The 56803-nt window shown below is 72.1% G+C and carries 52 protein-coding genes, 2 pseudogenes and 1 riboswitch (2 of these 55 only partly in view); of the genes and pseudogenes, 28 read left to right on the top strand and 26 right to left on the bottom strand.

The window, feature by feature from the left end; all coding sequences use genetic code 11:
• On the top strand, nt 1-668 hold the 3' portion of the coding sequence (locus tag O7616_RS14855; RefSeq protein ID WP_282307634.1) for a spore coat protein. It extends 394 nt beyond the left edge of the window; 668 of the gene's 1062 nt are visible here — the last part of the coding sequence; the start codon falls outside the window, past its left edge; its stop codon occupies nt 666-668.
• Nucleotides 669-857: 189 nt separating this feature from the next.
• Nucleotides 858-1493: an alpha-ketoglutarate-dependent dioxygenase AlkB gene (locus O7616_RS14850; RefSeq protein WP_282307328.1), complete on the top strand. Its 636-nt coding sequence runs from the start codon at nt 858-860 to the stop codon at nt 1491-1493.
• A gap of 25 nt (nt 1494-1518) precedes the next feature.
• Here the strand turns inward: O7616_RS14850 and O7616_RS14845 are convergent, their stop codons facing one another.
• The 5 genes and pseudogenes from O7616_RS14845 to O7616_RS14835 all read right to left on the bottom strand — a co-directional run bounded on the left by O7616_RS14845 (nt 1519) and on the right by O7616_RS14835 (nt 8171).
• The gene (locus O7616_RS14845) at nt 1519-2037 is read right to left on the bottom strand and encodes a TrmH family RNA methyltransferase (RefSeq protein WP_282261218.1); all 519 of its coding nucleotides are present in this window, start codon (nt 2035-2037) and stop codon (nt 1519-1521) included.
• A gap of 255 nt (nt 2038-2292) precedes the next feature.
• Nucleotides 2293-4992, bottom strand: a complete 2700-nt coding sequence (locus O7616_RS14840) for a DNA topoisomerase (ATP-hydrolyzing) (protein WP_348773881.1) — start codon at nt 4990-4992, stop codon at nt 2293-2295.
• Nucleotides 4993-5022: 30 nt separating this feature from the next.
• Nucleotides 5023-5853: pseudogene (locus O7616_RS31165) on the bottom strand (LAGLIDADG family homing endonuclease); the annotation flags it as partial.
• Nucleotides 5827-6081 (bottom strand): annotated as a pseudogene (locus O7616_RS31160) (DNA gyrase subunit A); the annotation flags it as partial. The pseudogenes O7616_RS31160 and O7616_RS31165, both read right to left, overlap by 27 nt.
• 32 nt (nt 6082-6113) lie before the next feature.
• On the bottom strand, nt 6114-8171 hold the full coding sequence (locus tag O7616_RS14835) for a DNA topoisomerase IV subunit B (protein ID WP_282261220.1): 2058 nt from the start codon (nt 8169-8171) through the stop codon (nt 6114-6116).
• A 252-nt stretch (nt 8172-8423) separates the two neighbouring features.
• On the opposite strand from O7616_RS14835, the gene O7616_RS14830 reads away from it, so the two are divergent.
• From O7616_RS14830 to O7616_RS14820, 3 genes are all read left to right on the top strand, one after another.
• Entirely contained in the window at nt 8424-9152 is a 729-nt protein-coding gene (locus O7616_RS14830) for a hypothetical protein (RefSeq protein ID WP_282307326.1), read from the top strand.
• Between the two features lie 170 nt (nt 9153-9322).
• On the top strand, nt 9323-10579 hold the full coding sequence (locus O7616_RS14825) for a hypothetical protein (RefSeq protein ID WP_282261222.1): 1257 nt from the start codon (nt 9323-9325) through the stop codon (nt 10577-10579).
• A gap of 102 nt (nt 10580-10681) precedes the next feature.
• Entirely contained in the window at nt 10682-11545 is an 864-nt protein-coding gene (locus O7616_RS14820; RefSeq protein ID WP_282307325.1) for an alpha/beta fold hydrolase, read from the top strand.
• A gap of 27 nt (nt 11546-11572) precedes the next feature.
• Here O7616_RS14820 and O7616_RS14815 read toward each other — a convergent pair whose 3' ends face one another.
• A complete protein-coding gene (locus O7616_RS14815; RefSeq protein ID WP_282261224.1) occupies nt 11573-11743 on the bottom strand; it encodes a hypothetical protein in 171 nt (56 codons plus the stop codon).
• Between the two features lie 198 nt (nt 11744-11941).
• On the opposite strand from O7616_RS14815, the gene O7616_RS14810 reads away from it, so the two are divergent.
• Both O7616_RS14810 and O7616_RS14805 read left to right on the top strand, forming a co-directional pair.
• Nucleotides 11942-12571: a hypothetical protein gene (locus O7616_RS14810; protein WP_269680126.1), complete on the top strand. Its 630-nt coding sequence runs from the start codon at nt 11942-11944 to the stop codon at nt 12569-12571.
• Between the two features lie 73 nt (nt 12572-12644).
• Nucleotides 12645-13148 (top strand): hypothetical protein, encoded by a 504-nt coding sequence (locus O7616_RS14805; protein ID WP_282307324.1) that lies wholly within the window; start codon nt 12645-12647, stop codon nt 13146-13148.
• A gap of 6 nt (nt 13149-13154) precedes the next feature.
• On the opposite strand, the gene O7616_RS14800 is transcribed toward O7616_RS14805, so the two are convergent.
• Nucleotides 13155-14066 carry a DUF72 domain-containing protein gene (locus O7616_RS14800; RefSeq protein WP_282307323.1) on the bottom strand — a complete coding sequence of 304 codons (912 nt, stop codon included), beginning with the start codon at nt 14064-14066 and terminating at the stop codon, nt 13155-13157.
• A gap of 124 nt (nt 14067-14190) precedes the next feature.
• Here O7616_RS14800 and O7616_RS14795 point away from each other — a divergent pair, with 124 nt between their 5' ends.
• Nucleotides 14191-14694 (top strand): DinB family protein, encoded by a 504-nt coding sequence (locus O7616_RS14795; protein ID WP_282307321.1) that lies wholly within the window; start codon nt 14191-14193, stop codon nt 14692-14694.
• 18 nt (nt 14695-14712) lie between these two features.
• On the opposite strand, the gene O7616_RS14790 is transcribed toward O7616_RS14795, so the two are convergent.
• Nucleotides 14713-16770: a glycogen debranching N-terminal domain-containing protein gene (locus O7616_RS14790; protein ID WP_282307320.1), complete on the bottom strand. Its 2058-nt coding sequence runs from the start codon at nt 16768-16770 to the stop codon at nt 14713-14715.
• Entirely contained in the window at nt 16767-17174 is a 408-nt protein-coding gene (locus O7616_RS14785) for an SCP2 sterol-binding domain-containing protein (RefSeq protein WP_282307319.1), read from the bottom strand. Before O7616_RS14785 ends, O7616_RS14790 begins: the two co-directional genes overlap by 4 nt.
• A gap of 154 nt (nt 17175-17328) precedes the next feature.
• On the opposite strand from O7616_RS14785, the gene O7616_RS14780 reads away from it, so the two are divergent.
• Complete coding sequence (locus tag O7616_RS14780) at nt 17329-18375, top strand: NAD(P)-dependent alcohol dehydrogenase (protein WP_282307318.1); 1047 nt, start codon at nt 17329-17331, stop codon at nt 18373-18375.
• Between the two features lie 8 nt (nt 18376-18383).
• Here O7616_RS14780 and O7616_RS14775 read toward each other — a convergent pair whose 3' ends face one another.
• Nucleotides 18384-18893 carry a DUF664 domain-containing protein gene (locus O7616_RS14775; protein ID WP_282307317.1) on the bottom strand — a complete coding sequence of 170 codons (510 nt, stop codon included), beginning with the start codon at nt 18891-18893 and terminating at the stop codon, nt 18384-18386.
• Nucleotides 18894-18971: 78 nt separating this feature from the next.
• Here O7616_RS14775 and O7616_RS14770 point away from each other — a divergent pair, with 78 nt between their 5' ends.
• Nucleotides 18972-19487: a 2'-5' RNA ligase family protein gene (locus O7616_RS14770; RefSeq protein WP_282307316.1), complete on the top strand. Its 516-nt coding sequence runs from the start codon at nt 18972-18974 to the stop codon at nt 19485-19487.
• A gap of 184 nt (nt 19488-19671) precedes the next feature.
• Nucleotides 19672-19857: a hypothetical protein gene (locus O7616_RS14765; protein WP_282307315.1), complete on the top strand. Its 186-nt coding sequence runs from the start codon at nt 19672-19674 to the stop codon at nt 19855-19857.
• Between the two features lie 15 nt (nt 19858-19872).
• Here O7616_RS14765 and corA read toward each other — a convergent pair whose 3' ends face one another.
• The gene (gene corA / locus O7616_RS14760; protein WP_282307314.1) at nt 19873-21003 is read right to left on the bottom strand and encodes a magnesium/cobalt transporter CorA; all 1131 of its coding nucleotides are present in this window, start codon (nt 21001-21003) and stop codon (nt 19873-19875) included.
• A gap of 169 nt (nt 21004-21172) precedes the next feature.
• On the opposite strand from corA, the gene O7616_RS14755 reads away from it, so the two are divergent.
• From O7616_RS14755 to O7616_RS14740, 4 genes are all read left to right on the top strand, one after another.
• Entirely contained in the window at nt 21173-23131 is a 1959-nt protein-coding gene (locus tag O7616_RS14755; protein ID WP_282307313.1) for an amino acid transporter, read from the top strand.
• Nucleotides 23132-23217: 86 nt separating this feature from the next.
• Nucleotides 23218-23329, top strand: a riboswitch (SAM riboswitch).
• Nucleotides 23330-23605: 276 nt separating this feature from the next.
• Entirely contained in the window at nt 23606-24484 is an 879-nt protein-coding gene (locus tag O7616_RS14750; RefSeq protein WP_282307312.1) for an ABC transporter substrate-binding protein, read from the top strand.
• A 38-nt stretch (nt 24485-24522) separates the two neighbouring features.
• The gene (locus tag O7616_RS14745) at nt 24523-25296 is read left to right on the top strand and encodes an amino acid ABC transporter permease (protein ID WP_282307311.1); all 774 of its coding nucleotides are present in this window, start codon (nt 24523-24525) and stop codon (nt 25294-25296) included.
• A complete protein-coding gene (locus O7616_RS14740; protein ID WP_282307310.1) occupies nt 25293-26036 on the top strand; it encodes an amino acid ABC transporter ATP-binding protein in 744 nt (247 codons plus the stop codon). The genes O7616_RS14745 and O7616_RS14740 overlap by 4 nt, the downstream gene beginning before the upstream one ends.
• Before the next feature lie 98 nt (nt 26037-26134).
• On the opposite strand, the gene O7616_RS14735 is transcribed toward O7616_RS14740, so the two are convergent.
• Nucleotides 26135-27709, bottom strand: coding sequence for a Na+/H+ antiporter (locus O7616_RS14735; RefSeq protein ID WP_282307309.1), 1575 nt, complete (start codon nt 27707-27709; stop codon nt 26135-26137).
• 106 nt (nt 27710-27815) lie between these two features.
• Entirely contained in the window at nt 27816-31127 is a 3312-nt protein-coding gene (locus tag O7616_RS14730; RefSeq protein ID WP_282307308.1) for an AfsR/SARP family transcriptional regulator, read from the bottom strand.
• Nucleotides 31128-31277: 150 nt separating this feature from the next.
• Here O7616_RS14730 and O7616_RS14725 point away from each other — a divergent pair, with 150 nt between their 5' ends.
• The 3 genes from O7616_RS14725 to O7616_RS14715 all read left to right on the top strand — a co-directional run bounded on the left by O7616_RS14725 (nt 31278) and on the right by O7616_RS14715 (nt 33355).
• Complete coding sequence (locus O7616_RS14725) at nt 31278-32156, top strand: alpha/beta hydrolase (protein WP_282261246.1); 879 nt, start codon at nt 31278-31280, stop codon at nt 32154-32156.
• A gap of 357 nt (nt 32157-32513) precedes the next feature.
• The gene (locus tag O7616_RS14720) at nt 32514-32963 is read left to right on the top strand and encodes a hypothetical protein (RefSeq protein ID WP_282307307.1); all 450 of its coding nucleotides are present in this window, start codon (nt 32514-32516) and stop codon (nt 32961-32963) included.
• Complete coding sequence (locus O7616_RS14715; RefSeq protein ID WP_282261250.1) at nt 32963-33355, top strand: hypothetical protein; 393 nt, start codon at nt 32963-32965, stop codon at nt 33353-33355. The genes O7616_RS14720 and O7616_RS14715 overlap by 1 nt, the downstream gene beginning before the upstream one ends.
• A gap of 39 nt (nt 33356-33394) precedes the next feature.
• Here the strand turns inward: O7616_RS14715 and O7616_RS14710 are convergent, their stop codons facing one another.
• The 3 genes from O7616_RS14710 to O7616_RS14700 all read right to left on the bottom strand — a co-directional run bounded on the left by O7616_RS14710 (nt 33395) and on the right by O7616_RS14700 (nt 37789).
• A complete protein-coding gene (locus O7616_RS14710) occupies nt 33395-35560 on the bottom strand; it encodes a hypothetical protein (RefSeq protein ID WP_282307306.1) in 2166 nt (721 codons plus the stop codon).
• Nucleotides 35561-35566: 6 nt separating this feature from the next.
• Entirely contained in the window at nt 35567-36757 is a 1191-nt protein-coding gene (locus O7616_RS14705) for a low temperature requirement protein A (RefSeq protein ID WP_282307305.1), read from the bottom strand.
• 90 nt (nt 36758-36847) lie between these two features.
• Nucleotides 36848-37789 carry an SDR family NAD(P)-dependent oxidoreductase gene (locus O7616_RS14700; RefSeq protein WP_282307304.1) on the bottom strand — a complete coding sequence of 314 codons (942 nt, stop codon included), beginning with the start codon at nt 37787-37789 and terminating at the stop codon, nt 36848-36850.
• Between the two features lie 131 nt (nt 37790-37920).
• Between O7616_RS14700 and O7616_RS14695 the strand changes: the two genes are divergently transcribed.
• Complete coding sequence (locus tag O7616_RS14695; protein WP_282307303.1) at nt 37921-38742, top strand: helix-turn-helix transcriptional regulator; 822 nt, start codon at nt 37921-37923, stop codon at nt 38740-38742.
• Here the strand turns inward: O7616_RS14695 and O7616_RS14690 are convergent.
• A complete protein-coding gene (locus tag O7616_RS14690) occupies nt 38739-39506 on the bottom strand; it encodes a TetR/AcrR family transcriptional regulator (protein ID WP_282307302.1) in 768 nt (255 codons plus the stop codon). The two genes, O7616_RS14695 and O7616_RS14690, sit on opposite strands and share 4 nt — an antisense overlap.
• Nucleotides 39507-39655: 149 nt before the next feature.
• Here O7616_RS14690 and O7616_RS14685 point away from each other — a divergent pair, with 149 nt between their 5' ends.
• The 4 genes from O7616_RS14685 to O7616_RS14670 all read left to right on the top strand — a co-directional run bounded on the left by O7616_RS14685 (nt 39656) and on the right by O7616_RS14670 (nt 44072).
• A complete protein-coding gene (locus O7616_RS14685) occupies nt 39656-40948 on the top strand; it encodes a sensor histidine kinase (protein WP_282307301.1) in 1293 nt (430 codons plus the stop codon).
• Nucleotides 40936-41601, top strand: coding sequence for a response regulator transcription factor (locus tag O7616_RS14680; RefSeq protein ID WP_282307300.1), 666 nt, complete (start codon nt 40936-40938; stop codon nt 41599-41601). Before O7616_RS14685 ends, O7616_RS14680 begins: the two co-directional genes overlap by 13 nt.
• 103 nt (nt 41602-41704) lie before the next feature.
• On the top strand, nt 41705-42766 hold the full coding sequence (locus O7616_RS14675; RefSeq protein WP_282307299.1) for a Gfo/Idh/MocA family oxidoreductase: 1062 nt from the start codon (nt 41705-41707) through the stop codon (nt 42764-42766).
• Nucleotides 42767-42944: 178 nt separating this feature from the next.
• Nucleotides 42945-44072: an acyltransferase gene (locus O7616_RS14670; RefSeq protein ID WP_282307298.1), complete on the top strand. Its 1128-nt coding sequence runs from the start codon at nt 42945-42947 to the stop codon at nt 44070-44072.
• A gap of 11 nt (nt 44073-44083) precedes the next feature.
• Here O7616_RS14670 and O7616_RS14665 read toward each other — a convergent pair whose 3' ends face one another.
• The 3 genes from O7616_RS14665 to O7616_RS14655 all read right to left on the bottom strand — a co-directional run bounded on the left by O7616_RS14665 (nt 44084) and on the right by O7616_RS14655 (nt 46179).
• Nucleotides 44084-44269 carry a hypothetical protein gene (locus O7616_RS14665; RefSeq protein ID WP_282307297.1) on the bottom strand — a complete coding sequence of 62 codons (186 nt, stop codon included), beginning with the start codon at nt 44267-44269 and terminating at the stop codon, nt 44084-44086.
• 262 nt (nt 44270-44531) lie between these two features.
• Nucleotides 44532-44696: a hypothetical protein gene (locus O7616_RS14660; protein ID WP_282307296.1), complete on the bottom strand. Its 165-nt coding sequence runs from the start codon at nt 44694-44696 to the stop codon at nt 44532-44534.
• Nucleotides 44697-45099: 403 nt separating this feature from the next.
• Nucleotides 45100-46179 carry an NYN domain-containing protein gene (locus O7616_RS14655; RefSeq protein WP_282307295.1) on the bottom strand — a complete coding sequence of 360 codons (1080 nt, stop codon included), beginning with the start codon at nt 46177-46179 and terminating at the stop codon, nt 45100-45102.
• Between the two features lie 219 nt (nt 46180-46398).
• On the opposite strand from O7616_RS14655, the gene O7616_RS14650 reads away from it, so the two are divergent.
• Entirely contained in the window at nt 46399-48435 is a 2037-nt protein-coding gene (locus O7616_RS14650) for a glycosyl hydrolase family 28-related protein (protein ID WP_282307294.1), read from the top strand.
• Between the two features lie 52 nt (nt 48436-48487).
• Here O7616_RS14650 and O7616_RS14645 read toward each other — a convergent pair whose 3' ends face one another.
• The 4 genes from O7616_RS14645 to O7616_RS14630 form a co-directional block, all read right to left on the bottom strand.
• Nucleotides 48488-49144: a hypothetical protein gene (locus tag O7616_RS14645; protein ID WP_282307292.1), complete on the bottom strand. Its 657-nt coding sequence runs from the start codon at nt 49142-49144 to the stop codon at nt 48488-48490.
• Between the two features lie 179 nt (nt 49145-49323).
• Entirely contained in the window at nt 49324-50415 is a 1092-nt protein-coding gene (locus O7616_RS14640) for an SRPBCC domain-containing protein (RefSeq protein WP_282307291.1), read from the bottom strand.
• Nucleotides 50416-50482: 67 nt separating this feature from the next.
• A complete protein-coding gene (locus O7616_RS14635; RefSeq protein WP_282307290.1) occupies nt 50483-51532 on the bottom strand; it encodes a nitronate monooxygenase in 1050 nt (349 codons plus the stop codon).
• Nucleotides 51533-51562: 30 nt separating this feature from the next.
• On the bottom strand, nt 51563-52672 hold the full coding sequence (locus O7616_RS14630; protein ID WP_282307289.1) for a hypothetical protein: 1110 nt from the start codon (nt 52670-52672) through the stop codon (nt 51563-51565).
• Nucleotides 52673-52818: 146 nt separating this feature from the next.
• On the opposite strand from O7616_RS14630, the gene O7616_RS14625 reads away from it, so the two are divergent.
• Complete coding sequence (locus tag O7616_RS14625) at nt 52819-53778, top strand: hypothetical protein (RefSeq protein ID WP_282307288.1); 960 nt, start codon at nt 52819-52821, stop codon at nt 53776-53778.
• A gap of 45 nt (nt 53779-53823) precedes the next feature.
• The gene (locus O7616_RS14620; RefSeq protein WP_282307287.1) at nt 53824-54096 is read left to right on the top strand and encodes a hypothetical protein; all 273 of its coding nucleotides are present in this window, start codon (nt 53824-53826) and stop codon (nt 54094-54096) included.
• A 58-nt stretch (nt 54097-54154) separates the two neighbouring features.
• On the opposite strand, the gene O7616_RS14615 is transcribed toward O7616_RS14620, so the two are convergent.
• Nucleotides 54155-54727, bottom strand: coding sequence for a TetR/AcrR family transcriptional regulator (locus O7616_RS14615; protein WP_282307286.1), 573 nt, complete (start codon nt 54725-54727; stop codon nt 54155-54157).
• Nucleotides 54728-54812: 85 nt separating this feature from the next.
• Here O7616_RS14615 and O7616_RS14610 point away from each other — a divergent pair, with 85 nt between their 5' ends.
• The gene (locus O7616_RS14610; protein WP_282307285.1) at nt 54813-55787 is read left to right on the top strand and encodes an NAD-dependent epimerase/dehydratase family protein; all 975 of its coding nucleotides are present in this window, start codon (nt 54813-54815) and stop codon (nt 55785-55787) included.
• Nucleotides 55784-56653, top strand: coding sequence for an alpha/beta hydrolase (locus O7616_RS14605; RefSeq protein ID WP_282307284.1), 870 nt, complete (start codon nt 55784-55786; stop codon nt 56651-56653). Before O7616_RS14610 ends, O7616_RS14605 begins: the two co-directional genes overlap by 4 nt.
• Nucleotides 56654-56662: 9 nt before the next feature.
• Here O7616_RS14605 and O7616_RS14600 read toward each other — a convergent pair whose 3' ends face one another.
• Nucleotides 56663-56803: the end of an Nramp family divalent metal transporter gene (locus O7616_RS14600; protein ID WP_282307283.1), read on the bottom strand. It continues 1128 nt past the right edge of the window; only the last 141 of its 1269 coding nucleotides appear in the window; its start codon lies off the right edge, out of view — the gene reads right to left on this strand; the stop codon is at nt 56663-56665.

Raw genomic sequence — 56803 nt, 5'->3', positions numbered from 1 at the left:
AGCTGCCCGGACGCCTGCTCGCCGGCAACGACTACGCCCTGCTCCGTGACTCCGTGATCGCCGCCCGACCACCGGTCCCTCCGCCGCCCACGGCGGTCAGCCGCCCCCGGGTGCTGGCCTTCTTCGGCGGGACGGACGCCGTCGGCGCGGCCCCGTTGCTGACCCGGATCCTGGTATCCACCGGTCATCCGATGGACCTGACGGTCATCGTGGGCCGACCGGAGATCGAGGCGGAGGTGGAGGACGTCGCCCCCGGCCGTGGGCAGGTCATCCGACCGGTTCCGCCCACCACCTCGCTCCCGGCCCTGATCACCGAGGCCGACCTGGTGGTCAGCGCCGCCGGCACGTCCACCTGGGAACTGTGCTGCCTCGGCGCACCCGCCGCGCTGGTCTGCGTGGTCGACAACCAACGCGAGTCGTACGCCCGCGTGGTGCGCCACGGCCTCGCCGCCGGTCTCGGGGAGCTGCCGGAGCTGACCGCCACCGGAGTCGCCGGACGGGCCACCCGCGCGACGGCGGCGCGGACCCTGCACGGGCTGCTCAGCTCACCGCAGCGGCGCGCGACCCTCGCCGCGCGGGGCTGGTCGACGATCGACGGGCGGGGCCGGGCACGGGTCGTGGACGCGGTGTTCGAAGCCGTCCGCCCACCCGCCGCCTCCACGCCGTGATCGACGCCGTCCGCCCACCCGCTCCCGCCGCCTCCACGCCGTGATCGACGCCAGGTCGGCGATGTGGGGGTGTCCGGGCAGCGGGATGGCACCACCTCGCCGAGGTGGAGTCGATCATCCCGTCGGGGAGCGGACCGCCGCGACCGTCCGACTAGCACGGGTGTACGAAAGTGCTGCTAGGGTGGCCGCATGACGCAGGCCGCCTATCAGCCGTCGATGCTCGACCTGACCGACGCCGGGCCGACAGTGGGCCCGCTGCCCGGCGGGCTCCGCCGACACCAGCTCAGCCGGGGCGCCTGGGTCGACCACCTCCCCGGCTGGGTGCACGGCTCCGACACGGTCCTCGACACCCTGCTGACCGAGGTGCCCTGGCGGGCCGAACGCCGCACCATGTTCGACAACGAGGTCGACGTTCCCCGCCTGCTCTGCTGGTACGACACCGACCGGCAACTCCCCCACCCCGTGCTCACCGCCGCACGAACGGCGCTGACCAGGCACTACGCGCCCGAGTTGGGGGAGCCATTCGTCACCGCCGGCATGTGCCTCTACCGCTCCGGGCGCGACAGCGTGGCGTGGCACGGCGACACCATCGGCCGCTCGGCGCACACCGACACCGTCGTCGCGATCGTCTCCTTCGGCTCGCCCCGGCCCCTGCTGCTCCGCCCGCGCGGCGGCGGTGACAGCCTCCGCTTCCCGGTGGGCCACGGTGACCTGATCGTCATGGGCGGCTCGTGCCAACGCACCTGGGAACACGCCATCCCGAAGACCACCCGCCCGGTCGGCCCTCGGGTCAGCGTCCAGTTCCGCCCCCACAACGTCGCCTGAGTGCCCTCTCGTTCGACACGCGCCCTCAGAGCATGCCGGCGAGTTTGTAGAGGACCAGCGAGCCGGCGACGGCGACGTTCAGGCTCTGGCCATGCCCGATCATCGGAATCTCCACGGCCGCGTCCAACTGGTCGAGGGCCTCGGGTGGGATGCCGCTCGACTCGTGCCCGAGCAGCACCACGGTGCGCCCCCGGGCGGCGGGCAGGTCACCGAGCCGGACCGCCTCGTCGGCCAACTCCACCCCGAGGATCCGGGCGCCACCGGCCCGTTCGGCGGCCAACCACCGCAGCGGACTACCGACCCGGTGGACGCAGCCCGGCCGGCGCAGGGTGTTGCCGCGGGCCAGGGCCTCGTCCACCCACCGGAACGGCGGCACGGCCAGGCAGGCGCCGACCGCGTCGCAGGTACGCAGGAGGGTGCCCAGATTCGCACCATGCAGCGGCCACAGCGGGGCGGCGATCAGGTGCCCCCAGCAGCGATGTCGACGGGGTCGGCGGGCGGCACGCACCTCGCGCGGCGGCCGGACCCGGATGGCGGCGCTCACGCCGTGTCGGCGACTCCGCCGGACAGAAGAGAGTTCATGTGAGAGGTGCTTGGCGGCGCACCCGGGCCATCATCGACAACAGAGCCCTCATCTTAACGCGCAGACCTCTCGCATGCCCGTGGGTCCAAACGTCAAGATCCGCGCAACGTCAGGGAAAGTGCTGCCTGCCGCACGTCGGAGGCAGCAACTACACCGAAGTTGCGCGGATCTTGAGGCTGCGCGGGGTGGGGGCACGTTGGGGCGTGCGGGGTGGGGTCAGTCGCGCTCGATCAGGTGACCCACCACCGTCGGGCCGAGCATCACGGCGAAGCCGGAGCCGTCGCGGCGAGGGTCCGCCGCCGGCAGCTCCACCGGCTCGCCCGTGCCGGTGGCACCGACCGGGCGCGGGCCGACCCAGGCGACCGCCACGTCCGTCTCACCCTTGAGGAAGCGGTGCGCGCGCACCCCACCGGTCGCCCGCCCCTTGGCCGGGTACGCCTTGAACGGTGTCACCTTGACCGTCGCCCCGGTGGAGGTGACGACCATCGGCTCGCCATGGCCCGGGTCGTCGGTACGCACCGCCCCGAAGAACACCACCCGCGCCCCGGTCGGCAGGTTGATGCCGGCCATCCCGCCGCCCTTGAGGCCCTGCGGACGGACCAGCCCGGCCGAGAAGCGCAGCAGTGCCGCATCCGAGGTGACGAACGTCAGCGTCTCGTCGCCGTCGGTCAGCCAGGTCGCCCCGATCACCTCGTCGCCGTCGCGAAGACCGATGACCTCGAACTCGTCGGAGCGTACCGGCCACTCCGGCGCGCAGATCTTCACCACGCCCAGCCGGGTGCCCAGGGCCAGCCCGGGTGAGCCCTCCGCCTGCCCGCCCAGCGGGGCCAGGCCGACGACGGTCTCCCCCGCCTCCAACGGCACCAACTCGGCCGCGGACATGCCGCCGCGCAGCGACACGGTGCCCGCCTGCTCCGGCAACACCGGCAGCGGCAGGACGTCGACCTTGAAGGCCCGACCCGCGCTGGTCAGCAGCAGAACCCGACCACGGGCGGTGGAGTGCACGATCGCGCGTACCGTGTCGTGCTTGACCCGGCCGTTGCGTCGACGCCCCTCGGCGCTCTCCTCCGACTCCGCCGCGGTCCGGGCGACCAGCCCGGTCGCGGACAGGATGACCTGGCACGGGTCGTCGGCGACCTCCAGCGGGCCGGCCGGTGCGGACGCGGCCAGCACCTCCTTCAGGTCGCCGTCGACGAGCGTCGTACGCCGTTCGGTGCCGAACTGCTTGACCACCGCCGCCAGCTCGTCGGAGACCACCTTCCGCAGCACCCGCTCGTCGTCGAGGATCCTGCTCAGCTCGGCGATCTCGGCGCGCAGCCGCTCCTGCTCGGTCTCCAACTCGATCCGGTCGAACTTCGTCAGCCGGCGCAGCGGAGTGTCCAGGATGTAGGTGGCCTGGATGTCGGAGAGACCGAACCGGCTCATCAGCCCGTCCTTCGCGGCCTGCGCGTCGTCGCTGCCCCGGATCAGCCGGACCACCTCGTCGATGTCCAGCAGCGCGATCAGCAGACCGTCGACCAGGTGCAGCCGCTCCTGCCGCTTACGCCGCCGGTACGTCGTGCGCCGGGTGACCACCTCGTACCGGTGGGCCAGGAAGACCTCCAGCAGCGCCTTCAACCCGAGGGTGCGCGGCTGCCCGTCGACCAGGACCAGGTTGTTGACGCCGAACGACTGCTCCAACGGGGTCAGCCGGTAGAGGTCGGCGAGCAGCGCCTGCGGGTTGACGCCGACCTTGCACTCCACCACGAGGCGGGTGCCGCTCTCCCGGTCGGTGAGGTCCTTGACGTCGGCGATGCCGGTCAGCCGCTTGGTCTTCGTGACCTCGTTGGTGATCGCCGCGATGACCTTCTCCGCGCCGACGCCGTAGGGCAGCTCGACCACGGTGATCGCCTGGCGACCCCGGCTGCCCTCGATCGGGCCGATCTCCACCTTGCCGCGCATCCGCACCACGCCGCGCCCGGTCTCGTACGCCCGGCGGACCTCGTCCAGGCCGAGCAGCACGCCACCGGTGGGCAGGTCGGGGCCGGGGACGAACTCCATGAGCTTGTCCAGGGTGGCGTCCGGGTGGTTGATCAGCCAGCGGGCGGCCTGGACGACCTCGGCGAGGTTGTGCGGGATCATGTTGGTGGCCATCCCGACCGCGATCCCGGACGCACCGTTGACCAGCAGGTTGGGGAAGGCCGCCGGCAGCACTGTCGGCTGGGTCAACGAGCCGTCGTAGTTGGGCTCGACGTCGACGGTGTCCTCGCCCAGCTCACCGACGAGCAGCATGGCCTCGCGGGACATCCGGGCTTCCGTGTAACGGCTGGCCGCCGGGCCGTCGTCCGGAGATCCGAAGTTGCCGTGCCCGTCGATGAGGGGCACGTTGAGCGAGAAGTCCTGCGCGAGGCGGACCATGGCGTCGTAGATCGCCGTGTCGCCGTGCGGATGGTACTTACCCATGCAGTTGTGAACGACGTAGCCCTCGGCGACGAAGGCATGGTCGTCACTGCCCACCTGGATGTCATATGTAACGTCCGGCGGCACTGCTTCGACCGATGAGACCCGCAGGAACGAATGACCAACCAGCGCGTCCAGCCGAGCGGCGAGCGGTGAACCAAGCCGGTGGAGTTTCTGGATCCAGCCGTCCCGAACTGCCCGCTCCAACTGGAACGACCGCTCCGCGAGCGGAACCCCATTCCGGTCCTTGCCATATCGCACCTTCGGGCCACCGCTTGCGGAGAGCGAAGCACGAAACGCCTGTCCGGCCTGATCCCGGAACCATCCACCGCCCTGATGCGCTGCGGTGAATTCCGCCACCACCGGGCCGTACGGCAACCGGTCATTGCCTTGCTTGCCGCTGTATTGGTAGTCGACGTCCGCAACTCTTTGCAGGTCATCGTGCTTGTAGCCGATTCGCACCCACGGCAGCAGCATCCGAGCGAGAACTGCAGCGTCTCGCCCGGATATGGAGAGTCCGTGAAGTGGGTTTCCCTCAGAACGAAGACCGCTGGTCCAGTAGTGCCCGTGCAACCCCAGGTCGGCGAGAATGGCGTAGATCTGCCGGACCAGTAGTTGGCTGGTACTGACCAAGACCACCTCTCGGAACCGCTTGCGGACGTAGCCGTCACCGTCGAAGAAGCCAGCGAGGAATGGCGCCCACGCCGACCGGCGACCGGCGATGTCGCGCGGTACGTGCTTGTTGCGGCTGAGCGGCTCTGTAGCCTCCGACAGCCCTTCATGCCGGCTGAACGTCAGGATGTGCTGATCACGATGACGGGGATTGGTAGCCTCACGCTTTCCGCGGGAGACATTCACCCCACTGGCGATGGCCCAGCCGTGAGCGACGTCGAGCGGTTCGATGTCACACATGTGGATCCGAACCCGGCCGTCCGCCGCGCGGTTCCGATCGACCGGGAAGCCCTCGGCTACCAGCAGCCCGCGCACGTAGTCGTAGACGTCGCCAGCGGGCGGCGACACCTCATTGCGGCGGCTGCCGTAGGCCAGCGTCAGGCATCCCGCAAGGTTGCGAGCCTCGACCCACTGCACCGAGAGGTCATCCGCGACCACCCGGAAGCGCTGGCCCGGGGTGACGAGCATCGTGTGCCCGTTGCTCCAGGTGACGCGAACGAGGTCAGAGGTCGGGTTCCGATAGACGGTGGTGACCGGAACCGACTCGCCCCGGCCGTCCAGCACGAGGTCTCCGACCTCGATCTCCTCGATCGGCCGCAGGCCGTCGGGCGTGGAGACCAGCGTGCCGGCGACGAAGCAGTCCCCGACAATTCGGGCAGACTTCACGTGCCCTCGGTCGGGGCGGTAGCCCTGCTCGTACATCGACCAGAGGATGCGCCGGTGCACGGGCTTGAGGCCGTCGCGGGCGTCGGGCAGGGCGCGGGAGTGGATGACCGAGAACGCGTACTCCAGGTAGGAGTCGGAGACCTCGGTGACCAGCGGATTGTCGAAGACCCGCGCGCCGGCCTGGTCGAACGACGAGAGGTCGACCTTGTTTTCCTTGCGGCGTGCCATGACTCAGCTCTCCCCTAGAACACAACAGGTGATCATGCGTCGATCGCTTCCCGGTCGACCCGGTCGGCGGAGTCGATCAGCCAGTTGCGGCGCGGCTCGACCTTCTCGCCCATCAGCAGTTCGAGGATCCGCTCGGCGGCGTCGACGTCGTCGAGGGTGATCCGGCGGACGGCGCGGGTGGCCGGGTTCATCGTGGTGTCCCACAACTCGTCGGCGTCCATCTCACCGAGACCCTTGAACCGTGGGATGGGCGTGACGATCTGCTTGCCGGCCTTCTCCAGCTTGCGGACCGTCGTCTCCATCTCGACCTGGGTGTAGGTGTAGACGGTCTGCGGGTTGCGCCCCTTGGTGGTGATCTTGTGCAGGGGCGGCATCGCGGCGTAGAGCCGACCGGCCTCGATCAACGGGCGCATGTAGCGGGCGAAGAGCGTGATCAGCAGCGTACGGATGTGGGCGCCGTCCACATCGGCGTCGGCCATGATCAGCACGCGGCCGTAGCGGAGCGCGGAGAGGTCGAACGTGCGCCCCGAGCCCGCCCCGAGGACCTGGACGATGGCCGCGCACTCGGCATTGTCCAACACCTGCTGGAGGTTGGCCTTCTGCACGTTGAGGATCTTGCCCCGGATGGGCAGCAGCGCCTGGTATTCCGACGAGCGCGCCATGCGGCTCGTCCCGAGGGCGCTGTCACCCTCCACGATGAACAACTCGCTGCGGTCGATGCCCGTCGCGCGACAGTCGACGAGCTTCGGCGGCATGGACGCGCCCTCCAGGGCGGTCTTGCGCCGGGCGGCGTCCTTCTGTTGCTTCTGGGTGAGCCGGACCCGGGCCGCGTCGACGATCTTCTGCAGGACGGTGCGCGCCTCGGCCTTGGTGCGCCGATCCTCCAGCCACGCCTTGACGTGCGCGTCGACCAGACTCTGGATGACCTTGGTGATGCCGGTGGTGGACAGCTCGTCCTTGGTCTGCGAGGTGAACTGCGGCTCCGGGATCCGCACGTGCACCACGGCGGTCATCCCCTCCAGGACGTCGTCCAGGGTGGGCGGCTCCTCCTTGGCCTTGAGCAGGCCGCGGGTGTTGCGGACCGCGTCGGCGAGGGAGCGGACGAGGGCTCGCTCGAAGCCCTTGCGGTGGGTGCCGCCGTGCGCGTTGCGGATGGTGTTGGTGAAGCACTCGACGGTGCGCTCGTAGCCGGTGCCCCAGCGGAACGCCACCTCGACCTCGGCGCGGCGCTGCACGTTGGACTGCATGACGCCGTTGGCGTCGGCGGCGTTCTCCCGGTAGGTGCCCTCGCCGTTGACCAGCAGGGTGCCGGAGACCGGCCGGTCGCCGGCCGGGGCGAGGAACTCCACCATGTCGCTGAGCCCGTTGGGGTAGTGGAACCGCTCCTCGGCGGGCGTCTCGCCGGTCAGGTCGCGCAGCACGTACGTCACGCCGGGCACCAGGAACGCGGTGTTGCGCAGCTTCATCCGGACCGCGTCGACGTCGAGCGCGGCGCCGGTCTCGAAGTAGCGGGCGTCGTGCCACCAGCGGATCGACGTGCCGGTGCGCTGCCCGCGCTTCACCGCGCCGACGACCTGGAGGCCGGGGCCGGCGGTGAAGGGCGCGTCCGGCCCGTCGCCGTCGAAGACCCCTGGCACGCCGTGCCGGAAGGACATCGCGTGGATCTTGCCGGCGCGCCGGACGGTCACGTCGAACCGGCGCGACAGCGCGTTGACCGCCGAGGCGCCCACGCCGTGCAGGCCGCCGGAGGTCTTGTAGCCGGAGCCGCCGAACTTGCCGCCGGCGTGCAAGCGGGTGAGCACCAGCTCGACGCCGGAGATGCCGGACTTGGCGTGCACGTCGGTGGGGATGCCCCGACCGTCGTCGTCGACCTGCACCGAGCCGTCGGCGTGCAGGATCACCTCGACCGTGCTGGCGTGACCGGCGACACCCTCGTCGGTGGAGTTGTCGAGGATCTCGTTGACGAGGTGACCCACGCCACGGCTGTCGGTGGAACCGATGTACATGCCGGGCCGCTTGCGGACGGCGTCCAGCCCCTCGAGGTGGGTGAGGTCATCGGCCCCGTACAGGGTGTCAGGCTCTGCGGTCAACTGGTCGTACTCCCCGGTCTCGGCGGTGTGCAGCCGGTCACCGGCGACATCAGCCGGCGTGGCGCGCCGCAGCGAGCCTAGCCCGAGGCTAGGACAAGTGTCGGAGGCCCCGCGCGACCCGCCGCGCGTCGGCGCGCGGACGTGAGCCAGGAAACAGCCTCCGGGTGATCACGGGACCACGCAGAGAGACAGTCGCCGGTACGCTCACGACGATCGCGGCCGATCGAGTGCACGAGTCAGGAGGCGGTCGGGGTGGACGAGACGACACGTGCGGCTCTGCGGCGTTCCCTCGGCACGCGCGCCCGGCGGCTGCTGCTCGTCGGCACCGTGCTGGCGGGGCTGCTGGCCGCCGTGGCGCTGGTCGCGGCGGCGGCTCCCGCCGACCGGACGTTCGCCGCACTGTCGGAGACGGTGCAGAGCCTGATGTCGGTCGTGACGCCGCTCTTCGGCATCCTGCTCGTCTGCGACCTGCGCGGGGCGCGGGCCGACCTCGGCCGCCGAGCGGGGTCGCCGGCCCAGCCCGGCCCGGTCCGGGTCCTGCCCAGTGTGCTCGCGGTGGGGTTGCCGGCCGTCGTCGTCGCCGTCGCCGGAGTGCTGATCTGCGCCGCGACGCTGGCCCTCACTCCGGCCGCCGTCGCCGACGAGCCGTGGCGGCACGCCGGGACGGTGGCGGTGGGCAGCGTGCTGGTGCAGATCGTCGCCGGTCTGGTCGGCACCGGGCTGGGTCTGCTGCTGCGGTCGACTGTGGTCGCGTTCCTCGCCACGATCGTCCTGCCGTTGGGCCTGTTCGCGCTGCTGGGCGGCGTGGAGGCCGCGCAGCCGTGGCTGACCCCGTTCGGCAGCGTGCGCAACCTGCTCTCCGGGGACATGAGCCTGCTGCGGTGGGCGCAGTGGTTGTGCGTACTGCTGCTCTGGGGTGTCGGTCTGAACGTCGCCGGAGCGATGGTGCTGAAGCGCCGCGGCGGCCCGGCCGGCGGCTAGCCCGGCGTTTTCCACCCGGCTGACACGGGTCCGTCTCGGTGAGGCGGGCCCGCGTTCGCGTGCGTGTCCTTCATCGAACGAATCTGTTACGGGCCATTGACGCCCGTTGCACGGGGGTGATGTGATCTCGCTCTCAGAGAATCTTTCATCTTTCGATGGATGGGGGCCCCATGCCCAGGTTCCGGCGTACCGCGCTCGCCGCGGGACTGACGATCGCCATGGCAGCGCTGTCGACAGCCGTCGCGCTGCCCGCACCCGCGTCCGCCGCGCTGCCCACCGCCGCGGTGGCCCTCGGGGACAGCTTCATCAGCGGCGAGGGCGCCGGGGCGTACACCCCGGTGGTCGACGCCAACGGGGTCACGCAGGGCTTCCCCGGCTGGACGGCGGCGAACAACAACGCGTTCTTCTGCCACCGCTCGGCGAACGCCTCGCTCCACCAGGCCAACCTGCCGGGCATCCAGAACCGGTTCAACCTGGCCTGCTCCGGCGGCCAGCCACACGACATCGCCAACGCGTCGCAGGCGCGCACCAACGGTCGCACCGTGGCGGCGCAGCTCGACCAGCTCCGCGCCGTCGCGCAGACCCAGGACATCGACCTGGTGCTGATCGGCCTCGGCTCCAACAACAGCTCGTTCACCTTCGGCAGCGTCGCGGAGAAGTGCGCCAACCGCTTCATCGCCGACGCGTGGACCGGCTGGTGGGAGTTCTGGGCCTACCTGGGCGGCCCGGTCGAGCAGAAGCCGTGCAGCGACGCCGACCTGGCCACCGCCGCGCAGCTCAGCGCCGCGACCGCGGAGACCACCGCGGCGGTACGCCAGATCCTGACCACCCTGGACCAGGTGGACGCGGACGGGCAGCACCGGGTGGTGTTCCAGGACTACACGAACCCGCTGCCGCTGGACCTGAACCCGCAGTTCCACGAGGAGGACGGCCGCGACGACACCCGGGACAAGTTCCGTGACCTGGGTGCCGAGCGGTACGCGGGCGGCTGCCCGATCCACCGGGCCAGCCTCGCCCCCGGTCACCGCTTCTCGCAGGGCCTGGGCACCATCGTGAAGTCCACCCGGGACACTCTGGCCGCCGAGTTCCCGGCCGACGACCTGGTGTACCTGAACGTGCAGCAGGCCTTCAACGGCGCCCGGCTGTGTGAGCAGACGAGCAGCCCGTCGGGCGCGCTGGCGACCCCGATCCGGCTTCAGGACGGCGCGACCGGCACCTTCGTCACCAGCCTCGCCGGCAAGGACAAGATCGCCATCCAGCGGATCGCCAACACCTGCGTGAGCTACTTCCAGACCTGCCAGGAGTCGTGGCACCCGAACGCCACCGGGCACCAGGTGCTCGGTGCGTGCCTGAGCGGCGCTGCCACCACCAGCGCCCGGTCGGTGGCCTGCGTACGCGCCGGCAACGGGACGATCTCCGTCTCCTGAACCGGCTCGTCAGCCGGAGGGCTCCGCCGCCGGGCGGGGCCCTCCGGCGCGTCCCACCGGCTGCGGCTACCCGCCGGTAACGTCGGGTCGTAAGCTGAGCCGATGAACGGGGAGCCGGAGTACGCGCAGGAGTTCGTCGATGTCGACGGTGGCCGGTTGGGTGTGCACGTCTATCCGGAGCCGCCCGGCACGACGGACGCCCCGGTGGTGGTGATCTGGCCCGCCATGGGGGTCCGCGCCCGCTACTACCGGCCCTTCGCCGCCGAACTACGCGCCGCCGGCCTGGCCGTCGTCGTGGCCGACCTCCGTGGCACCGGCACGAGCACCCCCGCGCCGAGCCGGGCCGACCGGTACGGCTACTCGGAGCTGGCCGGCGACATCGGCGCCGTCCTGGCGGCGCTCAAGCCCCGACTCGACGGACGCCGCCGGCTCCTGCTCGGGCACTCCCTCGGCGGGCAGGCCGCGCTGCTGCATCTCGCCCTGCGCGGCGAAGACGAGGTGGACGGGCTGGCGCTGATCGCTGTCGGCATCCCGTACTGGCGAAGCTACCCGGGTCGGCGGGGCCTCGGCGTGCTGCCGTACACCCAGGGGATCGCCGCCACCGCGGCGCTGCTGCGGGTCTGGCCGGGCTGGGGCTTCGGCGGCCGGCAGGCGCGCGGCGTCATCCGCGACTGGGCCCACACCGCGCGGACCGGCCGTTTCCCGCGCCTCGACGGCGCGGACACCGAAGCGGCGGTACGCGCGGTGCGAACCCCGGTGCTCGCCGTCAGCGTGGACGCCGACCAGTTCACCCCGCACGAGACGATGGACCATCTCTGCGCGAAGCTCACCGGCGCCCCGGTGACCCGGGAGCGCTACACCCAGGAGCAGGCCGGTGCCCCACTGGACCACTTCACCTGGGTCCGGGCGAGCACGCGGCTGGCGCGGCGGATCGCCGAGTTCGTCGACGACCTGCCGCCCCGCTGAGACGTACCGGCCGATCCGGCCGGGCGCTCACTCGTCCTGGTCCAGCGGCACCAGCTCGTCGTCGCGTTCCACCTGGATCGCGGCGTGGTCCCTGCGCGGCGCGACCTCAGCCGTGTTCCGGTGCGGGTCGTTGTCGGGGTGCATGAGCACGGCGTCTGTTTTGGGGGTCTTCTCCCGGCTCTCGTCCGGCTGCGACATCGCGTTCCCCTCTCGTCGGCGTCGCTTGCGGAGGTACCCGCCATCGCGCGAAGGACTCCTGCCGGGGGCGACGCGACCCACCGACGCCCGCAACGTCCCCCACCTGCCGGTACGGCAGCGGATCGGCCCGTGCGGGGCGGGGTTAGCCGCCCGAGCGGCGGGTAAGCCGCACCGCCCGACACGGCGGAAGGGGATCACATGTCCGAACGGCACACCGCACTGCGTTCGATGCACGATCTGGGTCTGGCGGCCTGGTTCGGCGGCTCCCTCATGGGTGCCTTCGGCGTCAACGGCGCAGCGGCGAAGATCAGCGACTCGACTCAGCGACTCCCGGTCGCGTCGGCGGGATGGTCCAAGTGGACCCCGGTCAACGCGGCGGCGATCGGCGCCCACCTGGCCGGCGCGGTCGGCGAACTGGTGACGGAGAGCCCACGGGTGGCGGCACAGTCCGGCGTCGGCCGGGCCAGCGCCATCAAGACCGCGTTGACGATCGGCGCGCTGGCGGTGACCGGCTACAGCCGACTGGTCGGCATGCGGCTGGAGAAGGCAGGCGGCCCGTCGGTGAGCGGCGCCACCGAGCCGAACCACCAGACGCCGGCCAGCGTGGCCTCCTCGCAGCGGCAGATGAAGCTGCTCCAGTGGGCCATCCCGGCGCTGACCGGGACCCTGGTGGTGGTCACCGCGTACATGGGTGAGCAGCAGAAACCGGGGCAGGTGTTCCGGGGGATGCTCGGCCGGGCCGGTGGGATGAGGGGCGCCTCGAAGACGATGATCAAGATGGCCGGGATGAGCAACGGCAAGCGGCCGATGGCGATGGCCGGACGCTGAACGTCGGACCGGTGGGCGTCCCGCCGCCACCTCGACGGCGGGGCGCTCTCCGGCCCTCCGCGGGCGCGTCGGCGTGACGACGGTGGCCCGCGGCGACGCGGACGCGCAGGACGGCACATCGTCCCGTTCGGTCCGCCGCTACCGGCGGACGCGCGGGGACGGCACATCGTCCGCCGGTTCCGGCGGACCGACGAGCGGGGTGGCCATGGCGGCGCACGAGGGACGCAGGGGCGACGACGACCGGCTGGAGCCGGAGGCGGTGAATCCGTGGGGCACCGGCGACGGCTTCGACGCCGACGCGCCCTGGGGCACGGACGAGGACTCGCCGATGGACGAGGGCAGCGAGGAGACCGCGGTGCCCGAGGGACGGCGCGGGGAGCGGCGCGCGGGCGCCCCGACGGGCCGCCACGACCCGGCCGGACGGCACGGTTTCGGCTCGGTGGAACCCACCCGTGCCCCGATGGCCGGACCGGGCGCCCCACCGGATCCCGCGCCCAGCGGACGGACCTTCCCCGACGACGCCGACATCGGCGAGTCGACGCAGGACGCGTTGCGCGCCCGGGGCCGGCGCTCCTAGGAGCCGTCAGCCGGTGGCCGACGTGGCCGGCGCCCGGCCGTCGATCATCGTCTCGTGGAGCAGTTGCGCCAGCCGGGTGGCATTGCGTTGGGCCTGCCCGGCGCAGCAGTTGTTGAACAGCACGTGCAGGTCGTCGGCGTCGGCGGCCACCTCGGCCAGCAGCCCGGCCCAGTGCCGGAGTTCGTCCTCGGCGTACGCGTACCGGAACTTCTCCTGCTTGTCACCGCCGCCCCACGCCGCACTGTGGCCATGGAACCGGACGATCGCCGGCTGCGCCGTCGTGGTCAGGATCGGGGGCACCGACGAGGGGTGCCCCTGCGGCATGTCCACGCAGACCAGGGACAGGTCGTGGTCGCGCAACAGATCCAGGGTGTCCGCTGCCGCCGCGCCGTCGAACCAGGACCCGTGCCGCAGCTCCACGCCGACCCGCCACGGCCGGCAGCGCTGCGCCAGCTCCACGATGCGGCGCTCGGCTGCGGCGCTACGCACCAGCCACGGCGGAAACTGCACCATCACCGCGCCCAGCTTGCCGGCCGCCGCGATCGGGTCGAGGGCCGCGCGGAAGCGGGCCCACAGCTCGTCGTACGCCTGCGGCGGCAGGTCGCGTCGGCGGATCCGGCTCGGGCCGGCGGTCGGGCGTAGGTCCCTCGGCAGCGCGGCGACCGGCGTCGGGTGACCGGTGAAGAGGCTGAAGGCCTTGACGTCGAACGTGAAGTCGTCCGGAGTGGCGTCGACCCAGCCGTGGGTGGTCTCGGGGACCGGGACCGCGTAGTAGGACGTGTCCACCTCGACCAGTGGGAACCGGCCCGCGTAGAAGCCCAGCCGGCGGGCCGGCGTGTTGGCCGATCGCGGGTACCAGCCGGAGCGCAGCAACGACTGGTCCGCCCAGGACGACGTGCCCACCTTGATGACACCCATGTCATTCAGTGGACAACCACGGGCGTGGATCGGCAACCGCTGGCGGTGTCGGGGCCGGAAAGTGTCGGTGCCCCGTCCTACGGTGACACCCAGGTTCGAACGGACAGCGACGAGGGGTGGCGCCATGACCGGCATCGAGCAGCTCACCGGTGAGCGGGCCGACCTGCTAGAGACACTGCGCAAGCACCGGGGTTTCCTCCTGCACACGGTCAACGGGCTCACCGACGAGCAGGCGGCGGCCCGTCCCACCGTCAGCGGGCTCTGCCTCGGTGGCCTCGTCAAGCACGTGACCAACGTCGAGCACCGCTGGATGCTCTTCGCCGTGGGCGGCGCGGAGGCGATGGAGCGCGCCGAGATCGACTGGGTCGGTCAGTTCCAGATGGCGCCGGGCGAGACCCTGGCCGGGCTGGTCGAGCGCTTCCAGGAGGTGGCCGACCACACCGACGAGTTGCTCACGACCCTCGACCTGGACGCGGCGCACCCGTTGCCGCAGGCGCCCTGGTTCGAGCCGGGCGCGAGCTGGACGGTTCGGCGGGTGTTGCTGCACCTGATCGCCGAGACGTCCCAGCACGCGGGGCACGCCGACATCCTGCGGGAGTCGATCGACGGCGCCCGGACCATGGGCTGACAGACGTCTCTCGGCCACTCAAGGCAGGCGGTGGCGGTGTGCTGTGGTCCGGTCCCTGGCGTACGCGTCGGAGCGATGCCAGCGGCCCGGGATGTCGAGCAGCTCCAACCGACCGAATCCCTCCGGCACGGCCGGGTTGACCAGCAGGTTGTCGCCGGTGGGTCGCAGCCCCAGCATGGTGCCCAGCAGCATCAGCAACGCCCCCGACGACCATGCCTGCGGGCGACCGGCCGCCGGCACCTGGACGGGATACTTGGTCAGGGACCGATCGTGGCCGGCGATCATCTCCGGCACCGCGCCACCGAGGGTCTGTGCCAGGTCGAAGACGCCGCCCGCGATCGTGGCCGCGTGGGCGTCGAACCGGTAGCGGCGCAGCCCGGCGGCGATCAGGGCGTTGTCCGCCGGCCACACCGCGCCCAGGTGTGACCCCATCGGGTTGTACGGCCGCTGCCCGGTGGCGAAGGTCCGCACCCCCCAACCGCTGAACAACCGCGACCCGACCAGGTGCTCGGCGACGAAACCGGCGCGGTCGTCCGCGACGATCCCGCTCCACAGCAGGTGCCCCATGTTGGACGACAACGCGTCGACCGGCTCGCCGTACGGGTCGAGGGCCAACGCGTAGTACTCCTGGTGCGGCAGCCAGAAGTCCCGGTTGAAGCGTTCCTTGAGCGCCGCGGCCTCCCGCTCCAGCCGGTCGGCGTACGCGGGGTCGCCCCAGAACTCCCGCGCCAGCCGGGCGCCACGCCTCTTCGCGTCGTACGCGTAGCCCTGCAACTCGCAGGTGGCGCGGGGGAAGGCGGGTTCCTGGCCGTGCGCGTCCGTGATCGCGTCCGGCGTGTCCTTCCAACACTGGTTGATCGCGCCGCTGCGGTCGTTGCGCGTCTGGTAGCGCACGTAGCCGTCCCCGGTCAGGTCGCCGTACTCGTCGATCCAGTCCAACGCCATGCGGGCCGGTTGGCGCAGTTCGTGCACCAGGTCCGCGTCACCGGACCAGCGCTCGTACTCGTCGAGCAGGATCACGAAGAGCGGGGTGGTGTCCGCCGCGCCGTAGTACAACGCGTTCGCCCGGTCGCCGAACGCGCCGGACTCGCCGTAGCGCAGGTGGGCCAGGATCTTGCCCGGCTCCTCGTCCAGGTCGTCGTCGAGTCGAGCACCCTGGAGGAACGCCAGCATCCGCAGTGTCGCGGGAGCCAGCTCGGGGGTGAACGCCATCGTCTGCAGGCAGGTGATGATGCTGTGCCGTCCGCACAACCACATCGTCCACGGCAGACCGGCGATCGGCACCCGTTCGCGCAAGGACCACGGCTTGTACCGCAGTGCCGCCAGGTCGGCCAGGGCACCTCGGTACATCTCCTCCAGACCGTCGCGTTCGGCGACCAGCGTCGGAGCCCGGTCCATCCAGTCCGCCAGGTCCTCACGCATCCCGCCCCGCACGGCCCGCTGGTGCGACTCCAGGGAGGCGCGTACGTCCTGGCCGCCTTCGCCGCCCATGTTCATGGCGATGTGCAGGTCGGTCTCCCACTTGCCTTCCGGGGCCACCCGGATCCGGAACGTCATCCCCTGCTCGTCCACCTCGACCGGAGCGGTGCTCTGCACTGTGGTCTGGCGGACGAACCGTTGCCGCTGGTAGCGCAGCACGAGCTGGCGCTTGGCCGAGTCGGGGGTGACCTCGACGACCCGCCGCCGGAGATGACCGATCTCCGCGATGTCGGTGAAGTCGCTGCCCATCTCCAACCGCACGGTGAACTCGGCCGTCTCCGGCGAGTGGTTGAGCACGGTGATGTTCTCGTGGGCACAGTCGTGGATCGAGCGGTGCCGGATGATCGACACGTCGGCGTCGACGTAGTGGCTCGCCGCACCGGGGACCAGGAAGAACCGGGTCTCGAAATACGTCATGTCGTCACGGGACAACGCGTTGATCCGTTCGCCGTCGATGGTGAGCACCCAGTGCGACAGGAAGCGGGTGTCGTACGCGAAGAGACCGACGGGTGTCCGCGCGTCGGCCTCGATGTCGCCCTGGGCGTCGCTGATGGCGAACACGTTGCCGGCGATGACGTGCAGCAGTTCCTGCTTCACGACCGACCCCCCCGAGCGGCCGGCGCGGCCCGACCCGCCAGGGCGGCCCGGCCCAGCTCCCGAGGGTGGCGGGCGTCGGCCGGCCCGGCGAAGATTCGCCGCAGCACCAGCAGCAGGCGCATCTCGCCCCGCATCGTCAGCTCGTTGCGCAGCATCGCGGCGCCGGGATGCAACTCACCGTTGACCATGCGGTCGAACACCCAGCGGTCCGCGCGGACCACCAGGTCGGCGTCGTCAGCCGAGCGGGTCACCCGCACGTGCTGGTCGGCGATGGTCAGGTACCAGTGGTCGGTGAAGCCGTCGCCGCGGACGTCCAGCCGCAGCGTGCCCGCTATGGTCTCCGGCAGGTCGGGGCGCCGACCGGCGTCCAACTGTCGCAGGTACTGCTCTGCCGTCGCGCCCATCAGGTCCCCTCCCCACGGTTCTCCGCAGGATCACCCCCGCCCGGGTGAGGCCGCCTCACCCGGAACGGGTGAGCGGCCGACGCGCCGATGCCCGCTCGTTTGGGTGGCGGCGAAGAGGGCAGCCAAACGGTTCCGTCGAGTGAGGGAGCACCGGATGCGCGCGCTGCGGTTGCCGGAGTGGAGGTCGACGCCGGATTTGGTCGAGGTCCCCGACCCGACGCCCGGGCCGGGTCAGGTTCTGGTCCGGATCGGTGGTGCCGGCGCCTGCCATTCCGACCTGCACCTGATGGACGAGTTCGAGCCGGGCACCATGCCCTGGAACCCACCGTTCACCCTCGGCCACGAGAACGCCGGCTGGGTGCACGCTCTCGGCGACGGGGTGAGCGGACTGTCCGTCGGGCAGCCGGTGGCCGTGTTCGGCGCGTGGGGCTGCGGCACCTGCGCCCGGTGCCGGGTCGGTGTCGACACGTACTGCGAGAACCCGGCCGGCGCGCCGGTGCCGAGCGGTGGCGGCGGGCTCGGACTGGACGGGGGCATGGCCGAGTTCGAGCTGGTCCCGGACGCGCGACACGTCGTACCCCTACCGGAGGGGCTGGATCCGGCCGACGCCGCACCGTTGACCGACGCCGGGCTCACCCCGTACCACGCGATCCGCCGCTCCTGGCCGAAACTGCCGCCCGGCAGCACCGCCGTGGTGATCGGAGTCGGTGGGTTGGGGCACGTGGGCGTGCAGATCCTCAAGGCCACCACCGCCGCTCGCGTCCTCGCCGTGGACAACCGCGCCGAGGCGTTACGGCTGGCCGAGGAGTGCGGCGCCGACCGAGCGATCATGTCCGGTCCGAGCGCCGCCGAGGAGATCCGGCAGGCCACCGGCGGTCGGGGCGCCGACGTGGTGCTGGACTTCGTCGGTAACGACGCCACCCTCGCCCTGGGCGTGGCGACGGCCCGCACGGTGGGCGACCTGACCATCGTGGGTCTCGGCGGCGGCACCGTGGGGGTGTCGTTCTTCTCCGTGCCCTACGAGGTGAGCATCGCGACCACCTACTGGGGTAGTCGCCCGGAACTGGTCGAGGTGCTCGACCTGGGCGCCCGTGGTCTGATCCGGCCGACGACCACCCGGTTCACGCTGGAGGACGCGCTCGACGCGTACCAGCGGATGCGCGACGGCACGCTGGAGGGCCGGGCCGTGATCGTGCCGTGAGCCGGCGGTCAGCCGTTCTCGATCAGTCCGCGCAGGTAGGCGGCCTGACCCACGTGTTGCAGGTCGTCCTCGGCGACGCTGACCAGCCGGACGCCGAGGGTGACCGGCGGGTCCCACGCCTCGTCGACGACGCGGTCCAGGTCCGCCGGGCGCAGACCGGCCAGGAACTCTCCGGTACGCGACGCGACCGCCCCGTAGTAGTCGATCAACGCCTGCGCGCTCTCCGGCCGTACCGCCGCGACCTGCGCGGGCGAATGCCCGTAGCCGGTGTCGTCGGGGTCGGCGGTGAGGCCGAACCGCCCGGCCCAGTCGCCACTCACCCAGATCTGCTCGGCGTCGAGCAGCTCGGCGACGTGATGGTCCTGCACCCGGGTGAGGTGCCAGACCAGCCAGCCGATCGAGTTGTGGCCCGGTGCCGGTTGGTGGCGCAGATGCTCCGGGCTGAGGCCGTCCACCGCCGCGCGGACGAGGTCGGGCAGCCGGTCGTAGGTTTCGGTCAACAGATCACTCACGTCCACCGGGCACGCCTCCTGGTCGGTTTCCGGTCAGGTACCGCCGAGGGCGGGTGCCCAAACCTCGGCCAGTACGGTGATCGAATGGTCGCGGCGGTGGAGTTGTACCTGGACCCGGACGCCACCCGCCGGATCCGGGTGCTGTGGGACGCGCTGGAGACCGAGGGCGTGCAGAGCATGCGCTCACTGCTGGAGCACCGTCACCGTCCGCACGTCTCGTTGGCGGTGGCGCCCCGCTTCGATCCGGAGGCGGTCGCCGCGGCCCTGCACGGCACGGTGGTGGCCGCTCCCCTACGGCTCGAATTCCAGCACGCCGGCCAGTTCGTCGGTCGGGTGCTCTGGCTCGGCCCGACGCCCACCCCGGAGCTACTGGCCCACCACCGCACGGTCCACGACCGGCTCACCGCCGCCGGCATCCCGTTGACCGAGCACTACCAGCCGGGCCGCTGGGTGCCGCACTGCACGCTCTCCATGCGGGTGCCGAACGCGCTGATGGCCGCCGCGGTGCGCCGCTGCCTGGAGGTGTTGCCGCTGAGCGCGACAGTGGTCGGGGCGGCCCTCACCGACCACGCGCGGGGCATCGCCCACCCGCTCCCCTGATGCTTTGCGGAAATGTCCGGTTTGGCGGGCGTCAGTCGGGAAACTGAAAACAAGCGGTGATTATGCGCTCTGACGTGGGATGGTTCGACGTAGATGCCGTCCTGCCGAGCGTGGTTCGCCCGGCCTGTGGCGCGGGGCTCCCGCCGCGCCGCCCTCGGCGGCCTCCACGAGAGGGGCAGTGCCTATGCAGGCTCAGCGCAGGCCACCGCGAGCGGAGCGGAGCCAGAACCGGGACGACCGGACCGCCGGCGGCCTGACCGGGGCGGCCACGCCCCTGACCATCTGGGCCGCCGCCGTCCTGCTCGGCCGGATCAGCGCCGGCGACGACGACATCGAGGACGAGCGGCACATCCTGCGCGGCATCGAGTGATCCGCGCCGGGCGGCTCACAGCCAGCCGCGCCGCTTGAAGATCAGATAGAGGGTCCCGCAGACCAGCAGCATCAACAGCAGCGCGAACAGGTAACCGAAGCGCCAGTGCAACTCCGGCATGTGGACGAAGTTCATTCCGTACACGGTGCCGATGAGCGTGGGAGCGAACAGGATCGCCGCCCAGGACGAGACCTTCTTCAGCTCCTCGTTCTGCGCGTAACTGGCCGCCGTGAGGCTCCGCATCTCCTCGTTCTGCTGCTGCGAGACGAGTGTGGCGTTGACGGTGAGGATGTTCTGCAACAGGTGCCGAAACCCGTCGACGCGTTCCACCACCTGGGTCAGGTGGTCGGTCACGTCCCGCAGATAGCGGCGCAGCTCCTCGTCCGTGTCGGCACCGCCCGCGCCGTCGGCCAGCGCGTCGAGCACCGCGAGCAGGGGTCGCGCGGCGCGCTGAAACTGGATCACCTCGCGGCTCAGGCCGTAGATGCGCCGGCTCGCGTTCGGGTCGCCGCCGAACACCTGGGTCTCGATCTCGTCGATGTCGTTCTCCAGCCCGGCCACGACCGGCGCGTACCCGTCGACGACCTGGTCGAGGATCGCGTACAGGACCGCCTCGGGGCCCCGGGCGAGCATCTGCGCCTCGACCTCCATGCGCCGCCGCACCGCGGCCAGATCCGGTGCCTCACCGTGCCGGACGGTGATCACGAAACCCGGCCCGATGAACAGGTGCAACTCGGAGAACTCGACCTCCTCCCGAAGGTCGTCGTAGCGGGCGGCGCGGAGCACCACGAACAGCGTCTCGCCGTAGCGTTCCAGCTTGGGCCGCTGGTGGGCGTTGATCGCGTCCTCGACCGCCAGGTCGTGCAGCCGGAATTCCCGCGCCAGCGAGGTGATCTGCTCGATGTCGGGCCGGTACAGCCCGATCCAGGCCATCGCGCCGTCCTGCTCCTGTAGGCAGCGGTACGTCTCGGCCAGGCCGGACGGCGACGCGAACCGGTGCCCGTGGAGGTAGACGGCGCTGTCCACCAGGCCGCCGGCGGGCGGAGCGGGCGGCTCCGTGGACGGTGGCACGCCGACAGTGGTCTCGTACTCGTCGAGTTGGCGACCGAAGCCACCACCCGGGCGGAAGCGACGGCCACCGACCATGCCCCTGTCCCCTCCCCGGTGAGGCCCGGTCCGGCACACTCCCGCCAACCCGGAGGCGCTGCTTCCCCGGTGTCCCGAGGGCGAAACCCGCAGTGGGGCGAGGTGGGTTCCGCGCACCGGCGGACGGGCGCGTCGCCCAGGGCGGATACTCACGGTGACCAGGGGCGGTATGACGGGGGACGCGCCGGTGGAGGTCGACGGACGCGCGGGCCGGCTGCGGGAGTGGCTGCTGCGTGCCGGCGCGGAGGAACCCGTGCAGCACCCGGGGCCGCACGGGCGTCCACCGGAGCACCGGCACCACCCCTGGTGGAAGGTGATGTGCCTGACCGGTGTCGACTACTTCTCGACGCTGGGCTACCAGCCGGGCATCGCGGCCCTCGCCGCCGGGGCGCTCTCGCCGGTGGCGACCCTGGTGCTGGTGCTGGTGACCCTGCTGGGCGCACTGCCGGTCTACCGACGGGTCGCGGCGGAGAGCCCGCACGGCGAGGGCTCCATCGCGATGCTGGTACGCCTGCTGAGCTACTGGCCGGGCAAGCTGCTGGTGCTGGTGCTGCTCGGTTTCGCGGCCACCGACTTCATCATCACCATCACCCTCTCGGCGGCCGACGCCACCGCGCACATCGACGAGAACCCGTTCTGGCCGAGCGCGCTCAAGGGGCACGAGGTGCTGCTCACGCTGCTGCTCGTGGCACTGCTGGGCGCGGTGTTCCTCAAGGGATTCACCGAGGCCATCGGGATCGCCGTCGTCCTGGTCGCGGTCTACCTGACGCTGAACGCGGTGGTGGTCGCCGACGCGCTGTGGCGGGTGGTGACGCACCCGAGCGCGGTCGAGGACTGGACCACCGCGTTGACCACCGGCCACGGCGATCCGTGGATGGTGGTCGCGTTGTCGCTGTTGGTCTTCCCGAAGTTGGCGCTGGGTCTCTCCGGCTTCGAGACCGGGGTGGCCGTGATGCCGAGCGTGCGGGGCGACCCGCGGGACACCGAGGCACGACCGCTGGGCCGCATCCGTGGCACTCGCCGCCTGCTCACCACCGCCGCCGTGATCATGAGCGTCTTCCTGATCACCAGCAGCGTGACGACCACGATCCTGATCCCACCGGAGGCGTTCCAGCCCGGCGGGCCGGCGAACGGCCGGGCGCTGGCCTATCTGGCGCACGCCCACCTCGGGGAGGCGTTCGGCACCGTCTACGACCTGTCCACCATCGGGATCCTCTGGTTCGCCGGGGCGTCGGCGATGGCCGGGCTGCTCAACCTCGTACCCCGCTATCTGCCCCGCTACGGCATGGCACCGACCTGGGCGCGGGCGGTCCGGCCGCTGGTGCTGGTCTTCACCGCGGTGGCGTTCCTGATCACGGTCGTCTTCGAGGCCAGCGTCGACGCGCAGGGTGGCGCGTACGCGACAGGGGTTCTGGTGTTGATCACCTCGGCGGCGACGGCCGTGACCCTCGCGGCGGTGCGGCACCGGCAGCGCGGCCGCACGATCGCGTTCGGCACCATCGCGGTGATCTTCGTCTACACCACGCTGGCGAACGTGGTGGAACGCCCCGACGGCGTCAAGATCGCGGCCTGTTTCATCGGCGGGATCATCGTGGTCTCACTGCTCTCCCGGTTGTCCCGCGCCTTCGAGCTGCGGGTCGACCGCGTCGAGCTGGACCCGGTGGCGACCCGGATGATCAGCGAGCGTGACGGACGACGGATCCGCCTCATCGCCCACGAGCCGGACGGTCGGGACGAGGCGGAGTACCAGGCCAAGCTGGCGCAGACCATGGCGGACAACGACTTCCCCGACGCCGGCGACGTGCTCTTCGTGGAGGTGCGGGTCACCGACCCGTCGGACTTCGAAACCGAATTGGTGGTGACCGGCCGCCTGGTCGGCGGCCAGCACTCGGTGCTCAGTGTGACCAGCTCCGCGGTGCCCAACGCGCTCGCCGCCCTGCTGCTGGAGATCCGGGACCGGACCGGTCGGCGCCCCCACATCTACTTCGAGTGGACCGAGGGCGGCCCGGGCCGCAACGTCCTGCGCTACCTGGCGTTCGGGCAGGGTGAGATCGCCTCCGTCACCCGGGAGATCCTGCGCCGCCACGAGCCCGATCCGCGCCGACGGCCACACGTGCACGCCGGCTGACCGGAGTGCCGGCCACCCGTCTCCCCTGGTGAGCGTGGTCATAACGACTGGACGACCCACCCGTGCCTGCTGCTAGCCTCGGCGCAGGTCATGAGCGCCAGCGCGAAGCCCCGGCTCGCTGGCCGGCAACCCTCCTCCGCGGTGGGGTGCCCCGGGTGAAGACCAGGCACCGACAGGACGTCGGTGCAAGCGTGGCCTGGCACCCAGGTCAGCACAGACCCGGGAGAACCATGCGCATCCTCAGCACCGCCCCGCCGACCGGCATCGCGGACGTCCGCGTCGGTCGCCCCTCGCCGGCACTGATCCGGCGACGGCACGTGGACATGATGCGAATGTGCAGCGCCGCGTGTCGTCGCGGCAGCACGCACTAGCGCAGCACTCCTCCCGAACCTCCCTCACCGGTACGCCCATCGGGCGCACCGCCGGCGACGCACGTCCCGTGCGTGCCGGTACGCGACCTTCTCGGAGACACCCGTGCGACTTCTTCCTGCCCTGACCCGTGCCACCGCCCTGGGCGCAGCCGCCGTCCTGGCCGCCACCGCGCTCACCGCCTGCGGCGGCGACAGCTCGTCCGACAGCGGCGCCAACCCGTACGGCCTGGCGCAGCCGGGCGTGCTGCGGGCCGGCACGCTCACCGACGCCCCGCCGAACGTGTACCTCAAGGACGGCAGGTTCACCGGCTTCGACAACGACCTACTGACCGCCGTGGCCGGCAAGCTCGGCCTCCGCGTCGAGTTCGTCGGCACCGACTTCTCGGCGTTGCTCTCCCAGGTCAACAACCACAAGTTCGACGTCGGCAGCTCCTCGATCACCATCACCGAGGCACGGAAGAAGACCGTCGACTTCGGCAACGGCTACGACTTCGGCTACTTCGGTCTGGACGTCCCGGCGGGCTCGCCGATCACCGGCTTCGACCAGCTCGCCGGCAAGCGGGTCGTGGTGGTGCAGGGCACCGTGCAGGACGACTACGCCACCGGCAAGCAGCTCGACCCGGTGCGGGTGCCGGACTACAACGGCGCGATCAACCAGCTCAAGGCCGGCACCGCCGACGCGTGGATCGCCCCGGCGGAGATCGGCGAGAAGTCGGCCGCCGACAGCAACGGCAAGATCACCGTGGCGGCCAAGCAGCTCAGCCCGGCACCGACCGCGTACGCCGTCGCGAAGGGCGGCGACGAGCTGCGCGAGGCGCTGAACAAGGCTCTCGACGAGGTCATCGCGGACGGCACCTGGAGCCGGTTGCAGGCCCAGTACTACCCGGGCCGCCCGATCCCGGCGGACTTCAAGCCGGGCAGCGGCGCGGTCACGCCGTCGGCGGCCACGTCAGCCGCGCCGTCGGCGTCGGCCGCCTCCTGAGCGGTGACGAGCGAGCAGGACGGTAGGAGAGGCGACCGATGGATCCGTTGAGCACCCTCTGGGAGACGTTCTTCGACCTCGACGCGATGCGCGAGGCGCTGCCCGAGATGCTGACCGTCGGGTTACCGAACACGCTGATCCTGGCGGTCTCCGCCGCCCTGCTCGGCTCGGTGCTGGGCCTGCTGCTGGCCGTCGCCGGGATCTCCCGCAGCCGGTGGTTGCGCTGGCCGGCGCGGGTCTACACCGACGTGTTCCGGGGGCTGCCGGCCGCGGCGACGATCCTGCTGATCGGCGTCGGGCTGGCCCCGCTGGGCATGCAGGTCTGGGGTCCGGACCCCTACCCGTTGGGGATCCTGGCGCTGTCGCTGATCGCCGCCGCGTACATCGGGGAGATCTTCCGCTCCGGCATCCAGTCGGTGGAGGCCGCCCAGTTGGAGGGCGCCCGCGCGCTCGGCTTCTCCTGGAGCGACTCGATGCGGCTGGTGATCATCCCGCAGGGCGTCCGGCGGGTCCTGCCGGCCTGGGTCAACCAGCTCATCGCGCTGATCAAGGACTCCAGCCTGGTCTACTTCCTCGGCCTGGTGGCCAGCCAACGGGAGCTGTTCCGGATCGGGCAGGACTACGCGGCCACCACCGGCAACGAGTCCGCGCTGCTCCTGGCCGGGCTCTTCTACCTGGCGCTGACGGTACCGCTGACGCACGTCGTCAACTGGATCGACAGGCGGCTGCGCCAGGGCCGGCCGACCGCCGCGCCGACCGACGAGGACGACGACCTCCCGTTGCCCGCCACCGTTCAGGGAGACCGGCGATGACCACCGACACCACCACCTCGGTCAGCCTCGACGTCCGCGACGTGCACCTCGCCTTCGGGCCGAACCGGGTGCTGCGCGGCGTCGACCTGACCGTGCCACGCGGCGCGACGGCCTGCGTGATCGGCCCGTCCGGGTCCGGCAAGTCCACACTCCTGCGCACCATCAACCGACTGATCGAGCCGGACCGTGGCGACGTGCTGTTGGACGGGCGCAGCGTGCTGGGCGACGACCCGGACGGCCTGCGGCAGCGGGTCGGGATGGTCTTCCAACAGTTCAACCTGTTCCCGCACATGAGCGTGCTGCGCAACGTCACCCTCGCGCTGCGCCGGCTGCGCAAGCTCGGCGAGGACGAGGCGGAGGCCGTCGCCCGGGCCCAACTGGACCTGGTGGGGTTGGCGGCCAAGGCCGACGCACGACCGGCGCAGCTCTCCGGCGGTCAGCAGCAACGGGTGGCGATCGCCCGGGCGCTGGCGCTGCGGCCCGAGGTGATGCTCTTCGACGAGGCCACCTCGGCGCTCGACCCGGAGCTGATCAAGGGTGTGCTCGGGGTGATGGCCGACCTGTCCGCCGCGGGCATGACCATGGTGGTGGTCACCCACGAGATGGGCTTCGCCCGGCAGGTCGCCGACACCGTCGCCTTCATGGACCGGGGAGTCGTGCTGGAGGCCGGGCCGCCCGAGGCGGTCTTCGAACGGGCCGAGCACCCCCGGCTTCGCCGGTTCCTGTCCCAGGTGCTCTAGCCGCCACGGCTCCCAGTTGCCCTGAGCCGCCACGGCTCCCCGGTGCCCTGAGCCGCCACGGCTCCCAGTTGCGCTGAGTCGCGACGGCTCCCCGGTGATCACTCGTCGGGTCCACGCCCCAGCAGCCGGATCTCCTCGTTGTCCAGGGCGGCCTGAAGTTCCTGCAACACCAGGTCGTCGATCTCCCGGTTGTCGCGCAGGCGGGTGACCTCCCGACGCTTGTGGGCGAGGACCCGCAGGCGCAGTCGACGTTCCAGGCGGCGCTCCTCGGCGGTGCTCCCCCCGCTCTCGTCGAGGTCCTCCAGGTGCCGCTGGTACTCGGCCTGCAGCCGACGGACCGACTCCTCCTGCGCGCCGACCTCGGCCGCGACCTGCGGCAGGGCGGCGAGGCCCGCCTCGGTGGCCCGCCGTCGGGCGTGCCGGGCCTCGTCGACGCGTTCGGGGTCGCCGACCAGCCCCGCCCACCGCACCACCAACGGCAGGGTGGTGCCCTGCAGCAGCATGATCAACACGATCACCAGCGCGGTGACGAAGATGATCAGGTCGCGCTCGACAACCGGTTGACCGTCGACGGTCACCGTCGGGACGGCCAGGGCGGCGGCGAGCGACACCGCGCCCCGGAATCCGGACCACCCGGCGACGGTTCCCACCCGCCAGGCCGAGGGCCCCTGGCTCGGGTCCATGATCCGGCGGCGTCGCAGCCTCGCGATCTGCGCGGTGAGGTAGACGAAGAACAGCCGGGTGCCGATGACGACGAGCGTCACCACGAGCACGATCACCAGAGCACGCCCGGGCGAGGTACTGGTGATGCCCCGCACCGCGCGGGGTATCTGCGTGCCGAGAAGGACGAACAGCCCACCGTTGATCAGGAACGTGGACAGGTCCCAGAACGCGAACGCCAGCACCCGGGACCGGGCGCGGATCACCCGTGGACCGGCGTAGGACAGCACCAGACCGGAGACCACCACCGCCAGCACACCGCTGGCGTGCACAGCGTCGGCCAGCAGGAACGCGGCGAACGGCGTGAGCACGCTCAGCGCGCCCTCCCGAAGCGGGTCGTCGAGCCGTTTGCGGACCAGCACCACGGCCGCCCCCACCAGCACACCGGCCAGTACGCCGCCGACGCTGGCGCCGACGAACTCCTCGCCGATGCCCAGCACGCCCGGTTCCGCGCTGTGGACGAGCAGACCCACGGCCACCGCGAAGACCACCAGGGCGGTGCCGTCGTTGATCAGACTCTCGGCGTGCAGGGTGGTGAGCAGCTTTCGGGGCAGCCGTTTCGCGAGCCCGGTGACCGCCGCGGCGTCGGTCGGGGCGAGGACCGCCCCGAGCACCCAGGCGGCGGCGGGGTTCACCCCGAACGCCTGCGCGGTGAACGACACGGTGACCAGGGTGAGCACCACCAGCAGCACGGCGAGTGACCCGATCACCGGGAGGTTGGCCCGGATCTCGCGCAGACTGATGGTGAGGCTCTCCCGGTACAGGATCGCCGGGAGGAAGATCAGCAGCACCAGGTCGGGTTCCAGTGCCACGTCGGACAGCGGGGGCGTCAGGCCGAGCAGCACTCCGAACGCGATGAGCAGGACCGGCGGGGCCACCCGGTACCGTCCGCCGAGCGTGGTGCCGATCAGGACGGTGACGCCCAGCACCACGATCATGACGAGCGCCTGCACGGCGTACCCCCTTGATCGTCGCCGGCGGTGGACGCGCCGGTGGTTCCATCTGACCGCACCCACCGGCGGGTTCCGAGGGGAATCGGCAAGTAGCCGTGGGCGGCGGTCAGCGGGTCGCGGTGGCGGCGCGGCCCCGGGCGGTGACCGCGCGGGCGACCCGGCGATGAGCTGCCGACTCCTCCTCGCGGCCCAGCGCGGCCGCCAGGGCGGCGAGGTGCCCGGCCACCGGGCCGACGGTGAGCACGCCGCTGCCGGCGGCCAGTTCCTCCGCCGCCGGCGACAGTTCGACGTAGACCCGTTGCATCGTGTCCCGGTCACCGAGGGCACGCGCCGCCTGGCCGACGAGGCAGAGCCGCGCCTCCCGCAGAAGGTCGTGCGGCCCGTCCGGAAGGGCCGACAGGGCCGCTGCCGCGGCGTCCCGGTCGCCGTCGGCCAGCAGCAGCAACGGCCGGATCCACGGCTCGTGCGGCCCCCAGTCCAGGCCCGCCCAGTCGGTCCCGCCCGGGCCGGGGAGCGGCTGGTCGACACCGTCGGCCCCGTCGTCGACGGCGTCGGCCAGCCGGAGGCCGAGCAGCGCGAGCGGAAGCAACCCCCGGGTCAGGCCCGGCATGCCGTCGGCGGGCAGCCGGCCGGCCGCTTCGCGGTAGGCGTCCGCCGCCGCGGCCGACTCGCCGTCGAGGGCCCGGCGCAGTGCGGCGAACCACCTGGTGAAGACGGCGACCAACGGCAGGTCGTACCGCTCGGCGAGGCGGTCGGCGGCGCGGGCGTGCTCGTCGGCGGCGGGCCGGTCGGCCAGCGCGCAGTACGCCTGGACCAGGACGAGGTGGCCGAGCACCTCGAAGGTCACCAACCGGTGCCGGGCGGCGAGGTCGACCAGCTCGACACCGATCCGGGCCCGGTCGGCCGCCAGACCGACGCGCTGGAAGGTGTGCATGAAGCGGGCGTTGAGCGCGAAGGCCAGCAGCCCGGGGTCGCCGATCGTCCGGGCGATCGTCTCGGCCTCGGACGCCGCCCGGCGACCACTGTCGGTGGTGGTGCCGCGCAGCTCCAGCGCGAGGGTGCTGAGCAGTCGGCTGCGCCGGGCCGAGCCGGTCGGACCGAGAGCGGTCAGGGCCAGCTCGGCGGCTCGGACGATGTGCCCGGAGAGCCTGTCGTCGTCGTTGCGCGTCCAGACGGCGGGTACGTCGAAGCCGGCCAGCACCTCCTCGACCAGCAGCGGGTCGCCGACGGACTGGGCGGTGGTGATCGCCTCGGCTCGTCGCCCCCGCGCCTCGGCCAGCCTCCCGGTCACGGCCAGCGCGCGCCCCAGTCCGAGCAGCGCGGTCAGCCGTTCGCGCTGCTCGACACCGCCGGCGTGGTCGTACGCCTCGATCACCTGCCCCCACAGGCGGGCCGCCTCGTGCGGGTTCCCACCGCGCTCGGCCTGCTCGGCGGCGGTGCGGGCGTAGGCCCCGGCGCGACCGGCAGCGGCCCGTCCGCCCGCGCGCAGCAGGTGGTACGCCATCGCGGCGGGCTCGACGGGGTCTCGTCGTCGCAGCTCCTCGGCGATGGCGGCGTGCCAGGCGGCCCGGCGGGGTGTGGACAGGTCGGCGTAGAGCGTGTCGCGGACCAGGATGTGGGTGAAGCGCAGCCGCCCGTCGGGCTCCCGCTCGGTGAGGAAGCCGGCCTGCAGGGCGCGGTCGACGGCGTCCAGCACCATCGCGGGATCCCCCGCCAGGGAGGTGAGGACCTCCAAGTCGAGATCACGGCCGAGCACGGCGGCCTGCCGCAGGACGGTGCGTGTCGGCGTGGGTAGCTGGGCCAACCGGTGTCGGATCACGTCGCGTACCCCGGGCGGCACCGAGGCCAGTGCGGCCTCCCCCTCGCTCGCGTACAACTGGGCCAGCTCGCGGACGAAGAACGGGTTGCCGCCGCTGCGATCGTGGATCAACCGGGCGGTGGCCGGGGCGAGTGCCGGGCCGACGACGGCGCGGGCCAACTCGCCGGTCGCCGACGCGGACAGGCCGCCGAGGTACTCCCGGGTCGGCTCCAGCCCGGCGACGCGGGCCAGGGCGGCGGTCAGCTCCGGGCTGATCTCGGTGGCCCGGTAGGTGCCGAGGACGAGCACCGGCCCGGTGGCCGGGTGTGGACCGGTGAGCAGGGCGGTCAGCAGGTCCAGGGTGTCACCGTCGGCGCGGTGCAGGTCGTCGAGGACCACGAGTAGCGGCCCTCGCTCGGCGCCCGACGCGATCACCGACGCCACCGCCCGGTGGCGACGGAACCGCCCACCGGCGAGGTCGCCCGAGTCGTCGTCGGCCCCCACCTCGCCGCTCAGCCCGGTGAGCGCGTCGGTGACCTGGGTCCACGGCCAGGCCGGCGGTGCGCCCTCGTACTCCGGGCTGCGGCCCCACGCCGTGGTCCAGCCCTCGGCGGCGAGCCGCTGGGCCAGCGTCTCGGCCATCGCGGTCTTGCCGGCACCCGGGTCGCCGGAGAGGAGCGCGAGGGTGGGCCTGCGGCGTCGGAGTGCGGTCTCGGCGGCGTGCCACAGCCGGTCCGACTCCCCGGATCGGCCGACGAACGGACGCTGCCGTGGCGGCTCGGCCCCTGCGGGCCCCCGGAGGCTGGGAGTGGCGGCGGCGTCGAGGGCCGGGGTGAGATGCGGCGCCTGGGCCAGGACGTCGGCTTCCAACCTCCGCAACTCGGGCCCGGGGTCCACCCCCAGCTCGGCCACCAGGACGGTACGTGCCTCGCGCAGCGCGGCGAGGGCGTCCCCCTGCCGACCGGCGCGGTACCGGGCCACCGCGAGCAACCGCCAGGCGTCCTCCCGCAGCGGATGGTTGGCCAGGTGAGCCGGCAGGTCGGCGGCGGCTTCGTCCGGGCGGCCCAGGGCCAGCAACGCCTCGGCTCGCCGCTCGACGGCCAGCATCCGCAGCTCGTTCAGTCGGTTGATCTCCGCAGCCGCCCAGACCTCGTTCGCGCAGTCGGCGTACGCGGGCCCGCGCCAGAGCCGGAGTGCGCCGTCCAGGGCGGTCAGCGCCGGTTCGGAACGTCCGGCCGCGAGCAGTCGGCCCGCCTCGCCGACTGCCGCCTCGAACCGGCCGGCGTCCACCGCGTCCGGGGCGACGCGCAGCACGTACCCGGTCGACTCGGTGACCAGGACCCGGGGCTGCTGCCGGGGTGGCCGATCGGGCTCCAGGGCCCGGCGCAGATCGGCGACGAAGGTCCGGATCGCGCCCACCGCGCCCTCCGGCGCGACCTCCCACAGGTCGTCGACCAGACGCCGCACCGGCACCACCCGCCCGTGGGCGATCAACAGCCGAGCCAGCACCAGGCGGTGTCGGTGTCCGCGCAGCGGTGCCGGACCGCGCTCCGTCATGGCGGTCACCGGCCCGAGGACGCCGAAGGTCACCGCCTCCGGTGCCGTCGACTGCCTGGTCATGGCACCAGGCTAGGGCGCGCCCGGGGGCGAGGGCCGGCCGGTGCTGATCCGACGCTGACCGTCCGCTGATCGGCACGGAGCAGGCTCGATCACGTACGACGAGGCGGGGCGACCGCCCCAGCCGGCACTGCTCACCAGAGAGGTTCTCCCGTGGACCCCAGGATCAACGGATTCGACTACCGACGCGTGAGCGTCGCGGACGGTGTGGCGCTCAACGTCGCAGTGGGCGGATCCGGACCAGCTGTCGTGCTGCTGCACGGTTTCCCGCAGACCCACCTCATGTGGCGGCACGTCGCGGCCGACCTGGCCGCCGACCACACGGTGATCTGCCCCGACCTGCGCGGCTACGGCGACAGCGACAAGCCCGCCGACACCGACGGCACCGGGTACGCCAAGCGCACCATGGCCGCCGACGTCGTGGCGCTGGCCGGCGCGCTCGGCCACGAACGGTTCGCGCTGGCGGGCCACGACCGGGGTGCGCTCGTGGCGTTCCGCGCCGGTCTGGACCACCCGGCGTCGGTCAGCCGGCTCGCGTTGCTCGACGTGGTGCCGACCCTGGACATGTGGGGGGTGCTGCACGGCACCTCCGCGGCTGTCGCGTTCCACCTGTACCTCATGGCGCAGCCGCCCGGGCTGCCGGAGGAGTTGATCGGGGGCCGCCCGGACGCCTTCTTCGGCCACTTCCTCGACGCCTGGACCCGTGACCCGGCGGCGATGCCGGCGGACGTGCGGGCGGCCTATCTGCGGGCGTCGCGTGACGCGGTGACCTCGATCGTCGCCGACTATCGCGCGTCGGCCGGCATCGACGTGGTCCACGACACCGCCGACCGCGAGGCCGGTAACACGCTGCGCATGCCGGTGACGGTGCTCCAGCAGGACTGGGGTGCCGCGCTGGGCTACGACGCGGCCGGGGTGTGGCGGGCCTGGGCACCCGACCTGGAGCACCGGACGGTCACCTCCGGGCACTTCATGGCGGAGGAGGCGCCGGCCGAGGTCGTCCGGGAGCTGCGGGCGCTGCTCGACCGCTGACCGATCGGCGGCCCGACCACACCACCATCACCTTGGGTAAGATAGGCGACACCCGAGGTAACGATCATGGCGGCGTGGCCGGGCCGCCGCGCTCCATCCGGCCCGGCGTGCGGCGACCGGGCCTGAACGGGCCCTGACCTGCGGCAATGCGACGTGACGCGCAGTGGACGACAACCGGTCATCGGTGATACACAGGCAGATAACCGGCAGCCAACGACGTCGAGTCGATCCCTCTCCTCGCCTTACGACCGTCCAACCGCGCCGCACCAGCGCCGGCATGCCGCTCCACAGTCGCGATCGGACGGCACCGGCGCGTCGGGCCGCTGCGGGAGGCCGTTCCTCGACCAGGGAGTTGCCGTGGGAACCCTCCGGATCCGATCCCGACACCAACCGTACGAGATCGCCGTCCTGACCGCGGCACCCGTCTGCGGCGTTCTGATGATGACCCTCGACGTTCGGCCGACCTCCGTGCAGACGGCCATGCCCGGGCCCATCCAGGTCGCCTGGGAGCTGGGGCTGATCGCGGTGGGTGTGGGCGGGTTGCTGGGCATCCTGTGGCCCGGCCGGCTCTCCACCGGGCTCGGCCTCGAACTCGCGTCCGTGCTGGTGCTCGGCACGATCACCGGCATGTACGCGGTGGCCCTGGTGAGCATGTCGGGCCGACAGTCCCTCGTCGCGACGTCGTTCGTCATCGCGGTGACGGTCGGGTCGCTGTGGCGGGCCACGCAGATCGCCGTCGACCTGCGTCGCCTGGCCCGGGCGTGCGAATGCCTGAATTACGAACCCCTGGAGGCAGGTGTCACGTGATGACCTCCCCGGCGCCGGCCGCACCCCACTGGGTGCAGCTGGCGCTCAGTGTGCTCGGCATCCTCGGTGGCAGCACCGGCCTCGCCGCTATCGCCACCGTGGTGGTGCAGCGCGGCAAGTTCAAGGCCGACGCCGCCGACACCCTCACCGAGGCCGCTCTCACCCTGGTGCAGCCGTTGCAGACCCGGATCACCCAGCTGGAGGGCGAGGCGCTGAACGCCCGATCCGAGCTGGGCGTGCTCCGCGAACAGGTCAACCAGTTGCAGTTCGTGGTCCGGGTGCTCACCCGGACGTTGGACCGCTGGCGGGCCGCGATCCGAGCTCCGGACGCCACCCTGCGGAAGATCCGCGCGACGGTGGCGGAGACCGACCGGGCGACCGAGGAGCGCTGACCACCCGCGTGCCCGGCGCGGCCGACCGGCAGCAAGACCTCAGGGGGAGCCCTGGATACGGGCGCGAAGCTCGTCGACCGCCGCCCGGAACTCGGGGTCGGACTCGCCCGGATGGTGCCCCCGCATCGGCGGTGGACAGCGCTCTCCCGGGGCCGGTAGCAGGTCCGACGGATCCCGCAACCGTCGGTCGACTCGACCGGCCGGATCGGTCGGGTCCGGGGGTGGATCACCGGGCCGATGGGCGGCGAAGATCCAGCCACCGATGCGGTCGGTGTCCCGCCACAGGTTGAGCCATCGCCACCCGACCCGCTCCCCGACCTGCCGTAGGACCTCCTCGTTCAGGTAGGCGGGGAAGATCCGGGCGTACAGGCGGTCCAGCGGCGAGCCGTAGGTGAGCAGCGCGACCCGCGTACGGACGCGCGGAGGCAGCCGCAGCACCGCGAGAGCGAGCAACACGGACCCGTGGCTGTGCCCACAGAGCAGCACCCCGGCGTGCCGCTCGGTCAGTTGGGTGATCCGGTGCGCCAGCTCCGGTACCGCGCGGTCGGCGTAGCTCGGCGGCGCGAACGGGTGCGCGGCCCGGGGCCAGAAGGTGCCCAGATCCCACAGGATGCCGACGTGCCGGCGGAACCACGCCGTGCGGTAGGCGAACACCCCACCCAGGAGCAGGGCGACCACCGCCGCCGTCGCGAAGTAGCTACCCAGGGCGAGCCCCATTCCCGCCACTCCGACCGGAAGCCCGAGGAACCGCGTCGCCAGCTCGTCGGGTGTCAGGTCGAACAGCCGCAACAGAGAGGTGGCCAGGCCGATCGCGGTGAGGGCCGCCCACGCGACGCAGAGAAGCCCCAACCACTCGGCGAACCGCGCCCGGGCGACCGCCCTCGTCACCTGACGCAGCCGCCCGACGCCCCGCGGCGGCACGGTCGGGAAGTCGCGCGCCGTGACCGCCGCCGCCGCGCGGCGACGGCGTCGCCGACTCAGCAGGGTCAACGCCCCGCACACCAGGACGCCGGCGGTGACGTGCAGGAAGAACGCCAGGATCGTCCACTGGTACGGCAGCGGCGGTCCGCCCTCGCCGCGGTAGCCGTCCAGCAGGTTCCCGCTCTGGTAGACGAGGTTGGCGGAGAACACTCCGGCGAGGCCGACCCCGAAGGCCGCGACCACCGCCGCGCCCAATCCGCGCGACAGCGCGCGGCGACGGTCCCCACGGCCGTGATGCCACAGCACCAGCGCACTCAGCGCCACCAGCAGCGTCATCTCCCCGAGCAGGGCCCAGGTCGCGATGGTGTCGTAGCCGGGCAGGGCGGCTGACGAGGGCCAGGCCCGCTCGTCCAGGACGACGGTGGCGAGGGTGGCCGCGGTCAGGCCGACGGCCACCGCGCGGAGCGTCTTGGCGGTCCGGGTGATCGTCCCCGTCATTGCCGCGCGATCGAGCAGGCCGGGCACGACGAGCAGCCCGGCACAGGCCAGCAGCACCGCGACGCTGAGCGTCAGCAGCAGGGCCGACGTGGCCGTCGCGCCGCCTGCGGTACGGGCGGCGAGCAGGATCAGATCGAGCATGGCGAGCGCGGCCGCCACGTGGATCGCCCGCAACCGATCCACCAGTGGCTCGACGACCCACAGGGGTTTGCCGGCCGGGCGGGGCCGTCGGGCGCCGAGCAGCCGGAGGAACGCGACGGCGGCGATGGGCAGGAGCGACAGGACGGCGAGCCGCAACCCGACCTGACGCCCGTCGATCCCGCTTACCGCGTCGAACGGGCCCCGGCAGCGCGCCGCGCCGAGACACCGCCAGGCGATCAGGTCGAGGGCGACTCCGGCGGTGGACACCACGTACAGCACGGTGAGGTCGAGCGCGAGGAGCCGGCACAGCGTGGTGACCCACTCACCGCCGCGGCGGGCCGTGGGCCGCATCCACACCGCCAGATTGCTGAGCATGAACGGCAGCAGGAGGACCAGGGAGAAGGTCCGGCCCACGGTGCCCGAGGGCAGGTCACCCCAGCGGTACGCCTCGAGCGTCATCCCGTCCGGGCTGTCGTCGGACCGGTCGGCGCGGTGGAAGCCCCCGCTGGCGTCGCCGGCGACCTGCCGGGCCGGTGCCTGATCGAGGATGACGCTGGGCTCCGCCCCGGACACGCCGTGCACCCGCAACTCCACCACGTCGTGCTCGCGCGGTGGATCGTCGTGCTGCCCTTCCCCCTCCGGCATCGGCGGCTACCGGGCCGGCCGGCCGGCGGCGTCGGAACGTCCGGCAGCCTGCCACGGTAGTGGCATCGCGTCGACCAGGACGATCAGCAGCAGCACCCCGGCGACGACCGCACTGCTGGCGAGCTGGGGGAGCTTCCAGGTCGCCAGTCCGGCCACGATGATCGCCGGCACACCGACCAGTCGCGCCCAGGGCAGACCGCTGTCGACAGCGGCCGCGAGCAGGATCCGGGCGGTCAGGAACAGCGCGGGCCCGATCACGCCCACGGCCAACTGTCCGTTGTCGTGGGCACCCGGGTCGTCGATCGTCATCTCCATCGCGACCGAGGTGGCCAGGACCCCGGCGATCATGACCAGATGCAGGTAGCCGGCCATCAGCGCCAGCTTGCTGCCCGGCGGCCCGGCCGCCACCACGGCGGCACCCAGCCGCGTGCCGGCGGGCACCAGGTAGAGCCGGGCCAGGGCCACCGCGGTCACGAACGCCAGAGCGAACGCCAGGGTGCTCTCCCGGTCCATGCCGGAGCCGCTGTACGTCACGCCGGCGATCAGGATCAGCTCACCCAACGCGATGATGAAGATCTGCTGGTAGCGCTCGGAGAGGTGCTCCCCGTTCACCTGAAGCTCGGGCCAGGTGCTGCGCCCGAGCCACGGGAACGGCCAGCGCAGCCGTGCGAGGGCGTACTCCAGCAGCAGCGCGAGCGCCCAGAGGATCTCCCGGGCCGGGGCGACGACCGCTCCGGCGATCCAGAGCACTCCGGAGATCGCGAACCAGATCGCCACCCGCGCGCTGCGCACCTGGAGCCGATGCCCCCGCAGCGCCGGGAGCAACAACGCGCCCCGGCCCAGGTGGATGGCGACGTAGGCGACGGCGAACACCAGGGCGTGCGAGTCGAACGCGGTGGGCACGGCCGCGGCCATCAGCAGACCGCCGAACATCACCCAGAGCAGGAGTACGACGATGAGTGGGGCCCGCGGGTCGAACCAGTCCGCCGACCACGCGGTCACGAACCACACCCACCAGAGCGCCGCCAACAGGATCAACACCCGGAAGCCGCCGACCATGCTGGTGTCGTCGAGCAACGCCCGGGACAACCGGGTCAGCGCGAAGATGAACGCCAGGTCGAAGAAGAGTTCCAGGAACGACGTCCGGCGGGGATTCTCCCGGCGCTGGAGCAGCCGGTCGGCAAGCCCTTTCGTCATCGCCCGCCTTCCCTGACGTCAACTGCCGTCCCAGTCGTACCACCTGAGCAGCCGGGCTCGGGCGCGTTCTCCCAGGCCGGGCCGTCGTCCTCAGCGGGCGGTGGCGACGGCGGGCCGGGACATCAGGTCCGATGCCACGTCCCAGAGCCGCTCGGCGTTGCCCGGGTCGACCGCGTACGCGGCCACACCGCTGTAGTCGGCGGGCCGCTCGGTCACGACCACGGCCTCGGCGCAGTCCTCGAAGTAGCGACCGCCGATGCCGTCGAGCAGCGGGGACGCGGCGAGCAGCACCGAGGTCGCGGCACCCTGCTGCGGGGTCTTCTGCCGCTCCTTCGGTGTGCGCAGCCCACCGGTGTGCTTCTGCAGGCCGGTGGCGATCGCTCCGGGGTTCACCGCGTTGGCGTAGACGCCCTCGCCGGACCAGCGGCGGGTCACCTCGACGGCGAGCAACGCCTCGGCGCTCTTGGACTGCCCGTACGCCAGCAACGGGTCGTACGGGCGGAACGCGAAGTGCAGGTCGTCGAAGATCACCGGGGAGAAGAGGTTGCCGCTGGAGCTGACCGACACGACCCGGGCGCCCCCGGCGGCGGCGAGCGCCTCGTGCAGGCCGACGGTCAACGCGAAGTGCCCCATGAAGTTGGTGGCGAACTGCATCTCCCAGCCCTCGGGGGTGCGCTCCAACTCCGGCAGCGCCATGATCCCGGCGTTGTTGACCAGGATGTGCAGCGGCTGGTCCCAGGCGGCGACGAACCGGCGTACCGAATCCTGGTCGGCCAGGTCCAGCTCGCGGGCGGTGACCCGGTCCGCGCCGATGCCGGCCGCGATGTCGGCGGCGGCCTGTTCACCGGCGGCGACCCGGCGTACCCCGAGCACCACCTCGGCACCGGCGGCGGCCAGCGAGCGGGCGGTCTCGACGCCGATACCGGCGGCCCCTCCGGTGACGACGGCCCGCAGGCCGGTCAGGTCGACCCCGGCGATGACCTCGTCGGCGGTCGAGGCGAAGCCGAACGGGGTCACGATTCGCTCAGTCATCTCTGTCCCATCTTCCGGTCACGCTTACGCCAGCCACTGTCACCCGATCAGCGGGCGGTGTCCGGGTCCTGGTTTTCCTGGTAGTGGCAGGACCAGGATGGGCGGTCGGCCACCGCTCCTACGATGGGCTGGTGAGCACGGCCGGGCCGCTCGGCGAGTACCTGCGTGCCCGGCGCGAGCTGATCGGGCCGGGCGACGTCGGGCTGCCCGCGCACGGCCGACGGCGGGTGCCCGGCCTGCGGCGCGAGGAGGCGGCTCTGCTCGCCGGCATCAGCGCCGACTACTACCTGCGGTTGGAGCAGGGCCGGGACCGGCACCCGTCGGCGCAGGTGCTCGACGCGCTGGCCCGGGCGCTGCTGCTGGACGCGGAGGCCACCGCGCATCTGCACCGCCTGGGCGGGCCGGTCCCGGTCCGCCGCCCGACGCGCCGGGCGGAGCGGGTGCCGACCGGCGTCCGGCAGCTGGTCGGGTCGTGGACCGAGACACCCGCGTTCGTGCACGGCCGGTATCTGGACGTGCTCTTCGCCAATCCCCTGGCGACCGCTTTGGCACCCGTCTTCAGCGCCGGGGTGAACCTGCTGCGCGCGGTCTTCCTGGACCCGAGCGTGTCGGCGCTCTACCCCGCCCTGACGGCGGTCGCGGCGAACGCGGTGGCCGGACTGCGCGCGCAGGTCGGCCCCGAGACGGACGACCCCCGCCTCACCGACCTGGTCGACGAGCTGACGGCCGGCAGCGAACGGTTCCGACGGCTGTGGGCCCGGCACGACGTCAGCGCCCGCGCCGGCGGTGGGTCACGGGTGTTCCGGCATCCACAGGTGGGCGAGTTGGAGCTGCGCTACGAGAAGTTCATCGTCAGCGGCACCACCCAGTCGCTCGTCGTCTACCACGCCGAGCCGGGCAGCCCGTCGGCGCGCACCCTGGCCCGGCTGGCCCCGACCACTGGGCCGGGCTAACCGGTGGTCGCCCGCTCGGCGACGACCACCGCGATCCCGTCGAGGACGCGTTGCAGACCGAACTCGAAGGCGTACTCCGGGCCGTACGCGCCGCCGTGCCGCTGACCCGCCGCGGTGCCGACCCGGGATGCGGTCGGGTAGCTGTCGGCCGTCATGAAGGTCTCCAGCCAGGGCGCGTGCGACTGCCACCACTGGCCGTCGGTCATGCCGGTCTCGCGTTCCAGGTCGACCACCTCGGAGGCGGCCCGCGCCGCGCTCTTCACGTGGCCGAGCACGAGGGTGAGCACCGCGTCCATCTCGACGTCGGTGAGCCCGATGTCGGCGACCGCGCCGAGCTCGTGGTCGTACTTCGCCATCAGGTGCGGGCCGAGCACCGGTCGGGTCGTCTCGGCGCGCAGCATCCAGGGATGCCGCTGGTAGAGCGCCAGGTTGTCGCGTGCGATCCGGTCCAGCCGGGCCCGCCAGTCGCCCTCGACGGCGGGGCGGGGCATCTCGCCGTACGCGCTGTCGATCATGACGGCGACGAGTTCGGCCTTGCCCGGCACGTAGGTGTAGACCGACATCGTGCCGACGCCCAGCGCCTCGCCGACCCGGCGCATCGTCAACGCGTCGAGACCCTCCGCGTCGGCGATCTCGGTGGCGGCCCGCACGATCCGGTCGACGCTGAGCCCGGGCCCCGCGCTACGGCTGGCCGGCTCCCGGGTGCGCCAGAGGATGGCCAGGCTCCGGGCCGGGTCCGCGGTCACCTTGCGCTCACTCGCCATGGTGCGGCAATCCTAACAACGCGGGCGTACGCCGTACGCCGGCCGGACGCGGCACGCGCCGACCCGTTCGGCCGGTAGTGCTGGGCATACCCCGGAGAGTGGATCTGGACGGCTGGGGCGGCCCCTCGCCCGCGATTAGCGTCTCTGGCATGACCCCGGAACGCCCTTCGCACCTGGCCGAGGCGCTGCGCCGCCGCGACTGGCTGATCTCCGCCTGGCCCTGGCGGGCGCTGGCCTACCTGGTCAGCACCGTGCCGATCGCGGGCGTGCTCGCCGTCGGGCTGCTCATCGTCGGCGCGCCCCTGCTCGCCGCCGTCAACGGGCTGCTGCTGCACGACCGCCCGCCGGGCGTTGCGCTCATGCTGTTCCTGGCGGTCGGCAGCCTCTCCGTGCTGACACTGGCGCCGATCGTCAGTTTCCCGGTGGCCGCCGTCGAGCGGTGGCGACTGCGCCTCGTGGACGGTCGTCCGTTGCCCCCGTCGCCGTGGCCGGGCCTGGCCGCCCGGTACCGCACCGCCGCCGGATGGCGGGAGGTGGCGTACCTGTTCTGGCTGGGCGGGGTCACCCCGATCACGTACTGGCTGTTCCTGCTGCTGCTGGTGTTCGACGTACTGCTGATCACCAGCCCCTGGCTGGCCGGCGATCCGGACAACCCGGTGGTGATCTGGCAGGCGGTCGATACCGCCGCCGAGGCCGTCCCGTACGCGATAGTGGGCGTGCTGCTCCTGCCGGTCCTCTGCTACGCGGCCGGTCTGTTCACCGCCGTGCAGGCCACCGTGGCCCGCTGGGCGCTGGCCTGGCCGGTCGACGCGGCGGCGTTGCGCGAGGTCGCGCGTTCCCGTACCCGCCTGGTCAGCGCCTACGAGGCCGAGCGGCGCCGGATCGAGCGGGACCTGCACGACGGCGCGCAGCCCCGGCTGACCAGCCTCACCCTCCAGCTCGGCCTGGCCCGGCTGGACGTACCCGAGGACTCCCCCGCCGCCCGACCCCTCGCCGTGGCGCACGACCAGGCTCGGGGACTGATGGTGATGCTGCGCCAACTCGTACACGGCATCCGCCCGCAGAGCCTCACCGACCTCGGTCTGGCCGGGGCCGCACAGGAGTTGGCCGACGCGTCCACCGTCGCGGTCACCGTCCACGCCGACCTCGACGGCCAACTGCCGGAGATCGTCGAGACGACCGCGTACTTCGTGGTGTCCGAGGCGCTGGGCAACGTGGTCCGGCACTCCGGTGCGACCCGCGCCGACGTGCGCCTCACCCGGACCGGTGGCGACCTGGTGGTCGAGGTGTCCGACGACGGCCGGGGCGGCGCCGACCCGACCGCGGGCACGGGCCTGACCGGTCTCGCCGACCGGGTCGCCGCCGTGGACGGCCGGCTGCTGCTGTCCAGCCCGCCCGGCGGGCCTACCCTGGTCCGGGTGGAGCTGCCGTGCCGTCGCTGACCCGGGTGGTGCTCGCCGAGGACGAGGTGCTGCTGCGCGAGGGCCTGGTGGCGCTGCTGACCCGCTTCGACTTCGCTGTGTGCGCCGCCGTCGGCTCCGCGCCGGACCTGCTGGACGCGGCCCGCGAGCACCGACCTGACCTGGTGCTGACCGACATCCGGATGCCACCCGGGCGTCGCGACGACGGGCTCCGCGCGGCTGTCGCGTTACGCGCCGAGCAACCCCACCTGCCGGTCGTGGTGCTCAGCCAGTACGTGCAGACCGGCTACGCGGCGGCGCTGCTGGACAGCGGCGACGGTCAGCGGGTGGGCTACCTGCTCAAGGACCGGGTGGCCGAGGTCACCGAGTTCGTCGACACGCTGCGTCGGGTCACCTCCGGCGGCACCGCCATCGACCCGGACGTGGTCCGGCAACTCCTGCACCGGCCGCGCGACCCGCTCGGCGCGCTGTCCGCCCGGGAACGCGAGGTGCTGGCGTTGCTGGCCGAGGGACGGTCGAACGCGTCGATCGCCTCCCGGCTGCACGTCACCGAGGCGGCGGTGGGCAAGCACGTCGGCAACATCCTGCTGAAGCTCGACCTGCCGCCGAGCGACGACACCAACCGTCGGGTGCTCGCGGTCCTCACCTACCTGCGGGCCGACCCAGTGGCCTGACCAGCACCGGGTCGAGATCGGGCCGGTCGGTTCGGGGCGTAGATTCTCCTCCGCGGTACCGCCGCCGCATCGGGGCGCGGACCAGGGAGATGGGGGCACGGGCATGGCGGAGGCGCTGCGGGTTGGTCTGCTGGGGTACGGGTTGGCGGGTCGGGTGTTCCACGCACCGCTGATCGCCGCGACGCCCGGGCTGCGGCTCGACGCCATCGTGACCCGCGATCCGCAGCGGCGCGAGCAGGCCGGGCAACTGTTCCCGGACGCCCGCCTGGTCGACGACGCCGACGAGCTGTGGCGTACCCCTGACGATCTGGACCTGGTCGTGGTGGCGACGCCGAACCGGCTCCACGTGCCGATGGCGCGGGCGGCGCTCGCGGCCGGGCTGCCGGTCGTCGTGGACAAGCCGTTGGCCGCGACGGCCGCGGAGGGCCGCGCGCTCGTCGACGAGGCGACCGAGCGTGGGGTGCCGTTGACGGTGTTCCAGAACCGGCGCTGGGATGGTGACTTCCTGACCGCGCGCCACCTGGTGGAGCGGGGCGAGTTGGGACGGGTGCTGCGCTTCGAGTCCCGGTTCGAGCGTTTCCGTCCGACGATCAAGCCGGGTTGGCGGGAGCTGGCCGGTCCCGAGGAGGCCGGCGGGGCTCTCTTCGACCTGGGCGCGCACCTCGTCGACCAGGCGGTGCAGCTCTTCGGCCGGGTCGATCGCGTCTACGCGGAGGTGGACCGTCGCCGTGCGGGCGCGGCGGTCGACGACGACGCCTTCGTGGCGTTGACCCACGCGAACGGGGTGCACTCGCACCTCTGGATGGGCGCGATCACCGCGCAGCTCGGGCCCCGCCTGCGGGTGCTGGGTGACCGGGCCGGCTACACCACGTACGGGCTGGACGTGCAGGAGGCGGCGCTGCACGCCGGTGGCCGTCCGGACCAGCCCGGCTGGGGTGAGGTCCCGCCGGAGCGGTACGGCATGCTCGGCGTCGACGGTGACCTGCGTCCGGTGCCGACCGAGCCCGGGTCGTACCAGAGCTTCTACGCCCAGGTGGCGACGGCGTTGCGCGACGGTACGCCGATGCCGGTGGACCCCCGGGACTCGATCACGACCGTCCAGTTGATCGAGCTGGCGCACCGGTCGGCGGCCGAGGGTGTGGTGCTGCCGGTCCCCACCGCCTGACGTCGCCGCGCCGGAACCGATCCGACCTGGACTGCCGGGTAGGCCCTCAGGGCCTACCCCGGTCACCAGATGGACAGAAACGGTCCAACTCGGTCAGAAACCCATGCAAGTGTGCGATTCTCCACCGGTGAACGATGTCAAGGTCACCACGTTGGACTCCCCGAGGAGCGCACCCGGGGTGAGGGGTCGCGTGGACCACCTCGACGGCATCCGCGGCATCGCCATCCTGGCGGTCTGCGCCGTCCACTGGATCGGCCAGCGGCTCCCCGGCTTCGAGGGTGGCTACATCGGAGTCGACCTCTTCTTCGTCCTCAGCGGCTTCATCATCACCACGCTGCTCGTCAAGCGGGTGCAGCCGTACGGGCGCTTCCTCCGAAACCGCGTACGGCGGCTCTACCCACCGCTGGTCGGCGCGCTGGTGGGCATCACCGCGCTGGCCTGGCTGCTGCCCGACAGCGCCCTCTCCCCGGAGACGCCCCTGCGCCACGGTCTCGTGGCCGCGGTCCAGGCGTCCTCGCTGTGGATCACACTGGGCGGCGCCCCGATCGACCCCTTCTCGATGACGTGGTCGCTCTCGGTGGAGTGGTACTTCTACCTGCTCTGGCCCCTGGCGGTGCTGCGGCTCCGCCGCCTGCCGGCGGCCCGCGCCGCACGCCTCACACTGCTCGCCGCCGGGGGTGTCTATCTCGTCGCGGCTGTCCAGCCCGGCTGGTGGTTCTACTATGGCCCCCTCGCCCACACCAGCGAACTGCTGGTCGGCGCCGCGATCGCCTTCCCGCTGGCCCACGGCTGGACACCGAGGCTCCGGATCGACGGTCGCCTCCTCCTGGTGGCCGCGTTCACGTTCGTGGCACTGTGGACGACGTTCGGCAGTGATCCCTACTCGCCGGCCTACCGCCTGGTCGCACTCCCGCTGACCGTCGGCTGTGCCGTGCTGTTCATCCTCTCCGGCTACGAGACCCGTCCGCCGGGCCCGGCTCGGCTGCTGTCCTGGCGACCGCTGGTGGCGGCCGGGCGGATCAGTTACAGCCTCTACCTCTGGCACACCCTCCCCATCGTGCTGCTGAGCAGGAACTGGCTCGGCCTGCCCAGCATCACGGTCGGCGTGATCGGCATCGGCATCGCGGTGGGAGGCACCGCCCTCAGCTACCACCTGTTGGAACGGCCGTTCCTGCGGCCGCGCGGCAACGAGTTGTCGGTGAGCCGCGAGCAGGCGGCGGCCTCGTCCATCCGCCCCCGCGGCGCGCACCGACCGGAGCGGGTCGCGGCCGGGACACCCGGGAGCGGGCCGGTCCTCCGCCCCTGAGCGCGAGGATGTCACTCCTGGCGAGGGTTCCCCTCGGAGGGCGCCTCGTCCGGGGCTCGCGCGTCGTCGTCGGTCAGCGCGTCGTCGTCGGTCAGTGCGTCGTCGTCGGACGGGGCGGCGAGGTCGGCGAGTAGGCGCTCGGCCTCCCGGACCTCCTCGTCGAGCCTGGGGTTCTCCTCAGCGGGACCCTGCGACATGGGCGACCTCCATCGGGCACGACCGGCAGACCTCCGTGTACCCGACCTCGGGGCGGAGACACGAGCCCGCCGCCAAGCCTTGACCACGTGACGAAAAGTAGCTGAATCCGCTCTGCGGGACCTATTTCTCATCGCTTGATCAAGGAGGTCGAATATCGGCCGCTGAGCGTCCGGCGGGCCGGTTCACCGAGCACCGGGCCGGTCGGCGCGCGCGCCGGGCTGGGGGAGCCCGGGAGCGTTGCCGACCCGGCCCGGTGCCGGATCAGCGCTGCTTGAGCTCGCGCCAGGATGGGTGGGTGCCGCGCCAGGCGTCGGCGAGGATGGCCGCCGAGGCCCGGCTGGGGCACTGCTGCACCCGCTCACGACCCGACGCCCCACCGATCTGGGCGCGGACCTCCCAACCCTGCCCGTCAGTACGGATATACACGTCCCTGCGCCCGCGCGGAGTCGTGTCTCCGTTCCACCAGTGCTCCTCCACCTTCATTCGCCGACCGTATAGCAATTCCCGCGCCGAGGGTACGGCGCAGGTGTGCCCGGACCAGGGCAAGGGCGACAATCCAGGCGCAATTCGGGTCAAGCGTTGACGGTTCAAAACCACAACGGGTGATTTTTCCGCCCCTGACTTGCCAATCAGAGAACTCTCGTCCCTGACCTCGTCGGAGACGCCGACGACCACGGCCGAAGCGTGGGTGGCCGCGAGCGCGAGTGATCGACTCCATATCGCCGATATCGCGGCATCCCGATCAGTCGGACACCGCCACATCGGCGTCATGGTGTCGATCACCGCGGTCCACGACGGCGAACCGCCGGTGGAAACCGACGCCGCGGGGTCAGTTCGGTGTCGTCAGGAGGTAGTCGTCGGCCTCGGGGCTCCAACGCAGGTCCAGCACGCCGGCGGTGGCAGCGGCCTTGCAGAACTGCAGGAAGCTGCGGTAGCCGAGCTTCTTCTCGCTGAAGTCCGGGCGGGCCCGGCGCACCTGGTTCTTCAAGCCGGACAACGCCACCGGGTTGCCGCCACTGCCCAGGTCCGCCACGACGCCCCGGAGCAGGCCGAACGCCACCTCGCGATCGCCGTGCTCGGGCAGCGAGACCTCGGGGTCACCCTTGGCCGGGCCCTCGGCCAGCTCGACGACCGTGCGCTCGGCGAGGTGGCGCAGCAGCTCGCCGAAGGTACGGAAGCCGTAGTCCGACTCGCTGAACGTCGGGTCCTTGCGGAGCAGGGTGCGCTTGAGCCGGGATGCGGTGACCTCGCCGTTGGCGCTGCCCTGCAACCCGGCGACCGTCTGGGCGACCAGCACGGCGAGGGCGTCCACGTCCCGGCCGGGCTCCTCACCGGCGGGTCGCCGGTCCACCTCGGGCTCGGGCTCGGGCGGTCGCTGGTCGACGCCGGCCTGCCGGGCGGGACGGGCCCGCTGGCCACGGGTCGGCGGGATGTCCACGCCCTCCAGCCGGTCGTAGTAGAGGAACTCGTCGCAGGCCGGCGGGAGCAGCGCCGACGTGGATCCCTCGACCCCGACGCCGATGACCCGTTTGTTCAGCTCGCGCAGCTTGTGCACCAGCGGCGTGAAGTCGCTGTCCCCACTGCAGATCACGAAGGTGGAGATGTAGTCGCGCTCGAACGCCAACTCGATGGCGTCGACCGCCATCTTGATGTCCGCGGCGTTCTTGCGGGAGGCGCCCATCCGTTGCGGGATCTCGATCAGTTCGACGTGTGACCGGGTGAGCATGCGACGGTCCTCGTCGAAGTACGACCAGTCCGCGTACGCCCGGCGGACCACCACCCGGCCTCGTTCGGCCAGCGCGTCGGCGATGGGCCGAAAGTCGAAGTCCGCGCCGCCACGGTGATCGCGCGCGCCCAGCGCGAGGTTCTCGTAGTCGAGGAACAGGGCGATCCGGTCTTCTTGATCCACGGGAGTCAGCCTACGCCCGGCGTGAGCTGGTCGAGGCAGACGACACACGACACCTCAACTCGACATCCGTCCATTTCTTGCGGCCTGATTGTCGCTTCTTTTCGTTGTTCGCTTGCTGCCTTGCAGCGTGGTGTTTAGTGCTGACATCATGGCGATCGATGTCGGGCGTCGGGGGCGCCGGGCGGACCTCCCACCAACATCCACCCAGGAGGGTCACCGATGTTTCGGATCATCATGCCGGTGCGGGGACGCCCCGGCCGGCCGGCCGCCACCGTGACGGCGCTCGCGGCCGGCCTCACCCTGCTGGTCGTCGCTCCCACAGTGGCCGTCGCCGGCCCGAGCGGCACCCCCGGCGCGACACCCGTCGTCACCCGCGCCGCCCTCGACCCGGCGCTGGTCGCCGGGCGCGGCGCGACTGTCGGCTTCATCGAGCAGGAAGCCGAGAACGCCCGCACCAACGGCGAGGTCATCGGCCCCGACCGGACCGCCTACACCCTGCCGTCGGAAGCCTCCGGCCGCCGGGCGGTCCGGCTCACCCCCGGGGAGTACGTGGAGTTCGTCCTGCCCAGCGCCGCCAACGGGATCACCGTGCGGTACAGCATCCCCGACGCGCCGCGAGGCGGCGGGATCACCGCGCCGCTGCGGGTCGCCGTCAACGGTAAGCACGTGCGCACCATGACGCTCACCTCGCAGTACTCGTGGCTCTACAACCAGTACCCGTTCACCAACGACCCGCAGGCGGGTCTGCTGCACCCGGACTGGTGGATCACCGAGTGCCAGTGCGTACCGGCGGCCACCACGCCGTACCCGAGCATCAGCACGCCCTTCCGGCCCACCCACTTCTACGACGAGCAGCGACTCCTGCTCGGGCGCACCTACCGAGCCGGCGACCGGATCCGGCTCACCGCGCCACCCGGCAGCGCGGCCGCCTGGACGGTCATCGACCTGCTCGACTCCGAACTGGTCGCCCCGCCGCGCGTCCGGCTGCTCGCGGCGAACGTCCTCGCGTTCGGCGCCGACCCGACCGGCCGCCGGGACTCCGCCGACGCCCTGGACAAGGCCATCGCCTTCGCCCGGCGCGCCCACCTGAAGGTCTACCTCCCGCCGGGCACCTACCAGGTCAACCGGCACATCATCGTCGACGACGTGACGATCGAGGGTGCCGGCAACTGGCACACCGTCATCAAGGGCCGTGAGGTCGCCCTGCCGACGCCCGCCCCGGACGGCTCGGTGCACACCGGCGTCGGGTTCTACGGGCGGGACGCCGCCGACGGCGGCAGTCGCAACGTCCACCTCTCCGGCTTCGCCATCGAGGGAGACGTCCGGGAACGCATCGACACCGACCAGGTCAACGCGATCGGTGGCGCGATGAGTGACTCGACGATCGACGGGCTCTACCTGCACCACACCAAGGTGGGTGTGTGGTTCGACGGGCCCATGCGCAACGTCCGGGTCACCAACTCCATCATCGTCGACCAGATCGCCGACGCGTTGAACTTCCACACCGGCGTGACCGACTCCGTGGTCGCCCACAACTTCGTCCGCAACACCGGTGACGACGGCCTGGCCATGTGGTCGGATAAGACGGCGAACGCGCGCAACACCTTCGACCACAACACCGTGCAGTCGCCGACCCTGGCCAACGGCATCGCCATCTACGGCGGCACCGACACCACCGTCTCGCACAACCTCGTCGCCGACCCGGTCCGCGAGGGCAGCGGCATCCACGCCGGATCCCGCTTCGGGGCGGAGCCGTTCACCGGGCACCTGCGGATCACCGACAACACCACCGCCCGCGCCGGCACGTACGAGCTGAACTGGAACATCGGACTGGGCGCGATCTGGATCTTCGCGTTGGACCGCAGCATCGACGCGGCCATCCAGGTGACCGGCGACGCGTACCTCGACAACACGTACAACGCGATCATGCTGGTCAGCGACTGGCCGGTGAAGGACCTCTACTCGATCACCAACGTCCAGTTCCGGGACATCCGGGTCGACGGCACCGGCACCTCGGTGGTCAGCGCCCGCGCGGCCGGGTCCGCCTCGTTCGCCAACGTGGACGCGCGCAACGTCGGCGCGGTAGGCGTCAACAACTGCGGGTCGTTCCACTTCACCCCGGCCGGATCGGAGTTCACGGTGACCGACCTCGGCGGCAACGACGGCGGTTGGCTCGCTCCGTGGCTGCTGCCCAACACCATCACCTGCGACGATCGGCCGCCCGTGTCGCCGCCCCCGCCTCCGGCCCGGTGGTGAACGCGGTGGGCGGCCCGACCCTCTCGGGCCGCCCACCGCAGCCGAAGACGGGTCAGCGCAGCGTGGCGTACGCCAGCGGCACCGTGGTCGGCTGACCGTCCCAGCTACCAGCCAGCACGGCCCCCGCCGACCCGTCGGACCCGGTGCCCGGTCGTCGGACGACGACCAGCTCGACGGCCTCGGTGTCGAGGACCGTGCGGTCCTCGTCGACCACCCGACGCACGGCGCCGATCGCGGGCACCTCCGCCACGCCGACACCGTCGACGACGACGGTCACCGTCGGCTCACGCACCTCACGCCGGCCGTCGACCTCGAAGTACTGCTCGGCCTGACCGGCGCCGGTGAGAATCGCGTGGGCGAGCGCGGTGACGTAGATCGGGTCGCCGCAGCCGTCGTACACCCAGCGAGGGCCGAGCACCGAATGCTCGGTGGTGCCGACCAACCAGTCCTCGGCCCCGTCCAGCGGCGCGGCGCGGTAGGTGAGCGGGACCTGGTGGACCGGCCCGTCGGCGGTGCCGACCAGCATCGTCTCGATGCCGACCTCACCGGCCGGGTCGTCGAAGCGGTAGGCGCCCCGGCTCACCACCTCGCCGCCGGTCAGTGTGCCGGAGGCCCCGACGGGCCCGGTGAACCACTGTTGGTCCGGCAGCCAGGCCGCCAGCAGGTCGAGTTTCGTAGGGCGCAGTGTGGCCCGGTGCAGCAGTGCCATGACCGCAGCCTAAGGCCTGTTTCATAAGGGCGGTCGAGCCGAGGCGGAGTCCGGGCGGCGATCCGGCAAGGCGCGGTTCCGTCCGGATACAACATCGGTATCCGGACGGAACCGCAACGCCGCCGGGCGTCGTCCGGGCCCGCCGCAGGCCGGCCGGTTCTTGTGGAACAGGCCTCAGGTCAGAGGCCGGCGCACGGGTTGCCGCCCACCGTGCAGCTCTCCGGCTCCCGCGCCTTGGGCCGGTTGTCGCGTACGTCGAAGCGGAACGTCTGCGAACCGCCCGCCGGCAGGGCCCCGCCGGTGAAGGTGATCGACCTGCCGTCCTGCCGCGACTCCGCGCCCTCGACGTCGTCGACGATGCTGCCGTCGGCGAAGGCGACCACCACGGCCCAACCTCCCACCGGAGTGGCCGCAGGGTTGCCGACCACCACTTCACCGGTGTAGCCGAACAGCCGGGTGGAGTCGGTCTCGTAGCGGGCGGTCAGCGGCGGAGGGGGTGGTGGCACCGCTGACGTGGCGGTCGGTGTCGGCTTCACCGACGGGGTCCGACTCGGACGGACGGTCGGCGACGTGGCCGTGCGCGACGGGCGTACGGAGGTCGTCGCGCGTGGGGTCGTGGCGACCGCGACGGCCGTCACGGACGGCGACGGTGAGGGGGTGGCCGGAGGCGCGGCGCTCTGCTTCCCGCCGACCGGCAGCGCCACCCACGCCGCCGACCCTCCGACGACAGCCAGCCCGACCAGCACGGCGGCCACCGTCAGGCGACGCCGACGGGCGCGGGCCGGCCCGTTGCGGGACGCGCCGACCAGCGGCAGTTCGGCGGTCATCCCGCCGTCGCCGCGCCGCAGGTCGACCTGCTGGAAGGCGAGCCAGTCGAGGATGGCCGGCAGTCGTACGGTCAGCGCCTGCCGGAGTTGCTGCTCGCGTGGCTTCTGCTGCTCGACGGACCACCCGCCGTGCGTGGTGACCTCCCGCACCTCCAGCCGGCAGCCCTGCGTCGTGGCCGTGACGTCACAGGTCACCTCGCTGAGCCGGCCGGCCTCGTCGCAGGCCAGCACGAGACGTTCCGGCTCCTCCCGGTCGGTCACCTCGACCTCGACGTCGGCCCCGAAGCCGGGCAACCCGGCGGTGTGCAGCACCAGCCGATCCGGTACGCCCTCGGGCGTCTCGGCCTCGGCGAACCACCGGCCGAGCAGTTCCCGATCGGTCAATGCGAGCCAGACCCGCTCGGGTGGGTGGGACAGGTCGACCTGCGCGCCGATCTCGATCACGGCGAGACTCTAACGGGTCTCCGGCCCGCCCTGCCCCGCCCGCCCGGGCCGGTGGTCGGCAACCAGGTCAGCCCCGACGGTTCGACCGCTCGACCACGGCGGCGAGGGCCGCCCGGGCACCGGCGCTCACCTCGGCGACGACCTCGCCCGCCGGCAGGTCCCGGGCCAGCGCGTGCGCCTGTCCGGCCCACGCGTTGGCGACCGACGCGTCGCCGTCGCGCCGGGCGGCGGCGAGCAGCGGACGCGTCAGGTGCAGCACCTGTGGGTAACCGGCCGGTGCCGCCGCGTCGTGCCGACGCAGGAAGTCGTTGGCCACACCCCGGGCCCGCTTGCCGGTGAACGCCCGGGTCAACGCGGTCGGCGCGGTACCGGCCACCGCCTCCCGGTGCATCGGCGAACTGCCCGCCTCCGGGCACCGCAGGAAGGCCGTGCCGAGTTGGGCGGCGGTGGCGCCGGCGACCAGCGCGGCGGCCAGCGCGGGGCCGTCGACGATGCCCCCCGCCGCCACCAGCGGCCGGTCGCAGCGGGCAGCGGTCAGCCGCAGCAACGGCAGCAGCGCGTAGTCGTCGTCGTCCGGCAGGCCGCCCCGGTGCCCACCGGCCTCGGTGCCCTGCACCACCACCGCGTCCACACCGAGCTCGGCGGCGGCCGTGGCGGCTTCCGGGCGGGTGACCGTGGCCCACACCTCGGTTCCCCGCTCCCGCAGGGCGGTCACCGCCGCCCGGTCGGGCAGCCCGAACACGAAGGACACCACCGGGACCGGGTCCGCGAGCAGGGCGGCCAGCTTCTCCGGGTACGCGTCGTCGCCGCCCACCGGATCGCCCAGGGTGACGCCGCGCTGGGCGGCCTGCGGGGCGAGCCGCTCGGCGTACGCCCGGACGGCGGCCTCGTCGACGCCGCCCGGATCGGGCAGGAAGAGGTTGACCCCGAACGGCCGGTCGGTACGGGCGCGGACCTCGGCGACGTCGGCGACCAGCCGGTCGGTGTCGATCATCCCGGCGGCCAGGAAGCCCAGCCCTCCGGCCGCCGAGACGGCGGCCGCGAGCGCGGGCGTGGACGGGCCTCCCGCCATCGGCGCGGCGATGATCGGGTGACGCAACGTGGACAGGGTGGACATGGGCCCATCCTGCCGCACCGCCCCGTCCGCTCAGTGGCGTGCGGTGTGCCTCCACCGCAGCAGACCGGCCAGCCCGAGCAGGGCCAGCAGTGTCCCGGCGCCGACGACCAGCGGCCAGGTGCGGCCGCCCAGGCCGACGGTGTCCTCGGCGATGGGACGCACGAAGGTGGGCGCCACCGGGCCGGTGGAGGCCGTCGGGCCCGTGGTCGGGGTCGTCTCGGCGGTGGCCGGGTAGCGCAGGACCGTCGGGCGCGTACCCGGGGGTTGGTCGGCGGATTCGGAGACGGTGAGCAGCGACCCGCCGTCGCGGCTGTAGGTGATCGACTCGCCCTGGGGCTCGTCCGGCAACGGGGTGGTCCGGGGGGTGCCGGAGGTCAACGCCTTGACCACGTCGCCGTCGGGGACGTCGTACTCGAAGGCGTCGGCGTAGCTGCGCAGCACCACGCGACGCCCGTCCGGCGCGCTGGCCGCACCGGTGACCACACCCCGCCCGAGGAACGAGAACGGGTTGCTGGTGGAGGTCGTCGGCAGGGTCACCTGGCCGGCCAGGGCCAGCGTCGTCGTCGCCCCCGGCCGCAGCGCGGTGGTCGGCCGGTACAGGAAGACGGTGCCGCTGCCGCCCTTGGTGATGATCAGCGGTTGGCCGTCCGCGTCGAGCAGCAACGCCTCGGCGTCGTGCGGGCGGTCCGGGTACGCCATCCGGTGCAGCACCGGCTGCTCCGTTCCCGGCGCGAGCCGCCACACGCCGACCGTCGTCCGGGAACGGTCGTTGTCGCCGATGTCGGCGACCCAGACGGTGCCGTCCCGGCCGACGGCCAGGTCCTCGGTGTCCCGGGGCCGGGACGGGTAGGAGACCGCCCGGACCACGGCGCACCGCTGGTCGAGGAAGAAGATCCGACGACGGGCCTCGTCGTCGGCGCCGTCGTTGACGACCACGTACCCGTCGTCGGTGGCGACCATCCCGGAGATCTCGCGGAGCCGGTTGTCGCGGATCTGGCACACCGGCGCACCGACCGCCGCCGCGACCGCCGCCCCCGGTGTCAGCACCGCCATCGGTACGACCACACCGGTGAGCAGAGCCCCCAGCGTCGCCCCCACCCGGGCACGCCGTCCCCCGCTCGACCGCCCGCGTACCCGCATCGCCACTCCTCCTCGTCGCGGCCATGCCCCGGCCACCCGTCCATCCTGTCCGATCCGGGCCACGGACGGCGGTAGTCACGGGTACGCGTCCACCCCGGTGGTCGATGTACCGTCGCTCCGCCCCGTTCGCGACCGGAAGGATGATCATGCCCGGGACCGACACCTCGGCGGCCCGCCCGTTCGGGCGGCGGCTGCTCCACCGGCTGGGCCGTCCGAGCAGGGGCGCGGCTGTCGCCTGGGTGCCGCTCGCCGCGATCGTCTGTGGCCTCTTCACCGGCGCGCTGGCCAGCCGGGCCGCCTGGGAGACGTCCCGGCCGCAGCCCGACCGAGCCGAGGCCGGCGCCACCCTGACCATGGTCTTTCCCGGTCACGACCTCGGCGAGATCGACACCCCGCCCGCGCTCTTCGTCGTCTACGGGCACGCGCTGCGGCTGGGCACCGTGAAGACACTGGTGCTCGGCGACGGCGGTGAATACCAGGAGAGCGCCACCACCGCCGCCGCCTTCGGCCCGCCACCGGTGCCCGCCGAGCAGATCGTCGCGGTGGCCCGGGACCGCCTCACCGGCGCCGGTTGGACGGTGTACGACCCGCAGGTGGCCGAGGGCATCAGCTGCGCGGACAAGATGTGCGCCACCCCGCTCTCGATCACCGACACCACGCTGGTCGCTCGACGCGGCGACACCATCCTGAACGCCTCGATCTCGTCGCGGACCGCCGCCGACGCCGCCTACCTGGCGGTCGAGCTGCACCGCGCGCCACCGCCGCTGGTGGTCCCCGCCGGGGTGCTCGGGACGCTGCTGGGCGCGGTGGCCGGGTGGTGGGTCTTCGGCTGGGCCAGCCGCCGCTCCGCACAGCGCGGCACCGCCGTGAGCATCCTGCTGGGTGTGGCCGTGGTGCTGTGGTGGCTGCCGGTGCTGCTGACCGTCCCGTCGCTGCTGTACCACCACCTCGGCGAGCCACACCCGGCCTGGCACCCGTTCTGGGAGTGGCTCGGTCAACCGGCCGCCTCATTGCTCTTCCTGGTCGGCGCGGTGTGCGCGCTGCTGGGGCTGGGACTGGCCGCCGGGACAGGCCGGGACAGGCGTGCGGACGACCACCGCGGGTAGGCAGCGACCCGGTGGTATGCCGACAACCGTCGCGAGGAGGCTCCGATGAGCACGTACCGGGATGATCAGGGCGACACGTTTCCTCCTCCGGAGGCGGACGCCCAGGAGCAACGGCAGAGCGCTGTCGACTACGGGCCGCCGGACCGGGTGTCGGGTGACGTCGACCCCGAGGCGTCCGAGGCGGACCTGGCCGAGCAGGGCGCCCTGCCGGGGGGCGTACTCGAAGACGTGACGTCGCTGCCGGCCGACGCGAACCCGGCGGACGCCCTCGAACAGCGTCAGGCGATCCCGACGCGCGACGAGGGCCGCCGGACGTAGTGCGTGAGGTCGTGGATCCTTCGGGGTCGGCCGGGTTGGTTCTCGATCCCCGTGGCGCTCAGCGGGCCCGCATCCCGTTCAGTACGACATCGAGGTAGTGGCGGCCGGCTGCGGCTTGCTCTTGTGCATCGGCGGCCGGATGCATCCTGGCCGAGAAGGCGATGCCACACATCAGTGGCGTCATGTCGGCGAGCGTGATGCCGGGCGCCAGCAGCCCTGCCGCCCTGACCCGAGCGAACAGTTCGCCGAACAGCGAGGACAACTCATCGAGCAGGTGCGCTGTGCCCGGCAGGGTGGCCGTGGGCGTGGACAGCACCGAGGACAGGGCGGCGTCGAGTAGTTGCGCGTCTACGACGCTGACCAGGAAATCACGAAAAGCAGCCCAGGGGTCGTCCTGCTGCACGGCCCGTTCGGCGGCCTGGATCAGCGTCTCGAGTCCGTCCACCGACACCGCCTCGACCAGTGCCTGAGGCGTCGGGAAGTGCCGGTACACCGTGGCGACCCCGACGCCGGCCGCGCGGGCCACCTCGTTCAGCTGAATCGGGGTGCCGTCCGCGACCAGCTGCCGGCCGATCTCGATGATCCGCTGGCGGTTGCGTACTGCGTCCCTACGGAGCGGCGAAGCGGTCACTCTTCCAGCATAAGCGGATAAGGGCTCCACTTGCCCCGCCTGGAGCCCGCGGCCCTGGAACCGGCGACTCCGGACGATGAAACGGATGACCCATCCGGTTCGTGCTACAGTTGGCAACCGGATACTTCATCCGTTTCATTGTTCACTCGGCTCTGGAGAGACCATGCAGATCCTCGTCACCGGCGGCACCGGCTACCTGGGCTCGGTGCTCGTCGAACACTTCATCGCGGCAGGCCACGACGTAGTAGCGCTGACCCGGTCCCCGGAATCAGCAGCCAAGGCGACAGAGGGGGGCGCGGTTCCTCTGCTCGGCGACCTGACCGACACCGCGCTCCTGGAGAAGGCCGCGACGGAGGCTGATGCGGTGGTGCACACCGCGGTCGACTATTTCGGTGGCGAGGACGCGGTCAGGGCGGAGGCCGCCGCCGTGGAGGCGCTGACCCGTGGGGCGGGCAAGGCGGGCACCGGCAAGCCGTCCCTCTACACCAGCACGAACCTGGTCTACGGGCTCGACCCCACGCATTCCCGGGACGAAGACGCAGAACTGCCGGAGCCGGGCCTGCAGCCGTTCAAGCTCGTCGGCGAGCGACTGGTGCGCGAGGCGGCGGGCCTCAACGGCGTCATCATCCGCGCGGGTCTGGTCTACGGTCGAGGCGGTTCCCTGCTGCTGACCAGTCTGATCGATGCCGCGACCAGTTCGGGCACGGCCACCTACATCGACGCCGGCGACAACGAGTGGACCCCGGTGCACGTGGACGATCTCGCCCGCCTGTACCTGACGGCCCTGGAGCGCCCGGTGGCGGGCACCTACAACGCGGCCGGACCGCGACAGTTCACCTTCCGCGAACTCGCCGAGGCGATCGCGGACCTGACCGGAACCACCGCGACCTCGATCACCGCCGAACAGGCCGAGAGCGCCATGGGGCCGATGGCCGCGTTGCTCCGATCCTCGGCGCGCATCACCTCCCACAAGGCGCGCACCACGTTCGGCTGGAGCACCAGCGGTCCCGCCCTGCCGGACGACGTGCGCTCCGGCTCCTACCAGGTCGTGAACCCATGAGCCCCAGCCTGACCAGCAGAGCCGTTGTCGGTCTGCTGCGCGTGGCAGGAGTGCGGAAGCGACAGTTCAAGCCCAGCCGGTTCCTCGCCGAAGTGACCAACCCGGCCCCGCCGCGTCTGCCGGGTGTCACGGTCCGGCGGGAAGAGTTCGACGGCTGGACCGTCTATCGGCTGACGCCCGCCGATCCGGTGCAGCACTACGCCGTCTACATCCACGGCGGGGCCTGGGCCGCCCCCATCACCAGGCAGCACTGGAGGCTGGCCGCCCGGATCGCCGTCGAATCCGGCCGCGAAGTCGTCCTGCCCCTGTACCCGCGCCTGCCCATCGCCACCCACGCCGACGTCCTTCCGGTCATGCTGCGCCTGTCCCAGCACGTCCAGAAGCAGGGACCGACCGCCCTGATCGGTGATTCAGCGGGCGGGACCATCGCCTTGTCCGTGCTGCAGGCCCTGACCCCGCACGACCGGCGGCCGGACATCACCGTCCTGATCTCACCCGCCCTCGATCTGACCTTCAGCAATCCGAAGATCGCCGACATCGCACCTCACGATCCGTTGCTGAATCTCGAGCACATCCGAGTTCTCGCGGCCCGTTGGGCAGTCCCAGCCGATCCTTCGCACCCGCAGATCAGTCCGCTGAGCGGCCACCTGGACGACCTCGGACTCCTGCACGTGTACGCCGGCACCCGCGATGTCCTCTTCCCCGATGCCGTCCTGCTCCGGGACCGGGCCGAAGAGGTGGCCGGGACCGATCTCCACCTGCACGTCGGCGAGGAAATGATTCATGACTGGCCGATCATGCCGACCCCTGAGGGTCGTCGGACGGTCGGAGACATCATCGCCCTGCTGCGCGGCGGGAACGCGTGATCGGCCGGCTCACCCGGCGACGACCTGCCAGAGCAGGAAGGCGTTCAGCGCGACCACCAGGACCGCCACCAGGGACGCGGCGGCCGTGGTGAGCGGGTGGTTGACCAGGTTGCCCATCAGGTCCCGACGGCGGGTGAAGGCGACCACCGG

It is taken from the genome of Micromonospora sp. WMMD964, from assembly GCF_029581455.1.
Classification (GTDB): domain Bacteria; phylum Actinomycetota; class Actinomycetes; order Mycobacteriales; family Micromonosporaceae; genus Micromonospora.
The sequence above is the reverse complement of the archived record's forward strand: the minus strand, read 5'-3'. Positions and strand labels throughout refer to the sequence as shown.

Coding starts and splice junctions, on each gene's coding strand:
- O7616_RS14850 (WP_282307328.1), top strand. CDS start 858: ATGACGCAGGCCGCCTATCAGCCGTCGATGCTCGACCTGACCGACGCC.
- O7616_RS14840 (WP_348773881.1), bottom strand. CDS start 4,992: ATGCTGCTGCCGTGGGTGCGAATCGGCTACAAGCACGATGACCTGCAA.
- O7616_RS14825 (WP_282261222.1), top strand. CDS start 9,323: ATGCCCAGGTTCCGGCGTACCGCGCTCGCCGCGGGACTGACGATCGCC.
- O7616_RS14820 (WP_282307325.1), top strand. CDS start 10,682: ATGAACGGGGAGCCGGAGTACGCGCAGGAGTTCGTCGATGTCGACGGT.
- O7616_RS14815 (WP_282261224.1), bottom strand. CDS start 11,743: ATGTCGCAGCCGGACGAGAGCCGGGAGAAGACCCCCAAAACAGACGCC.
- O7616_RS14810 (WP_269680126.1), top strand. CDS start 11,942: ATGTCCGAACGGCACACCGCACTGCGTTCGATGCACGATCTGGGTCTG.
- O7616_RS14800 (WP_282307323.1), bottom strand. CDS start 14,066: ATGGGTGTCATCAAGGTGGGCACGTCGTCCTGGGCGGACCAGTCGTTG.
- O7616_RS14795 (WP_282307321.1), top strand. CDS start 14,191: ATGACCGGCATCGAGCAGCTCACCGGTGAGCGGGCCGACCTGCTAGAG.
- O7616_RS14785 (WP_282307319.1), bottom strand. CDS start 17,174: ATGGGCGCGACGGCAGAGCAGTACCTGCGACAGTTGGACGCCGGTCGG.
- O7616_RS14780 (WP_282307318.1), top strand. CDS start 17,329: ATGCGCGCGCTGCGGTTGCCGGAGTGGAGGTCGACGCCGGATTTGGTC.
- O7616_RS14770 (WP_282307316.1), top strand. CDS start 18,972: ATGGTCGCGGCGGTGGAGTTGTACCTGGACCCGGACGCCACCCGCCGG.
- O7616_RS14765 (WP_282307315.1), top strand. CDS start 19,672: ATGCAGGCTCAGCGCAGGCCACCGCGAGCGGAGCGGAGCCAGAACCGG.
- corA (WP_282307314.1), bottom strand. CDS start 21,003: ATGGTCGGTGGCCGTCGCTTCCGCCCGGGTGGTGGCTTCGGTCGCCAA.
- O7616_RS14755 (WP_282307313.1), top strand. CDS start 21,173: ATGACGGGGGACGCGCCGGTGGAGGTCGACGGACGCGCGGGCCGGCTG.
- O7616_RS14745 (WP_282307311.1), top strand. CDS start 24,523: ATGGATCCGTTGAGCACCCTCTGGGAGACGTTCTTCGACCTCGACGCG.
- O7616_RS14740 (WP_282307310.1), top strand. CDS start 25,293: ATGACCACCGACACCACCACCTCGGTCAGCCTCGACGTCCGCGACGTG.
- O7616_RS14730 (WP_282307308.1), bottom strand. CDS start 31,127: ATGACCAGGCAGTCGACGGCACCGGAGGCGGTGACCTTCGGCGTCCTC.
- O7616_RS14715 (WP_282261250.1), top strand. CDS start 32,963: ATGACCTCCCCGGCGCCGGCCGCACCCCACTGGGTGCAGCTGGCGCTC.
- O7616_RS14710 (WP_282307306.1), bottom strand. CDS start 35,560: ATGCCGGAGGGGGAAGGGCAGCACGACGATCCACCGCGCGAGCACGAC.
- O7616_RS14705 (WP_282307305.1), bottom strand. CDS start 36,757: ATGACGAAAGGGCTTGCCGACCGGCTGCTCCAGCGCCGGGAGAATCCC.
- O7616_RS14700 (WP_282307304.1), bottom strand. CDS start 37,789: ATGACTGAGCGAATCGTGACCCCGTTCGGCTTCGCCTCGACCGCCGAC.
- O7616_RS14690 (WP_282307302.1), bottom strand. CDS start 39,506: ATGGCGAGTGAGCGCAAGGTGACCGCGGACCCGGCCCGGAGCCTGGCC.
- O7616_RS14685 (WP_282307301.1), top strand. CDS start 39,656: ATGACCCCGGAACGCCCTTCGCACCTGGCCGAGGCGCTGCGCCGCCGC.
- O7616_RS14675 (WP_282307299.1), top strand. CDS start 41,705: ATGGCGGAGGCGCTGCGGGTTGGTCTGCTGGGGTACGGGTTGGCGGGT.
- O7616_RS14665 (WP_282307297.1), bottom strand. CDS start 44,269: ATGTCGCAGGGTCCCGCTGAGGAGAACCCCAGGCTCGACGAGGAGGTC.
- O7616_RS14650 (WP_282307294.1), top strand. CDS start 46,399: ATGTTTCGGATCATCATGCCGGTGCGGGGACGCCCCGGCCGGCCGGCC.
- O7616_RS14645 (WP_282307292.1), bottom strand. CDS start 49,144: ATGGCACTGCTGCACCGGGCCACACTGCGCCCTACGAAACTCGACCTG.
- O7616_RS14635 (WP_282307290.1), bottom strand. CDS start 51,532: ATGTCCACCCTGTCCACGTTGCGTCACCCGATCATCGCCGCGCCGATG.
- O7616_RS14630 (WP_282307289.1), bottom strand. CDS start 52,672: ATGCGGGTACGCGGGCGGTCGAGCGGGGGACGGCGTGCCCGGGTGGGG.
- O7616_RS14625 (WP_282307288.1), top strand. CDS start 52,819: ATGCCCGGGACCGACACCTCGGCGGCCCGCCCGTTCGGGCGGCGGCTG.
- O7616_RS14620 (WP_282307287.1), top strand. CDS start 53,824: ATGAGCACGTACCGGGATGATCAGGGCGACACGTTTCCTCCTCCGGAG.
- O7616_RS14610 (WP_282307285.1), top strand. CDS start 54,813: ATGACCCATCCGGTTCGTGCTACAGTTGGCAACCGGATACTTCATCCG.
- O7616_RS14605 (WP_282307284.1), top strand. CDS start 55,784: ATGAGCCCCAGCCTGACCAGCAGAGCCGTTGTCGGTCTGCTGCGCGTG.